We start from the raw sequence: 57,671 nt of genomic DNA on the forward strand, positions 1-57,671 counted from the left end.
CAGAACCTGGAGCAGCCACAACCTGACCACGCTCAACGTCGGTACGGTTGATACCACGGAGAAGAAGACCAGTGTTATCGCCAGCCTCGGCCTCATCCATCTGCTTGTGGAAGGTCTCGATGGAGGTAACGGTGGTGGTCTGAGTTGGACGCAAACCAACAATCTCAACTGGGGTGTTGATTGGGAGCTTACCACGCTCAACACGACCGGTGACAACGGTACCACGACCGGAGATGGTGAACACATCTTCGATTGGCATCAAGAATGGCTTGTCAAGATCGTGAGTTGGGGTTGGGATGTACTCGTCAACAGCCTTCATGAGCTCCTTGACGGTCTCTACCCACTTCTCGTGATCTGGAGCGTCATCGTGCAAAGCACCGTAAGCAGAGGTGCGGATGACTGGGCAGTCGCGATCGAAGCCGTTTTCTTCGAGGAGGTCACGAACCTCTTCTTCGACGAGGTCGATAAGTTCTGGATCATCAACCATATCGCACTTGTTCAAAGCAACGAGGATCTTCGGGACACCGACCTGCTTAGCGAGCAAAACGTGCTCACGGGTCTGAGCCATAGGACCATCGGTAGCAGCAACCACGAGGATTGCGCCATCCATCTGAGCAGCACCGGTGATCATGTTCTTCACGTAATCAGCGTGGCCTGGAGCGTCCACGTGAGCGTAGTGACGCTCAGCGGTCTGATACTCGATGTGTGCGATGTTAATGGTAATGCCGCGTTCCTTCTCTTCTGGAGCGGCATCAATCTGATCGAAGTCATACTGAGGGTTCAGATCTGGATACTCGCCATGCAGCACCTTAGAAATAGCCGCGGTCAAGGTAGTCTTACCGTGATCAACGTGACCAATGGTACCAATGTTAACATGCGGCTTAGTACGCTCGTACTTTTCCTTTGCCATGTGTTTGTCCTCCTGGACGTCTCGTAGTTTGCCTCACACATTTGTGAGAGGTCTTTCGCTACATATTACTGGGTTTCTGGGTTAGGTGCCACTTCGGTGCCAGAACCCAGTCAACGTAGGAAATTCTAGCGTTGACCGGGGACAGAAAACACCGAAGTAGCGTGCGCTTTATTCGCCGCGCTGAGCCTTAATAATCTCGTCCGAAACGGCCTTCGGGACCTCCGCGTAAGAGTCCATCTGCATGGTGAACATTGCGCGGCCCTGAGTCTTAGAACGAAGATCGCCAATGTAGCCGAACATTTCGCTCAGCGGCACCTTGGCATCGATAACTTTCACGCCAGTAGCATCAGTCATAGACTGGATGTTACCGCGACGAGAGTTCAAATCGCCCATGACATCGCCCATGTACTCTTCTGGAGTACGGACTTCGACAGCCATAATTGGTTCGAGAATTACCGGATTAGCCTTAGGAGCAGCTTCCTTGAAGCACATGGAACCTGCAATCTTGAAGGCCATTTCCGAAGAATCGACATCGTGAGTCTGACCGTCGGTGACGGTTGCCTTTACACCCACAACTGGGAAGCCAGCCAAAACGCCGGATTCCATAGCTTCCTGCACGCCTGCATCGATTGAAGGAATGAATTCCTTGGTGATGTGGCCGCCGGTAACTTCGTTGACAAACTGATAGGTTTCGCCAGATTCTGTGTCGAGAGGCTCGAAGTTCATCAAAACCTTTGCGAACTGACCAGAACCACCGGTCTGCTTCTTGTGAGTGTATTCCTGGTTCATAACAGCCTTACGAATCGTCTCACGGTAAGCAACTTGTGGCTTACCAACGTTCGCTTCGACCTTGAACTCACGACGCATACGATCAACGATAATGTCAAGCTGAAGCTCGCCCATACCGGAAATCAAAGTCTGACCAGATTCCTCATCGGTCTTAACCTGGAATGTAGGATCCTCGTCAGAAAGCTTAGCCAAAGCCAAGCTCATCTTTTCCTGATCAGCCTTCGTCTTTGGCTCCACAGCAACCTCGATAACAGGATCTGGGAATGTCATGGATTCCAAAGAAATTGGGTTCTTTTCGTCGCACAAAGTATCACCAGTGCTGACGTTCTTCAAACCAACGAAGGTGTAGATGTTACCAGCTTCAGCTGAATCTACAGGATTTTCCTTATCAGCATGCATCTGGAAGATCTTACCAACGCGTTCCTTCTTGGACTTCGTGGAATCGTACACGGAATCGCCTGGCTTTACTTCGCCAGAGTAAACGCGCACAAACACGAGCTTGCCATAGAATGGATGGGTTGAAATCTTGAATACCAATGCTGCAAATGGATCTGTATTAACTGGCTTACGGTCAATTTCAACAGATTCGTCACCTGGCTTGAAGCCCTTAATAGATGGAACATCTTCTGGGCTTGGGAGGAAGTCGACAACAGCATCCAGCATTGGCTGAACACCCTTATCCTTGAATGCAGAACCGCAAGTTACTGGGAATGCCTTACGCTCAATGGTAAGCTTACGGATACCAGCGCGCATTTCTTCTTCAGTAAGTTCGCCAGTTTCAAGATACTTCTCAACCAGCTCATCGTCAGCTTCAGCAACCTGATCCATAAGCTCAGCACGATACTGTTCTGCACGTTCCTGCAAATCTTCAGGAATGTCAACGGTGTCATAGTGAGCACCCATATCGTCCTTAACGTCATTCCAGACGTAAGCCTTCATACGAATCAAGTCAACAACGCCGACGAAGTCGTTTTCAGCACCGATTGGAAGCTGAATAACGAGTGGAGTTGCACCGAGCTTCTCCTTGATGGTCTTGACAGAATAGTAGAAATCAGCGCCAAGCTTATCCATCTTATTGATGAAGCAGATACGTGGGACGCTATACTTATCAGCCTGACGCCACACGGTTTCGGACTGAGGTTCCACACCTTCCTTACCATCGAAGACTGCTACAGCACCATCGAGCACGCGAAGGGAACGTTCCACCTCAGCGGTGAAGTCCACGTGGCCTGGGGTATCGATGATGTTGATCTGATAGCGATCATCAACGTCATGAGTCTGACGCTTCCAGAAGCAGGTAGTTGCAGCAGACTGAATAGTAATACCGCGCTCCTGCTCCTGAGCCATGAAGTCCATGGTAGAAGCACCATCATGAGTTTCACCGATCTTGTAGTTCTTACCAGTGTAGTAAAGAATACGTTCGGTGGTAGTAGTCTTACCAGCATCAATGTGCGCCATGATGCCGATATTACGAACCATATTCAGGTCGTTAAGCACATCTTGTGCCATATTCTTATCCTTAGCTCTTTAAGATACCGATTATCTTGTGGATTACCAGCGATAGTGAGCAAAAGCCTTGTTTGCTTCTGCCATCTTGTGGGTATCCTCGCGGCGCTTCACGGAAGCACCCAAGCCATTGGAGGCATCGAGAATTTCGTTGGCCAAACGCTCAGCCATAGTCTTTTCACGACGAACACGTGAGAAGTCAGTAAGCCAGCGGAGGGAAAGAGTGTTTGCACGAGCAGGCTTAACTTCGACTGGAACCTGGTAAGTTGCGCCACCAACGCGGCGAGAACGAACCTCAAGATTTGGACGAATGTTATCAAGAGCGCGCTTCAATACAGAAACTGGCTCCTGCTCGGTCTTTGCCTTCACCTGCTCAAGAGCGGTGTAGACGATGTTTTCTGCGATGGACTTCTTACCATCGAGAAGGATTTTGTTAATCAACTGAGCCACGACGGTCGAGCCGTAGATTGGATCAGGAAGCAGTTGATGCTTTTTTGCAGGTCCTTTACGTGACATGTTTTACTTCGCCTTCTTTGCTCCATACAGGGAACGACCCTGCTTGCGGTCCTTGACACCCTGGGTATCTAATGCGCCACGCACGATGTGGTAACGCACACCTGGGAGATCCTTCACACGGCCACCACGCACGAGCACGATGGAGTGCTCCTGCAAGTTGTGACCTTCGCCTGGAATATAGGCGGTTACTTCAATACCAGAGCTGAGGCGCACACGAGCAACCTTACGAAGCGCGGAATTTGGCTTCTTAGGAGTGGTGGTGTACACACGGGTGCACACGCCACGACGCAGCGGGCTACCCTTCAAGGCCAAAGTCTTTGACTTTTTCGGCTTGGCCTGACGTCCTTTACGGACAAGTTGTTCAATCGTAGGCAACTTAAGTTCTCCGATTCATTGTTATTTTCTATTTGGTGAAAACCGCCACACTGCAGCACACCATAACCAAAGAATCGGTTAAAGAGTAAAAGCCACAGTCCACCGGCCCGATGGCCCTCGCGCCTCCAGCCACACATTACTGCGCACTATCTTTGGCACTTGGGATATCCCAACACGCACGCCTATAACATAAGGCACGCCGTTGGCACACACGAATTACTATTATACACCTAATCTTGACAATGCAATTAATAAAGTTTTAAAACCCTATTTAAGAATTGGACGCACAGGAGCAGACACATCTAAGCTGCGTTTGTTTCCAATTTTACTAGGATCATCAATAATCTTGGCAACAATAGCTTTCTTTAACTCAATCTGAGACGAATTGCCCCATATAATAGTTTTTTTAACATCCCCTAATTCTGTTTCGACAGAATCTTGAGTTTTTGCACTAACTCTCGTAACTCTAGCTCGCAAAGATTCCGAAAGTGAACTAACAATTTTTACAGCTTCAAGTACCGCTCTATTATTCAAACTTCTTTGCACATTTGAAACTTCAATAACAGGTATTCCTTGTGTTGTAACTTGAGCTACGGCATTTAACACGCGACCTTTAGCGTCAACAGCAGTTAATTTATTGCTATCTCGAGTTTTGAGCATTGCTGCAGGACGTTGCGCATGTACAGAAACATGCAAACCATTAGGAAAATTCTTAGAAACTTTTGCTTCAGTTACGCCAGGAATATCGTTAAGTTGGTTAATTACTTCTTGAGAAGAAACTAAAAATAGTGATTTACCAACCTGAGTTGACGCAATTGAAGCAATTTTTTGCTCACTCACCCACTCGTTAGATCCAGAAATACTTATATCGCTAGACTTAAGAAGAAAAACTGGCGAGAAGAATAAAAACCAAACAATCGCCGAAACAGAGGCAATCACTGCAAGAATTGCAAGAATTCGTTTAACAGTAAATTGCAAATAAGCAGATTTACGTTCTTTCAAACGCTCTCGAAAATTAATTATTCTAGGACGAGTAATCATTCCAAGAGAACCAGAAGTTTGACTTAAAGTTTTTCTTACAAAATCAAGCTTCGGCAAAAGTCTAGCGTCAACAAACTTACCTTGATGATTTTTTTCATTAACATCAGCTACTCGTATTTGCGATGTGTTTTGGCTGATTATATGCCTTTGGAAACGCTGGTCTTTGCGCAATGACGAAGCAGATCTAGGTTTAGAAATATGAATTTTTTCATCACGCGTTTTTTTGATACTAGATTTTTTTATATTAGATTTTCCGATATTAGATTTCGCACCACGCGCTACACCACGCGCTACACCACGCGCTACACCACGCGTTACACCACTACGCAATTCATTATTAAGCAATTCAGCACTACGAGACGCACTGCTGCTGGATTTATTACTACGAGACTCTTCAGTACGCGCAATATTAAGACTTGAAACGGTACGACGATGCGAATTATTTGCATCAGCATCGTACGATTTGCTTGACCTCACGCGACCCATAATTGCCTCTCGTAATAATTTATTTATATTTTAATCACTTAATTTCAAAGCACTACAATGCTTCTAGCATAACAGACGTCATAGCAGTAATACTTCCTGCACCAACTGTAAGCAGCACATCACCAGATTTTGCACGCAAAGCCAGTTTCAACGCAGCTGCGCGCATATCGTCAACCGCTTCAATTTTTACATCAAGATTCTGTGATTTTGCAGCTTTAACAATAGTTTCAGCATTAATATTTGGAAAATCTTCCTGCTTTTCGCGAGCTGGGAAAATTCCTGTAACAATTACATCGTCTGCAAGAGCCAAAGATTTTGCAAACTCACTAGCAAAAGCCTGCGTTCTGGAGAACAAATGAGGCTGAAACAGCACGCGAAGAGTAGAAGAAGTGTACTTTCTTCGAGCAGCGCGCAATAATGCAGCTATTTCAGTTGGATGGTGAGCATAATCGTCCACAACTGTCACACCATCAACACATCCACGAATATCAAAACGACGAGACGCACCTCGGAAGCTTTCTGCACCACGAGCCGCATCTTCTGAATTCATACCGAGCAATACTGCAGCAACAATAGCTGCAGAAGCATTAAGAGCATTATGCAAACCTGGTATTAACAAGCTAACTTGCACCTTGTTCGAACATTTAGCATGTTCATCCAAAATTTTTTCTGGCAATACAAGCGTAAACATTTCTCGACCACTTACAGCTTGCTCATTTTCATGCTCAATACTTGCGAACATGGCTAATTTTTGTACGCGCGAGCTAACTTTTAGGCTCCAAGTATCCAAATTACCGTAAGCAATTGTTTTGTTTAAAATATTATCCGGCATAGCTTCAAGTACTTTTCTAGCACCTTCGTCTTCTGCACAAATTATTACGTTATTAACAGCATGACTTACGTGCTCAACAAATGCTTCTCTGTATCGTTCACTAGAGCCGTAATGATCCAAGTGATCTGCTTCAGCATTTGTTACGATTGCAATACTTGGGCTGTATTTTTCAAAACTTCCGTCAGATTCGTCAGCTTCAGCAACCATAACAATTCCATTACCAGCATGACCGCCGTCTAAAACTGTTCCGTCTGCGGCTTGAATAGATCCGCCGATTGCGTAGCTTGGATCAGCCAAATCGCCTACTGCAGCCACAGTTAATATATGAGAAAGAAGTGAGCTAGTAGTTGTTTTACCATGCGCTCCAGCAACAGTCACACCAGTTTTTGCAGATAATAATAACGCAAGAATATCGCTGCGATGAACAAGTTTTATGCCGCGCTCATGTGCTGCCATAATCTCCGGATTGCTCGGTTTAATAGCACTTGAATACACAAGTACATCTGCATGCTCAACATGTGAAGCACTTTGTCCAATTTCTACTTCAATACCTAATTCTTCCAAGCGTTGAGTGTGATCATTTGCTTCACGATCGCAACCGCTTACGCTTACTCCCTCTTCATGCAACATTTCTGCCAGAACACTCATTCCAGCTCCACCAATGCCAATAAAATGCACTCGCCCTAGTTTTGAAATAGTTTGCGAATCATCAAATGCTGATTTTACTGGGTTTAAATCAATGTTGTTATGAGATGAAGTTGTATTGCTATTAAGTTTAGTCATTACTTTCTGCCTTCTTTTGCAATTTCAAGAATACGCTTCGCCATAACGTCTGCAGCATCACGAATACCATAATTCCAAGATTTAGTGCGCATAGCTTGTAATTGCTTTTTGTTTTGCAATAAAGCTAACCCTTCATCTATAAACCACTTCGCATTGAAATCAGCATCATTTACCATTAATGCTCCCCCTGCATTTACTACAGGCTCAGCATTGAAACGCTGCTCGCCGTTGCCAATAGGCAATGGCACGTATACAGCAGGTAAGCCAAGTGCAGAAATTTCTGCAACCGTTCCAGCTCCTGCACGACATATAACTAAATCTGCACAAGCAAAAGCCCAATCAATACGCTCTAAATATTCTGCAATATGATAATCGCCACAACCAGCATGCTCTGGTTTAATATCGTTTATTTGCGATTCACCTACTTGCTTTGCAACTATATCTCGCACTTCTTCCGCTTTTGCGCGACCAGTTAAGTGAATTACTTGCGCATGTTTTAAAATATCTCCTGCTGCTGCAGCAACAGCTTGATTTATGCTTTTTGCACCCAAAGATCCGCCGGTAACAAGAATAATTGGACGTTTAGGGTCAACGCCAAGTTTTTGCGCACCTTCAACGCGAGTGGAATCATAATCTTTTTCTAATCTTTCACACAATTGAGAAATAGCAGGTCTAAGAGGTAAACCAACTCTTTCAACTTTGACACCTTTTCGTGTGCGCAAATCAGTATTCCCATAAACTGTTCCAACAGCATCAGCCCAACTTGCACCCAAGCGATTTGCCATTCCAGATTTAGCATTCTGCTCGTGAATCACAATAGGAATATGCTGCGCATGAGCTTGAGAATATACTGGAGCAGAAGCATAGCCACCGAAGCCCACTACTATATCTGCTTTTCTAGCGGCTAGTATATTTCGCACTTTGCGTTTTTCGCGCATCCATCGAATTGGAAATTTAATTGCATCCAAATTTGGCTTACGTGGGAACGGCACTTTTTCTATAGTGTCAAGTTCGTATCCTGCATTCGGCACAAGACTTTTTTCCAAACCAACTTCTGTGCCAATTACACTAATTAACGCTTCAGGATTGAGCTTTTTAATCGCGTTTGCAACAGAAAGCAAAGGATTGACATGACCTGCAGTACCCCCGCCTGCAAGAACAATATGCACTTCCTGCTCAATAGCATTATCAAACTTCATTTCACTACCCTTGTTATAACTTTCATATTATAAAAAAGTTGTAAATACTTACTACTTCGATATAGTAAGTTGCGGATTGGAACGCATAAGACCATCAGCTACGCCAATTGCAACCAAACACATAACAAGCGAAGATCCACCTGCGGACACAAACGGCATAGGCACTCCCATAACCGGAAGTATTTGCACAACAACAAGAATATTAACTAATCCTTGGCCTACAATCCACGTTGCAATACACATTAATACGATTGAAATAAATTGCGATTTCGCTTTTAATGCTGAAGATAGTATGCACCAACCAATAATTACGTATAGCAAAATTACTGCTGCTGCAACCAAAAAGCCCATCTCTTCGCCAATAATAGCGAAAATAAAATCATTGTGAGCGTAAGGCAAATAATTCCATTTTTCACGAGAGTTTCCGATGCCAACGCCTAATAGTCCACCAGAAGCCATTGCATATTGAGCGTGAATTGCTTGGAAGCAAACGCCTTTAGCTGCTTTTGCATCGCATCCATGCAAAGTAGCAAGAATACGTCGCATACGATTTTGGCTGGTCAAAACAAGCATAGCGACCATAGCAATAGCAATAAAAATACTTCCTATCAGCCAGCGCGTAGGGAATCCACCAAGATAAAAAGCTATAAGTGCAATAAGAATAATAATTAAAGCAGTACCAAGATCCTTACCTGCAATAACAAGCAACAACGATACGCCGAGTCCTGCTGCTACAGGAATATATGCGCGCATTTGCACACGCTCATATGCTTGTTTTGCAGCAATCAAAGCTATTGGAAGCCAAATACATAATGCAAGTTTTGTAATTTCTGCAGGCTGCAAAGTAATAGGACCAAAAGCAATCCAACCAGCATTACCATTAACTTCACGTCGTAAACCTGGAACAAATGTTAAGAACTGTGCAATAACAGAAATAATGTAAATGACAGCAACGTATCGTCTATAAACTGTAACTGGAAGTCGAGAAGCAAAAATATAACCAATTAAACCTAAAACACAATACATTGTTTGGTTTACGCCTTGACCCCAAGGTGCAATTCCGTAGGTAATCATAGTTACTGAAGAACTAGAAAACACCATGAATAAGCCAAAAATCGACAGTATAACCACTGATACTCGCATGCCGTATAAGCACCACAGTGGGTTAGTTAAACTGCGCAAGCCAACATACTTCTTTAACTCTGAATCTTGAGTTTTGCGCTCTAACGAGTTTTTTGAGTAGTCTTTCTTCGAGGAAAATATTCCAGATACAGTATGCGCTAATTTTGCGTATTTAATTGACTTTGCCGGCTTTGCTGTATTTGCTGGTTTCGCTATCTTTGTTAGCTTTGCAGGTTTCACAGGATTTATAGTATTTACAGGATTTGCTTGCTCTGCAGGCTTTACAAAATTAGCCCGTTTAGTTTGTTTCGCTTGTTTCGCAACCTTCGACTTCTTTACATCTTTTACAAATTTTACAGATTCATTGAAAGAAGAACCTACAGATCTGCCAACTTTAGTGACAGAATTACTTACGGACTTACTTACAGACTTTCCTACAGACTTCCCTACAGATTTGCCTAATTCCTTACCCGCTTTGCTTGCATACGCTCCTACTTTGCTTATGGACTCGCCTACTTTACTTGCTGAAGTCCTAATAGATTTTTTAAAAGATTCAAATTTTTGTTTTTGGGAAGAATGAGAAGAATCTGAATCTGCTTCAATATGATCTTCCATAATAACTTCTGAGACTTTGCGCGCTAATGAACGCAAAAACTTTTTAGGCTTATTACTGTTGAACACCATGATTATGCACCCATCGTTGAGATTCTTTAGCAAAACGATTGCCGCGATCGGCGTACGAAACAAATTGATCCATAGAGGCACAAGCAGGAGCAAGCAGAACAACATCACCAGGCTTAGCATAACGCCCAGCAGCTTCTACAGTTTGACGCATAACAGCCTCACCGAATGAAGAATCAGGATTTACAAGCGAAGTATTCTCAATATTCTCACAAACTAAGTCATCAACGCAATCATATGATTTAGCGCAAGAACCATCCTGTGAAACAATAGTTACTGGAATGTGAGGAGCTGAACTGTGAAGAGCTTCAACAATTGGACGTTGATCTATTCCAATAACAACAACTGCTTTAATCACATGAAGTTGGTTTGCAATTAAATCTTCAAAATGACCACCTTTAGCTAAACCGCCAGCAATCCAAACAACCGAATTATTAGCAAAACTAGCTAAAGATGCACAAGCAGCATGAGCATTAGTTGCTTTAGAATCATCTACAAATCTAATACAATGCGAAGGATTTTCATCTTCAGACATCAAAGTCGCAACTGTTTGAATGCGATGACCTCCAGGAGCAAATTCGCGTAAAGCACGAACTGAAGAATCTACGTCACCAGTTAAACCTAAAGATAAAGCTAACGCAGTAAGAGCATCAGCTAATAAATGCGGATACACACTGCCATCAGGCTCGCACAGATGTTTTAGCTCACGCAATTCGACAATAGGTTTTAGAGTGCCTTTAGTTCCTCCAGCAACACCGCTGTTATCGACAATCCAACCGTCTTTTACGCCAATTTCACCATCTTTAGGCTCTCCTAACGTAAAACCAATCTTTTTACAACCATCAGCAACTTGTGCACAATCTGCCAATTTGCTTACACGCTCATCTTGAGCATTGTAAACCAAAGCTTTTTGCACATTATTAAATACTTTTGACTTGTCACGAGCGTACGCTTCCATGCCACCATGCCAATCTAAATGATCAGCAGCAATATTAGTAATAGCAGCACAATCAAGAGCTAAAGAATCAGTGAAATGCAATTGGAAAGAGCTTAATTCAACGCATAAAGCATCATGCTCACATTCCAAAGCAGCATGTGACACAGACTTTCCAATATTTCCCACGGCTGGAGCATTTAATCCGCAAGCGGTTAGCATTGCAGAAGTCATTTCTGTAGTAGAAGTCTTACCATTTGTGCCAGTAATGCCAATCCAATAAGCAGGTTTATTCGTGCGATTAGAAGGTACGCGCAAGCGCCACGCTAATTCAACTTCGCTCATTACTGGAATATTGCGCGATGCAGCTTCTTGCAAAAATGGCGTGCGAGGGTTAAATACTGGAGATGTAACAACAGCATCGATTTTAGACCAGTCTATTGCTGAAAAATCATGTATATCGGCATCAGGCTTATTTTCGTCTGCAGTCACAGTCTCAGATCCAACAGCGCGCAAAACCTCAGCTGCGCCACGACCCGAAACTCCAAGACCTGCAACTAATACACGCTTAAAAGCAAATGCTTTATCGCTTGTGCACGACTTACAAGTAGATTCAGACGAAACAGATACTTCATTGCCATCGACAATATTCATATTGAAGCCTTCCAATTTTTGAAATTAAATAAGCAAGCCAGAATGCCCTGCCCAATCGGCGTAGAACATCATAAGTGCAGAAAGCACAAACATAAGCTCAATCATCCAGAATCGCACAACAACTTTAGTTTCCGTCCAGCCGAGCAATTCAAAATGATGATGAATAGGAGCCATTTTGAACACGCGCTTATGCGTAGCTTTAAAGAATCCAACTTGAATAACGTCACTTGCAGCTTCCATTACAAATAATCCACCCAAAATCACAGCCAAAAACTCTGTGTGAGTTGCAATAGAAAGAGCTGCAAATAATCCGCCTAAAGCCAACGAACCAGTATCTCCCATAAATACTTGAGCAGGATTCGAATTAAACCACAAGAATCCAAAGCAAGCAACAGCAGCGCAAACAGCAATAATAGTTAAATCGAGAGGGTCAGAAACAGCGTAAGAGAATCCAAAATGACCGCCTCCACGCACATGGTAGCTTTCCCAAAAAGCAATCAAAGCGTAACCAGCAAAAGCAATCATAGAAGATCCAGAAGCTAAACCATCAAGTCCGTCAGTCAAGTTTACAGCGTTAGACCAAGCAGCAATAAGGAAATTAACCCAAACAATAAATACTACGATTCCTACACCTTTACCGAGTATAGAAAAATCAAAAAATGGTTTTTCAATAAAACTCATTCCAGGTTGAGCGCTAGCAATACCAGATTGAGTTGGCAATAGCAATGACAAAAGCGCGTAAATACTTGCAAAAATAATTTGACCAGTAAACTTCGCATGTACAGAAAGACCAAGATTCTGCTTTTTACGAACCTTAGCAAAATCATCAATAAAGCCAAGCAAACCCATTGAAAGCATTGCAAACAGCACCAAAACAGCAGACCATGAAGGCGAGCGACCAACAGAAACATATCTATAAAGAGCAGAAGCAGCCCAACCTGCTACTACAGCAAAATTAATAACAACACCGCCCATAGTTGGCGTGCCACGCTTTACTAAATGAGATTGTGGTCCATCTTGGCGAATGTACTGACCGTAGTGCAAACGATGCACTAAACGAATAAGCAAAGGTGTGCCAACAATCGTAACTACGAGCGACACCACAATTCCTACAATAAGCGCAATCACCGCTTAACCTCCGTTTACTGTTCTGTTTGCTATAATACTTAATTTATTAATTTCACACTTATATTGAGCATCGAGCAGTTAAATATTTGCCCAATGTTCAGCAAGCACGCTCAAGCCTGAAGCATGAGAGCCTTTCAATAACACAACACTACTCGGATGCTCGGCCACAAGTTTCCAAACAATATCATCAGCCTCATCCGCACTGTGTACAAAATAGACTGCCTCATGAGAAGAAGGTAGTTTATTATTCCAAGAAGAACGCGCACCTTGAGCAATACAGTGAGCTAATTTATCTAAGTCAGAGTCCGTTTTCGAACCAACAGCAACAACCGCATCGACACTCGAATTTGCCACATATTCTCCAATATTTGTGTGCAATTCATCTTCGTTGCTGCCAAGCTCCAACATAGAACCAAGAACCGCTATACGGAAAGGTTTCGAAGATGCACTACAAGAATCATTTTCATAAGCGCACAAACCATCGATTCCTGCTTTCATAGAATCAGGATTTGCATTAAAGGAATCATCAATAAGTGTAAATTTCTCGTCATTCTTAGAAACTGTACTCAATTGCATGCGATGCGGGCTAATATGCGAAACTTTAGACAGCACAGAAGCAATATCATCTAAAGTCATTCCCAAATATCTGGCAACATTTGCTGCTGCAAGCGCATTCATAACATTATGCTCGCCTTGTATAGCAAGATGCACTTCAATATGATTCACTAAATCAGAAGAATTAATGCGTTCAGTGATAGTAAAAACTGCTTTACCAAAAGAATCTAACTTTATATTGCTAGCTGAAAGTTGGTAGTCATCTTTACTAGCTGATTCCAGCAATCCGTTTTTAGCATTTCTACCAAACCAGCGCACATGCTTATTCTCTACAAGACAAGACATTGCAGAAACTCGCTTATCGTCGGAATTTAATACTGCTATGCCATGTGGCAAAAGCCCACGCACAATCTCACTTTTTGCTTGCGCAATTCGCTCAACTGAGCCAAATTCACCTAAATGAGCAACACCAACTTTAAGCACTATTGCGAGATCCGGAGGAGCAATATGAGTTAAATTGGCAATTTCGCCAACATGGTTAGCACCCATTTCTGCTATTAGAAACCGAGTATTACTGCCAACTTGCAAAGCAGTAAGAGGCAAACCAATATTATTATTAAAAGATCCAACAGGAGCAACTGTTTCGCCTAGCGTGCTCAACAAAGCCTTCAACATATCTTTCGTTGTTGTTTTGCCAACGGAACCAGTGATACCAATAATAGTGAAAGGTTTGTTAAGATTGCGGCGAAGTTCCAAATTATGTTTAGCTAGCAAACCCAGCGCTTCTACAGAATTATTAACAACTATTTGATTGAGATTAGTGCCTTCGACAACATGTTCAACAATAGCTACAACAGCTCCAGATTTTTCAGCATTCTTTACATAATCATGACCGTCAACATGTTCACCAACTATAGCTACGAACACAGAACCTTTACGGATTTGACGAGAATCACTAAAAACGGAATTTGCAACTAAATCTGTGTCACAACTATTAAACTCGTGCATTTCCCCATGAACAGCGTTAGCAATTTCGCTTATATTCATAGGCATCATATCAGCATAATCTAAACTCTTAGCATTGCTAGCACACGAAGTTTCAACACAACTCATAACATCCTCCAAATTAGCCACATAATTAAAAGCTCTTAAACAAAACTCACGCAATTAATTTATTTGAAAACTCGAATGAAATCAGCGCTTCAGCACAATTCAGTGCAATTCATGCGAAACTCGCAGCGCACTTTTAATAGTCCCACGACGAACACCAGCAGCTAACACCATTGCAATAGATAATGAAAGATGCCGCTGTACATCATTGCCACCAATTTGATCCGCTAATTCAGCTAATTCGTCAGACTCAGCCGATCTAGTAACACAATAAGCGTGCTCTCTTCCAGAAAAACCATAACGTTGACGCAACGCATAAAAACTCATGCCGGTTGCATATGCCGGGTAAAGTGGTGAAGAAGATGTCTTTGCGCTAATTTTCACATTTGAGGCTGCATCTTTAAATTCAGAATTAGGTTCAGATTCAGAATTAGTATCAGAGCTATCTTTAGACTCAGTATCAGATTGAGAATCAGATCCTGCGCCAGAATTGCTTTCATTCTGAATTTGCTCAACGCCAAGAACGTCAATACTAACGGATTGCAACGCATTCTTAGCTAAAGTTGCAGAATTAAGTGCAATAACAACAGCTGCGGCACCATCTTCTGCACACACGGATAAAGCATGCTGTATATCGGCAATATTTAAAGGATATTGCAAAGACAATTCACGCTGTAATGAAGTAGATCCAGCATCACTAATAACACCAACAGGATTGCCTAACATATGCAAAAAATCAGCTAATCGCAAAACGTTAGCATGGATCTCATCATCATCGTCACCAGCAATCGCAAATATTGCGACGCATGAAGAAGGATCTGCATTAATATCGCAAGCAAGCTTGCCCAAAGCAACTGGATTAGCAGAAGAAACAAGCAAAGGTAGACCTAAATCTGCAGCCTCACCACGAAATTCTGGTGAAACTAATGCAGCATATGCCCCAGCATCACGTGCAGCCTCAAGCTGACGACGATCAATATGACCAATTGGCACAAATAATCCACCAGGACGTACATGACGCACATCATGAGCAATAGAAGTAATAGTTACCTCTGAAGCAAACGCAGGAACAACTTCAAAACCATAATTTTTTGCAGCAAAACCTAGCGTCACCCTAATTCTAGAGTATTCATCAACCGCACTCATTGCACACCCTACTTTATAGACAACAACATTGTAATGCGTACACTACCAATTCACAGGAACAGGATTTGTGCGTGGAGAAGAAGCTGGAATATCATACTTTTGCATTAAGAATTCTCCAATAGTTTTGAACAGTGGACCTGCAGTCATACCACCATAAATACCTTGTGGATCACGCAAAACAACTGTTATGACGAAGCGAGGATTATCTGCTGGTATAGCACCCGACCAGTCGCTGATTGTAGAACTAAGTTTACCATCAGCGCCAGCAACTTCAGCTGTACCACTCTTTGCAGCAACACGATAACCATCGACACCAGCAAATCTGTGATAATGCTCACCAGAATTTTCCAAAGCATTCATCATTTGTGCAGCAACATTTTCATCCAAAACGCGCGTTCCTGCAGGGCGAGAAGACTTTGTAACCCTACCATTAGGATCTATAACGGATTTAACTATTGACTGACGCAACCTAACGCCTTTATTTGCAATAGTTGCAATCGCATTAGTAAGCTGCAAAGCATTCACAGCATAACCCTGACCAAACAGAACGGTATCTTTCTTACGACCATCCCAAGCTTGAACGCTAGGAAGCAAGCCGCGAGATTCTCCTTGTAAATTCAATCCCGAGTACTGACCAAGACCAAATTTATAAAGATACTCATAGCGTTTATCTATCGGATATTTTTCACCAGCCATAACCATACCGACGTTAGAAGATTCTGAAAGAATACCAGCTAATGTCCAACGCTCAACACCGTGGCTAACAGCATCATGGAATGCTTGACCGTTCTTATTGAGAGTATTAGGAACAGCAAATTTATCAGTAAGCTTATGCGCACCAGTTTGTAACATTCCAGACATTGAGAAAGCTTTACCTATGGAACCAGGTTCAAAGGTTTGACTTACAGCTCTAGAAACATTCACCTTAGCTTGAGTTGTTCCAGCTTTAATCTCATCAGTATCTTCCAAAGCAAGTATTTCGCCAGTACGAACATCTTGCACTACTGCAATACCCCAAGTTGCATGATATTTTTTCTTGCCATCAAGCAAAACTTTTTTAACATACCAATCGACATCGCTATCGATTGTGAGCTTAACATCGCTTCCGTTGATTGCAGGCTTAGATTCAGTTACAGTACCAGGAATTTTCTCATTTCCTGCATTATTACCTTGATAACGCTGATATCCGTCTACGCCGTTCAAAGTTGCATCTTTAGTAAATTCAAGACCTGTAACACCAACCTCGCCTTTACGATCTTTAATATCTTTACGATTAACTTCATCGGCATTAGCAACAGCACCAATCACAGATCCAAGAATAGGACCGCTTGAATATACTCGTTCACTACTGTTCTCTGCATAAATACACCCAGAAAGATTCAAATCGTCAATGGCACGTTTCATTGCAGGAGTCACGTTACGTTTCAATAAAACGTAACGACCAACGCCAGCCAGCTTTCCACCAAGTTCTACAGAACTCATGTGCAAAATCGGAGCAAGCAAACGGGCGACCGCCACAGCGCCCGTGCCTTCTACAGGCTTGCCATTAAGCATATGACAGTTATGCTCGGTTTGTTTTGTGCAAGGAGTCGGCACAAAAGCCTGAGCATTAAGTGGATCTCCAATAATATTAAATCGCTCAACACTTTGAGCCAACACAGCACCATTAGCATCAAGTATGCGACCACGACGTGCAAGAATTGGTCGCACACGACTACGCTCAGCCTGAGCTGCTTGCGCTGTTGAACGAGCATTAATAATCTGTATAAAACTTAGCTTTACTATTGCACTAACACCAATTAACGCAAAAACAATTGCAATTACGGTGCACTTACGCGCAAATATCTGCTGAGAAGCGAAACGTTGTTTGATTAAGTGGCGCATCAATGTTTCTCCTGTTTTGCTTTCTGTTGATATTGACGATTTTGTTGTTCTTGTTTTTGAGTTTTATTTGAGTTATTAGTTTGTTTTTCGTGCTTAGTTTTCTCAGAATGACCATGTTTTCGTTTTGCTGCATAATCACTCAAGTCAATAGAAATAGAACCTTGTTGCGGAACCATTCCCATTCGTTGCGCTCTTGCAGGAAGTTCAGATTCCAAAGTATCTAATTTCGCTTGACGAGCTTCCACATCCTGATGCAAACGAGAAATACGCATCTGTACTGCAGTTTGGTCGAAGGAAATCTCTGCCATTTGCGTACGCAAAAGAAGCGAAGTCAACAACGTAACAACCATAAAAATCACAATAATCATGCAATTTACAAGAGGTACTTTGCGCGTATTGCTCCATGTCATAACCTTGCGGAATCGTTCAAGCACAGCAGAAGATTTACGTTGAGATGGGTTAAACGCCGAAGGAGCAGAATTATGTACGTATTCTTTACGAGTCGAATTATCTTTAGTACGACCAGCTGGAGCTGAAGCAGAAGACGCAGAAGAGCGCAAAACACGATTTTGCATGTTCAATACCATGTCAGCGACCTCCTTTTATAGCTTTACGACCAGCCGCCTCATCTTCAAGCCTTGGAATCCAACGCTCAGGAATAGGTCGGCATAATTCGACAGCGCGCAAACGAACTGAAGAAGATCTAGTGTTATGAACAATTTCTTCTTTAGAAGCCTTCATAGCTCCGCGAGTAAGAGCTTTAAAGAACGGCTGAGCATCGTCAGGGATAACAGGCATGTTTGCAGGAACATCAACGGTTAATCCTTGATTCATAAAACGTTTTACAGCTGTATCTTCCAATGAATGATAAGATTCAACAACTAAGCGACCATGCTCACGAAGATGCAAAGCAATTTTAGGAAGAGTACGGCTCAATTTATCTAATTCACCGTTCACTTCAATACGCAAAGCTTGGAACACTCGTTTTGCTGGATTTCCAGTAGCGCGATGAGCTTTCGGAATTACAGAGTCAACTAAGCTAACCAACTGACCCGAAGTAGCAATAGGCTCCGTAGCGCGAACTTCAACAATACGACGAGCAATAAGAGACGCAAAACGTTCTTCACCATACTCGCGGAAAATTCTAGTTAATCCTCGAGAATCATAAGTAGCTAAAATCGTTGCGGCAGTAGTTGCTTGCGTTGTATCCATACGCATGTCAAGTGCCGTATCGTGAGAATAAGAAAAACCGCGATCAGTTTCGTCAATTTGCAAACTTGAAAGACCCAAATCCATAAAAGCAGCATCAATACCGTCAATGCGGTTTTCTCGTAGTACTTCATCAATCTCATCGAATGCCGCATGTGCAGGAATAAAACGATTCTCAAGGCCTTCACTACGCATTCTTTGCGTTGCTAACGAAAGTGCTTCAGCATCACGATCAATACCAATAAGTGTTGCAAAAGGCGCAGCTTTAAGAAAAGCAGTTGCATGACCAGCAAGACCTAAAGTGCAATCTACTACTATTGCGCCTTTATGTTGCAAAGAAGGAGTAACTAAATCAACACAATCTTGCAATAATACCGGTGCGTGAATAGCTGTAATGTCTTTCATAACATCAGTCATCACATCACCGCCGGAAGTACATCGTCAGCAATATCCGCATAACCTTGCTCACGATCGGCAAGATACTCTTCCCAAGCAGATTTATTCCAAATCTCTGCACGCGTACCAACACCAATAACAACAATTTGATCGCCCAAATTGGCGTAATCTCTTAACATTGGCGGCACAACAATGCGTCCCTGCTTATCTGGCTCTTCATCAACAGCGCCAGAAAGGAACACGCGAAGATAATCGCGAGCTGACTTGTTGCTCATAGATGTGCGCTGAATTTGCGTTGTCATACGCTGGAACTCAACCATAGGCAGCACGTAAACACAATGCTCTTGACCGCGAGCCATAACAAAACCAGTTCCGAGCTGAGAACGGAATTTTGCAGGAAGAGCAACACGACCTTTATCGTCAATTTTTGGAGTATAAGTGCCTAACAAAATAGGTGTTGCTGGATGAGTTGACACAGCTTCTTGATATTGAGAAGCATAAAAAGGTGCAACTGGCATAGCTGCAGCTTGTGCAGACGAATCAGCAGCGCCGGACGGAGTGGAGGTGAAAACCGGTGCTGGCATATATTGCTGCATTGCTGGCATAACAGTTGGAGGCATACCATAATAACCCTGAATTGACTGCTTAGATTGTATAGGTTGAACAGGCTGAACGTATTGTTGCTGAGGCACTTGTGAATCTTGCATTTGCAGTGGCATCTGCGATTGCTGAGAAACATTTGGATCAGCAGCTGATTGAGCCTGATTTGTGGAATGCGCAGAGGAAGAATTGGCGTTATTGCGCGGTTGCTTATTAGCAGCACGACGTGCCATACTCCACCTCCTTAACTCAACATGTACTATGCCATTTACACGTTGCTCACCATTTTACCCCATTCCTCCCCAAAAATCCCCACTTTTTTACAAAATTTTTGATTTTTTTGAAGCAAATCACCAATAGAAAACAAAAGACACGCATGCAGCGCTCAAGCAGGTCGTTACGAACGCAGTCGACCATCTGCACCAGTAACAAAAAACGACCAAAACTTTATAGCGGTGTAAAGAAACGGTCGGCTACGAGCGAAAATCCGACAGAAACTTTACAATCGCGCTGCTAGCGAATCGATACACGCGTTAAATATTTTTGCAGTCAATAGAAAATGTCGAAAACATCTTGCGATTATGTATTTTCGACAGTTTTGGCTTGCGTTTTGTTTATTTCACCAAACGATTTGGTATTTTCGACATTTTAGTAAGCTGCAAAAATCGTAAAAACGCTTGGAACGCAGCGCGACGTCTGCAGCAGTGTCCCAAAACAAGCTACAAACGCCGGAGAAAAAACTCCAGCAAATGTTCATGAAGCTTTGCAGTAATGCTTCTGCGAACGGTAAGTATTTATTGTCTATAGAACACTAGCATTCGTGCTGCTGCACACACCACACCATACGCACCTACCACATCACAAAACAACGGTGAGTGGATTTACGAGTGGGAGATAGGAATTGCTTGTCGAGCAATATAAAAGCGGAACGATAGTAATAATCTTGTTGATAAATACTATTTCTGCAGAAAAAGTAATTAAAAAACTAAACTTAACTATGCAACCGCTAAGTCCAAATAAGGTATAAGAGCGGAGCGCTGCGAGATAAGTAATTCCTATATCACACAGACACTCCAGAAACCCGCCAGCCAAACGCCAGGCAACGCTCGCGCGGGTAACGCACTCGCTGCTGAGCTTGCACGGAAAGTCCACTGGACTTTCCGTTTGAGCAAGCTCACGCTCCGAGTTGCTTTCGCGCGCTAAATCGCAGCGCTCAAGCAGGTCGTCACGCTACAAACGCGGCAAATACTTCTCAAGTTCAAAAGGCGTAACCTGGCGACGGTACTCTTCCCACTCTTGATGCTTATTGCGCAAGAAGTACTCAAAAGCGTGTTCACCTAATACGCTTGCAACGAAGTCCGAGCGCTCCATAATCTTTAGTGCTTCATCCAAGGATTCTGGCAATGGCTGAATACCCATTGCTTGACGCTCAGCATCAGTAAGCTCCCACACATCGTCGCTAGTTGGATCGCACAAAGTCATTTGCTTTTCAATACCATCCAAACCAGCAGCAAGAAGCACAGAGTAAGCAAGATACGGATTCGCTACAGGATCTAGCGCGCGGAATTCCATTCGGCAAGAATTACCTTTACCAGGCTTGTATTGCGGAACACGCAGAAGTGCAGAACGGTTGCTATGACCCCAGCAAACATAGCTAGGAGCTTCCGCACCACCCCACAAACGCTTGTAAGAGTTCACATACTGATCAGTTACAGCGCAAATTTCTGAAGCATGATGCAAAATACCAGCCGCAAATTGACGCGCAATAAGAGACATATTAAATTCTTGACCAGCCTCATAAAAAGCGTTCGTATCACCTTCGAACAAACTCAAATGCGTATGCATACCAGAACCAGGCTGATCAGTTAAAGGTTTTGGCATAAAGCTTGCGTACATTCCGCGCTCAAGAGAAATTTCCTTAACTACAGTGCGGAAAGTCATAATATTATCCGCGGTAGTAAGAGCATCTGCATAACGCAAGTCAATTTCGTTTTGACCAGGACCACCCTCGTGATGCGAGTATTCTACAGAAATACCCATTTGCTCAAGCATACTGACTGCGCTACGACGGAAATCCATAGCCGAACTTCTAGGAACGTGGTCAAAATATCCACCTTCATCAATCGGCACAGGAGCTTTGGACCAATCATCTTGAGCTTCAAACAAGTAAAACTCAATTTCCGGATGCACGTAAAAAGTAAATCCTTTTTCTTTCGCTTTTGCGAGCGCAGTCTTTAAAACGTGACGAGGGTCTCCCAGCGAAGGCTCTCCGTCTGGAGTTAGCACATCGCAGAACATGCGCGCTGTGCCTTCCGGACCTCCATGCCATGGAAGAATTTGGAACGTTGACGGATCCGGCTTCACAATCATATCGTCTTCTAGGACGCGAGTCATGCCTTCTATTGCTGAGCCGTCGAACCCTATTCCCTCTTCAAAAGCTGCTTCTAATTCAGCAGGGGCAATAGCAACGGATTTAAGCGTGCCTAAGACGTCCGTAAACCAGAGTCGAATAAAACGCACGTCTCGCTCTTCAACAGTACGTAGAGCAAACTCTTGTTGTCGATCCATAATAAGCCCCTTGGGTATCATCCGGTTGTATGCATAGTCACGCACATATGCATATTCACATGCAATTGTAGTGTATTATTTCGTATTGCGCTTCATATGTTGAGCTTATATGCAATGAATTTACGTAATTGTAATGAAATTTCTACTTTCTAACGCAACTTCTTCAATTTAATATGACAATTAATTGCTCAAATTATTTTTACTTTCTTTTGCCATATTTTTGAAATAGCTCGTACGCGTTTGCATCGCTTAAATCGTCACTATTGAACATTTCTATATTTTGTTTTGAAAGAGTTTGAACTGTTTCCATGCCAATAGCTAAATCTTCTACTGCACGCGACCATACAGCTAACGCCATAGGCGCAACTATTTCTTGCGGTTCGCAATTATATTCGTAAACTTTTGCAGTTAATTTATCAGCTCTATTTGTAATGAGCATAACATCCATTCCACGGAAGAAATCAACAAATTTTTGCACTGCTTCTTCCGGCTCATTGCCGTCCAAATTTTTTAATATCGCAACAGCACCTTGCTCTTCATCGAAGCATCGCGCTGAAACACTAGCCATTTTGCAAAAAGCAGCCAGCAACTGCGCAGGCTGCACATACGTAATCATTAACGCAACTTTTGCTTTATTTCCAAGCAGACCTTGCAAGTCTTCTTCAAAATTAGCTTCTTCAATATTGCGCATAGCTTGATCAAGAAAATCATTTTCTTGATTATCGTCGCTTTTTTGGTTATTCTCTAAATTTTCGCTATTTAAATTTTCTTGCGACTCTTCTTTAAATTCACGTTCAAATCCCGCGAGCGCATTATCTAATTCCGCATCAGTAAAAGAAGTGCGCACAGAATCGTCATTATTGCGTTCGTCACCATTGTTTAACATATTCGTTATTTCCTCCCCTTTCAATGAACTTCTTAAAACATACCTAGTTTTATATTTTATCAAATTAGTAGTGCATATTTTCTACGCACTAGGCAAACAACTAGATCCAAAAACAATTTTCATTTCAGCAAACAAAGAAGTATCTCGCTTTACACGGAAACGATCCCCAAACGTAAGAACTTGCGCCTTGCCAGTATCATCGACAAGAGCCAAGCGCACTTCACAGCAGCCTGGGTGTCGGCTCAAAATGTCACTTAATTGCGCAACATGACCTTTATCTAGAACTTTACGCGGAATAACAACTGTTAAAGGTCTTTCATCCACTGATTCAAGAGTTGGTATTTCAAACTCTGTAGCACGCATTGAAACAGTTTCATCACGCACTTCAACTTGTCCACGAATACGCACAACTTGATCAATTGCAAGTTCTTGCGCTGAAGCTTCGTACACTTTGCCAAAGAACATGCATTGTATTGAACTTTCCATGTCTTCAACTGTGACAATCGCCCAAGCGTTACCTTTTCGAGACACTCGCCTATCTACGCTTGTAACTAGGCCTGCAATAGTTACTTGCTGACCGTCACTCATAGTTCTCGCTCTGTCGATCAGTTGAGCGATTGACATCTCACGTAAATCTGCCAAAACTGCAGACAATCCGCTTAGTGGATGATCAGAAACGTACAATCCAAGCATTTCTCGCTCAAAATTAAGCTTTGTCTTTTTATCCCACTCTTCAACATCCGGTACAGTAATTTGCATATCTCCCATACCGTTGTCGTCATCCGAGTCAGAAGACGAATCAAGATCAGCAAATAAATCAAACTGGCCCTCTGCCTGCTTACGCTTAAGCGCAATCACAGAATCAATTGCAGGATCACAAATTTGAAACAGCGCACGACGATTTGAATCAATAGAATCAAAAGCTCCAGCTTTAATAAGTGATTCTACTAAACGCCGATTAAGTGCACTAATAGGAACACGTTGTACGAAATCCATAAAGTTTACGAAACGTCCGCGCTCACCTTCGCGCTCAGTAATAATATCGTTTACTGCTTTGTCTCCAACGTTACGAATAGCACCCAAACCAAAGCGCACAACATCTCCAACTGCGGAATACTCAAGAACAGACTCGTTTACATCAGGTTGCAAAACTTGAATACCCATGCGCCTTGCCTCGCCCAAGTACAGTGCAGTTTTGTCTTTATTCGTACGTTCGTTTTGAAGCAAAGCTGCCATAAATTCCACAGGATAATGCGTTTTTAGGTATGCAGTCCAGTAAGAAATCAAGCCATAAGCTGCAGAGTGAGCTTTATTAAACGCGTAACCAGAGAACGGAACCAAAACATCCCACACAGCTTGTGCAGCTTCTTCAGAATATCCGTGAGCTTTCATACCTTCAAAGAACGGCACTTGCTCTTTTGCCAGCACTTCCGGCTTTTTCTTGCCCATTGCTCGACGTAACACATCTGCTTTACCAAGACTGTAGCCTGCTAAAATACGCGCTGCAGACTGCACCTGCTCCTGGTAAACAATCAAACCGTAAGTTTCGTCCAAAACTTCCTTTAACGGCTCAGCAACTTCTGGATGAATAGGGATAATATCTTGCAAACCATTCTTGCGCTTAGCGTAATTCGTATGCGAATCCATATCCATAGGACCAGGCCTGTAAAGTGCAATCAAAGCCGAAATATCGTTGAAATTATCCGGTTTCAAAGTACGTAGAAGCGCACGCATACCGTCGGAATCAAGCTGAAAAACGCCTAAAGTGTCACCCCTAGAAAGCAGTTGATAAGTAGCTTTATCGTCTAACGGAATCTTAGTATAATCAATCGGATCCTTCCCATTATTTTCAATATTTCGCAAAGTATCGCGAATAACCGTTAAGTTAGAAAGCCCCAAAAAGTCCATTTTTACAAGACCGAGCGTTTCACAAGTGTGATACTCAAAAGTTGTAGTAATAGTACCGTCAGTACGCTCTAAAAGCGGTGAAGTGTTTGTAATTGGCTCCGAACCCATGATTGTTGCACAAGCGTGCACACCTGTTTGACGAATCAAACCTTCAATGCCCTTAGCTTCTTCCGTAATGCGATGAGTATCTGGATCCGTGTCGTACATTTCGCGAAACTCGCGCGCTTCAGCATATCGCTTTGATTTTTCGTCGAAAATATCGTGCAAGCTCATGTCTTTGCCGTTTTTAGCAGGAGGAAGAACTTTCGTAATTTTTTCGCCCACTGAAAACTCGTAGCCCATAATACGCGCAGAATCTTTAAGAGCTTGCTTCGTTTTAATAGTTCCGTAAATAACGCACTGAGCAACTTTATCTCTACCGTATTTTTCGCCCACGTATTCAAGAACTTTAGCTCGACCATCCGGGTCAAAATCAACGTCAATATCAGGCAAGGATACTCGCTCTGGGTTTAAGAAGCGTTCGAAAATCAGACCATGCTTCATAGGATCAAGCTCTGTGATGCCCATTGCGTACGCAACCATAGCACCTGCAGCAGAACCACGACCAGGACCTACCATTACACCATGCGCTTTAGCCCAATTAATATAATCTGCAACAACTAAAAAGTATCCACAGAATTGCATTTGGCAAATCACACCGCACTCGTAATCAGCCTGCTTTAAAACTTCCATTGGAATGTTGTTATTGTAACGACGCTCCAAACCTTCCTCGACTTTTTTAAGGAATAGCGAAGTCTCATCCCAACCCTCAGGACAGTCAAATTGCGGCATAAAAGCGCCATCTTCGCCGTCGTCGAACATAACATTGCATCGACGAGCAATCTCAAGCGTGTTATCGCAAGCTTCTGGAAATTCTTCAAAAAGCTCACGCATTTGCTCAGCGGACTTCAAATAGTATCCTGAACCGTCAAACTTAAAACGGTCAGGATCGTCAAGCCTAGAACCAGAATTAATGCATAACATAGCATCTTGCGCTTCACGATCTTCTTCATGAACGTAATGCAAATCGTTTGTTGCAAGAAGAGGTGCGTTAAGTTTTTTTGCAATTTCAAGCAAGTCTTTAGTTACGCGCGTTTCAATAGAAAGCCCGTGATTCATAAGCTCAATAAAGAAATTGTCACGCCCGAAAATATCTTGAAACTCGCCAGCTGCTCGTAAAGCCTCTTTGAACTGACCTAAACGAAGACGCGTTTGAATAATTCCAGAAGGGCATCCTGAAGACGCAATTACACCTTTTGAGTAAGTTGAAAGCACGTCTTTATCCATACGCGGGTAGCGCATTACACGGCCTTCAAGATTTGCAACAGACGAAGCTTTAAGAAGATTTGTTAAGCCGGTATCATTTTCCGCCCACAAAGTCATATGCGTAATTAAACCGCCGCCAGAAACGTCATCTGCACGCTGATCTTCCGTGCCCCAATGCACGCGACTTTTGTCTTGTCTTGCTGTTTCCGGAGTAACATACGCTTCTATGCCAATAATTGGCTTAATTCCAGCTTTTACAGCCGTACTCCACATTTCGTACGCGCCGTGCATGTTGCCATGATCCGTAATTGCAACAGCCGGCATACCTAATTCTTTAGCGCGCGCTACTAAATCAGGTATTTTTGACGCACCATCTAGAAGTGAATAATGCGTGTGATTGTGTAAATGCACAAAATTGGTTTCCGGCTGAGTCATAAAAGATATTCTATAAGCGAAAGTTGACTGAAAAAACGCAAAAACGTTACTTTAATAATGCTCGCATAGCTTCTAACGCGTGTTGCAAATCAAGAGGATAATGCGACTTAACAGTCACTGATTTACCCGTGCGCGGATGCGTAAAAGTAAGTTCCATAGAATGCAACCATTGACGTTGCAACCCAAGTTTTTGAGCCAAAACTGGGTTCGCTCCATACATTGAATCCCCAACCAAAGGATGACCTATAGACGAAAAATGAACGCGTATTTGATGCGTACGACCAGTTTCCAAATTAACACTTGCTAACGTTGCTTGACCAAAACGCTCAAGCACATCCCAGTGCGTAACAGCAGGCTTGCCGTCCGAAGTAATAGTAAAACGAAAATCAGATACTTTTGCGCGACCTATAGGAGCATCAATAGTTGCCTTATCTTGCGCTAAATCTCCTTGAACAAGCGCATGATATGTTTTTTTAACGATATGCTTTGCAAACTGATTTTTCATTGCTTCATAGGCAAAGTCTGTTTTGCAAATTATCATTAATCCGCTTGTTCCAACGTCTAATCTGCTTACGATTCCTTTGCGCGATTCGTCGCACAGCGTTGTTTTTATATCTATTCCAGCAGCTTCTAGGCATTCTGGAACTGTCGGCCCGCTCCATCCTTTTGCTGCGTGAGACGCCACTCCAACAGGCTTATCTATTACAACAACATCGTCGTCGTCGTAAATGATTGGAATATTACATACAGAAGATTTATTATTTCGCTCTTCTTTTCGTTCTGCACTTTCTTTTTGATCGACAACAATCGTATCTCCATCTTGTAAAATGGAGGATTTTTGTGATTTTCTACCTAAGATTTTCGCTTGGTTACGCTCAATAAGAGATATCGCATTTGCACGCGAAACTCCCATTAGCTTTGATAAGCAAACGTCAAATCTGCAGCCGGAAAATTGGCTTGTAACTTTAAAGCAAATATCACTCATCGGCATGCTCTAAAAGAGGAATCCCAATCAAAATAAGGCATACAACTGCGATTCCTGCAAACATAAGCTCAATATCCGCAACGTTGCCAACAGACCAACCGTAGTTTATAAAATCTACGACTTTGCCATTCAAAAAACCTTGAGCATATTGCGCTCTATCAATGAGGTTTCCAAAAGCTCCAGCAAACGCTAGAGCAAACGCAATAGTCCAATACAAAGATTTTGTGTGCTTAATAGCCGCTATCATGGCACCACAAGCAGCACAAGCTAATACGCTAATAACCCATGTAAAAGAAGAACCTAAGCCAAATGATGCTCCAGGATTTCGTACAAGAGTTAAAGAAAGCAAGTGCGGCACAAGCTCAATGTTTTTCCCGTCACTAAGCGTCGACAAAGCCCAGAGTTTTGTTATGCGATCTAGCACAACACCAATAAAAACAATCAGTGCAAAAACGGCTACGCGAGTACGTAGCCGTTTCACACGCACATCTCTATGCGTCAATATTTATCCGATCTTTAGTAATTCAAATAGTATCGGTGCAGTGCGCAACATTTTAAAATATCAGTTACGCACTGCTAAAAACTACTCTTGCTTACCAGATTCCTCACCCTGCTTCTGACCTAATCCAGCATAGGTATTTTCATCAGAAACTTGAGCAACCAATTGACCAAGGAAATCAGTCAAGCGAGTACGATATTCAGTTTCAAACTGCTTGAGGCTCTGAATATTCCCTTCAATAACTTGAGTTTGCTTCTCAAGATTCTCACGTACCTGACGAGCATATGCATCAGCAGCTGTACGAGTTGTAGAATCATAGTCTGCAGCACGATGCTGTACTTCAGCCTCATACTGGTCAGCTTGATCATGCGTCTGCTTAGAGTAATCATCAGCAGCTTGACGAACCTTACCAGAGTAAGCATCAGCTTCATTGTGAGCACGAGCAGCATAAGAATCAGCATCGCTGCGAGTACGAGTAGAGTAATCGTCAGCATCAGCATGAGTCTGTTTGCTGTACTCTTCAGCTTCAGAACGAGTACGTGCAGAATATTCATCCGCCTTAGCAACAGTTTCATTATAACGAGCTTGGCTTTCTTCAACAATTTGCTGAGCCTTAGCCTTGCCCTTATCTACATATTGATCATGCAATTGCATAGCAAGAGTCAACATTGCAGTTGCACGTTCTGGTTCAGAACCTTGTGCTTCTGCACCAGCACCAGCAATCTTTTGCAAGCTACCTGTTTCAGTATTTGGCTCCATCTTAGCAACCTGCTTTCGAAGCTGCTCTTCACGCTGACGGGACTCTTCCAATTGCTTGGAAAGTTCCTCAATCTTAGTGTTTTCTTGCTGAGTGACAACAAGCTGCTGACGAACAGTTTCAAGCTCGCGACCCAAGTTTTCGCTGCTTGCACGGAAGTCGTCACGCTCGCGAGTAACAGTTTCAAGCTCTTTTTGAACCTGCTTAGCATTGTCTGCTTGAGCAGTTTGAGCAGTTAACTGATCTACCTGTGCACCCAAACCATCTAACTGTTCCTTCAACTGCTGGTTTTGAGCAGTCAAAGCACGATTACTTTCTTCAGCTTCACGCAACTTAGTTGCAGTAGCTTCAAGTTGAGAAGCAGCTTCATTTGATTCACCCTGCTTCTTAGAAGCATTACGCAATGCCTCATTTTCTTTAGTTAAGGATTCTACCTTAGAAGTTAACTCAGCAATCTTCGTATTCAAACCCGCAACATCACGGCCAAGAGATTGCGTGGAAGCCCCTAGGCCCTGCACTGCCTGCTGACCGAGTGCTTCTATTGTTTCTGTAACCTGATCGAGAAACTCGTCGACCTCGTCAACGTCATAACCTCCCTTAAAACGTACAATTTGGAAGGTATGCTCTCGAATGTCCTTAGGCGTCAACAGAGTCATATGCTTTACACCTCGCTTTTTGGGCACAGCCCTTTGATATATATCTATTCGATGCTATCACGTCCGCAGAAAATTAGTGCGGTTAATACAAAAATTTATGTAACAAAACGCCGCTTTTATAAAAATTACGCGTTGAAAAAACGTAAACTCATCTATAACCAAATTTGAAGAACGTATAAAGCAAAATATAAAAGCATATAACTTACGTCAATACTAATATTTCCACAACGAGTTGGCGGAATAAACTTGCGCAATATGCGCAATGGCGGCTCTGTTATGAAATAAACAATTCGTATTAGAAAATTAAAAACACCTCTAGGACGCATACGAGGAACAAGCACAAATAACCAATCTGCAACCATTCGAATAATCATTATTATCAAATAAGCGCGTATGATCACACGCAATACAGATAACGCAACAAATATCATTCGAACATCACCTTACAAAATAATACAACTGACACATTTAAGTTAAGCATACGCTGCAGAATCAAAATGCAAGCATAACAAATGCTATGCAACAGATGCATAGCATTAAACTTCAGTTTTACGAGATATAATCTCACTGATTGTATTGATATTATTTAAAAGGAAGGTCTACAATGACTGTTCTTGTTACAGGTGGATGCGGATACATTGGAGCACACGTAGTTCACGCCTTACATGAAACAAAGCAAAATGTCGTCGTCGTTGACGATTTAAGCTACGGAAAGCCTACAAGAATTGAAGGCGCACGTCTTTATGGTATGGATATCTCTTCTCCTGATGCAGGAAAGCGACTTGCGCAAATTATGAAAGATGAGCACGTCGATGCTGTAATTCACTTTGCTGCTAGAAAGCAAGTTGGAGAGTCCGTAGAAAAGCCACTTTGGTATTATCAACAGAATATTAACGGCATGCTTAATGTGCTTGAAGGCATGAAAGATAGCGGAGTTAAGAAGCTCGTATTTTCCTCTTCTGCAGCAACTTATGGAGTGCCTCCCGTTGAAGTTGTACCAGAAGATGTTGTGCCAATGTTGCCAATTAACCCTTATGGTCAAACCAAGCTTTTTGGCGAGTGGATGGCACGTGCTTGCGAGCACACATACGGAATTCGCTTCTGCGCACTGCGTTACTTCAACGTAGCTGGATGCGGGCCGGTGGAATTGGAAGATCCTGCGATTTTGAACTTAATTCCTATGCTTCTTGACAGACTACAGCGAGGAAAAGCACCTGCTATTTTTGGCGACGACTACCCTACTGCTGATGGTACTTGCATTCGCGACTATATTCACGTTTCTGATTTAGCAGACGCGCATATTGCGGCACTTACGTATTTGGATCGCGACGAGCGCAAGTACGACGCTTTTAACGTAGGAACTGGTAAGGGTACGTCTGTGCGCGAAATTGTTGACGAAGTGCGCAGAGTGACCGGTTTGCCATTTAAAGAAACTGTTCTTGATCGCAGAGCTGGAGATCCTCCACAGCTTATTGGCAGCACGAAGCGAATTAACGAAGAAATGGGATGGCATGCTCGCTACGACGTTAAGGATATCGTAGAATCTGCTTGGGCAGCTTGGCAGGCAAATCCTGAGCATCATATTGATGTTGATTCGTGGAAGCAGCTTGACTAGCGAATAAAACAAAACGCGCGGCACAAATCGTGTCGCGCGTTTTTTGTTGTGGCTCCGAGCGGGATCGATCCGCTGACCTAGCGATTTTCAGTCGCTCGCTCTACCAACTGAGCTACAGAGCCATGATGAATAAAAAACCCGGCGAACCGGGTATTCTACTAATCGCGACCCCGGCCGGACTTGAACCGGTGACCTCCGCCGTGACAGGGCGGCGCTCTAACCAACTGAGCTACGGGGCCGTGGCTTTGTTCTCTCGAACAGCCGAGTCACTATCTTACAGAATCCTTAGCAAAATGCAAGTGCCGCGCGTGTTCGGCGTGTTGCAGCACAAAATCAAGCTATTATTCAAGCTCAACAGCTCCAGTGCAAAGCTGATAATACTCCCCACGTTTTGCCAATAATTCCTCATGTGAACCGCGTTCAATAATGCGACCGTGATCCAGCACCATAATCACATCAGAATTGCGCACTGTAGACAGCCTGTGAGCGATTACAAATACAGTGCGCCCTTCCATCAAAGAATCCATTCCATGTTGAACTAATTCTTCAGTATGCGTGTCAATCGATGAAGTTGCTTCATCGAGAATTAACACAGGCGGATTTTCTACTGCAGCACGAGCAATAGAAATAAGCTGTTTCTGACCTTGAGAAAGCCCTTCACCACCATTGTTAAGCTGCGTATTGTATCCGTCAGGAAGATGAGAAATAAACGCGTCAGCATGAGCCAATTTTGCAGCTTGAATACAATCTTCGTCGCTAGCATCAAGATTTCCATAACGAATATTGTCCATTATTGTGCCTGTAAATAAATTCACATCTTGCAAAACAGTGCCAATAGCGTGGCGCAAATCCGTTTTGCAAATATCGCGCACGTCAATGCCATCATACAAAATTTGTCCATCATCAATGTCGTAAAAACGCGTAAGAAGGTTAGCAATAGTAGTTTTTCCAGCACCCGTAGCTCCAACAAGAGCAACTTTTTGACCAGGTTTTGCAAACCACGTAATATCGTGCAAAACTGGATGATTTTCTTTGTAACCAAACACAACATCCGTAAAACGCACGTCGCCTCGAAGCAAAGTATAGCGACCATCTTTAGAAGTGCGAGCATCTCGCTTTGCATGGCACACAATCTCTTGAGCCATTTCGCTTAAGTTTTGAGCGCGCTTTTTAGCTTTAGTGCCATTATCTTGCTTTGATCTTTTCCAAGCCCAATAAATATTGCTTCCTTCAGATTGTTCGTCTACTTCTTCAAGCACATCAAATGCTGATTTTTCTTCAAGATCTTCATCAGACTGAGGTACACGCACTTTAACTAATTGCACACTGCCAGAATCAAGTTCTGGCTTTTCATCAAGTAACTCAAAAATACGAGAAGCTCCTGCAAGAGCCATCATAAGTGCGTTAGCTTGCATTGTAATTTCGCCAATAGGGTTAATAAATGCGCGCGAAAGTGCCAGCAAAGATATAAGCGTACCCAATGTAAGAGTACTAGATCCAGATAATCCCAGCGTTGGCAGACCCACTGAAGCAGCCCACGCACCAAGTAAAGCAATTAATACATAAAGCAAATAGCTTGCATTACTAATAACAGGCATTACGTTATTTGCATAAGAATTCGCACTTGCAGAAATTTTTTGCACTTTTTCTATGCAATTATCTAATTTTTCAATAGAATCTGCTTCATGATTGAAAATTTTAATTACTTTGCTTCCAGTTGCAGATTCTTCAACAAACTCATTTAACTCGCCTAATGCATGCTGGAATTGTTCAAATAAACTGCCAGATTTCTTTAGCATAAAACGCACTAAATAAAGCAATATTGCAGTGAATATAGCTACAAAAACTGCAACCGGAAGCGATAAGCACATAATAGATATAAACGCTGCCAAAATTGACATTAGTGCAGAAAAAGAGTCAGGAAAAGCCCACGAAATTGCTTCACGAAGAACCTCAGTATCGTTTGTGTAACGGCTCATAATATCGCCGTAACCTTGAGAATCTAAGTAACGCAATGAAAGCTTCTGCTGATGCTTAAACATAGAATCTCGCAAATCACGCATAACACTTTCAGATATATTCGCAACAAGCCTGCTCCAAAGCCAAGAACAAAACACGCCAACAACATAAACACTTGCCATCAGAATAATCATGCGAACAAGAGGCGTCCAATCCTGATTATGCTTACCGACAAGCGGAAGAATATACGAGTCGACAAGAGATTGCAAAAACATTGCGCTTGCAGCTTGCACAATTGCGCTAACTATTATTGATGCAATAATTACGCAAATTTTAACTCGATACACAAGCACATAAGAGGCAAGTCTGCTAAGAGTTTTCCAACTAATAGCTGAATCATTTTTAGAAGAGTGAGCCGTTTTATTCTTAGCCATTGTTATTTAGCTCCTTCTTCTTTAGTTGCGCTAGTTATGCGACTTTTTTCTTGAGAAACCGCCATATTTCTGTAAATTTCACAAGATTTAAATAATTCATCATGCGAACCGTTAGCAACAACACGACCATCTTTAAGAACAACAATAATATCCGCATGTTCGATTGAAGATATGCGCTGAGCAACGATAATTTGCGTAGAATCAGGCATAAACTTTTTCAAGCCATCGCGAATTTTACTATCCGTTTTCATATCAACCGCACTCATCGAGTCGTCGAGGATTAAAATTTTCGGCTTCCTCAAAAGTGCGCGCGCAATGCACAAACGCTGTCGCTGACCACCGGAAACATTCTTACCACCCTGGTCAATATGCGTATTGTAGCCGTCTGGTAAATCTTTAATAAACTCATCAGCACAAGCAATTTCGCAAGCTTGACGCAAATCATTATCGCTTGCTTCCGCCCTACCCCAGCGAAGATTTTCTGCAATTGTGCCACTAAACAAAATATTTTTTTGTAGAACAACACCAACTTCTTCACGCAAACTAGAAGAATCATAATCGCGAATATCTTTTCCGCCTACAAAAAGAGTGCCAGAAGTTACGTCATAAAGTCTTGCAATTAATTGCACTAAACTTGATTTTCCAGATCCCGTTGCACCAACAACGCCAACAGTTGCTCCAGAAGGAATAGATATATTTATATCATGTAAAATTTCCTGTTCTGCTGGAGTGGATTCATCTGTATTATCTGATTGAGGATAGCGTAACGAAACATTTTCAAAACGCACAGAAGCGTCAGAAAGCTTTGTAAGTGGATGCTTGGAAACAACTTCAGTATTTCGAGATTGCAAAACATGTGAAATACGATGCATCGAAGCTCGAGCTGTTAACGACATTACAAAAACTGCAACTAAATTCGCTAAAGCAAACAAAATTTGCAAAGCATACACTACTAATGCAGCAAGATTTCCCGTTGTTAAACCAAAAGCAGGATTATTTCCTGAAGCCACAATTTCGTGCGAAGCCAACCACGCAATAAGCAGCATGCCAGAATAAAAACATAAGTTAAACAAAGGAATACTGCAATTTAACACATACTCAGCTTTAATAAAATAATCATAGATTTTATGCGAAATACGCGTAAAACGACTTATTTCATAATCAGAACGCACATAAGACTTTACGACGCGAATATTATGCAAATTCTCGCCAACTCTATTATTCATCTCGTCAATCATTCGATAAATTCGAGAAAATGCTGGAGCAACTATACTCGCACCAAAAGCGCCAATTGCACCAACAATAGGCACGAATGAAAGAAAAACCCACGAGATAGCAGGGCTAATTGAAAAAGTAAACCACCAAGCAGTGATGATAATCATAACGCTGCGAACACCAGAGCGAATAATCATTTGGTAAGCAAATTGCACATTTGACACATCGCTAGTCATACGCGTAACAACAGTGCCGCTAGAAAACTTATCTAAATCAGAAAAACTTAAACCTTGCAAGCGTGAAAACATGTTGTGGCGCAAATTTTTACCAAAACCAGCACTAGAATGCGCGCAGCAAATACCAGAAATAATGCCTGTAATCATTGCAATTGCAGCAAAAATGAGCAATTGCAAACCATAATATTGCACAGCTTCTTGAGAACGTGACATAATGCCAAAATCAATAAGATTTGACATTACTGTAGGGATCTCAATTTGCATAGCAGCTTCAACGAGAATAGTAACAACTGTTAAAACGCCAAGAAAACGGTACTTTTTTAAAGATAACAGAATCGTACGCAATGCGCGAGGAGGATTATTGCTAATTTTTCGTGAATTGTTCTTCGGCTTTTCTGCCATTGCATCCCTTCCCCTACATAACGTCATGTGTAGGTTTAATAATATCACTTCTTCAAATACATATTTGAATTATTGCGCATGGCGCATTTCCGTATTGAGTTACTTCATTACCAAATGCATAAATAGATGAATCTTTGACATAGTAGTATACAGACAAATCACATACGAAAAAGTGCTTCTACACATTCAAATTATAAACAACGATTGATTTCATCTTATAAAAAATTATATAATAAAAAAATGTATATTCGCATGTATAAAGAGGTACTGTCATGAATATAAAAAAGCTATTAATAGAATACTTACTTGCTCAGTAGCATTATCCATGTCTTTTTTACTATCATTGCAAGTTCAAGCCAACACCCAAGAAGAAACTTATGAGTAACACAAAGATAGTTGGCGCTGTAGCACAGCAGAAAGGCATTCGTGTCGACTTGCAGTGAGAATTTCCAATTAATATCAATAATTATGTGAGGAACAATATGAACAGCAAACACATAGTTCTACTGCCAATAACGCTGCTTTGTTATATTTCGTCAGCTATTTATTTCTTTAAACAATTGAAGGACTTAAAAGACGATAACACTTGTATTAATACTGTTAGTCTCACCATTCAAGCATTCGTCCTATTAATATTACTAATCTATCTTTTATATTTATGCAAAGAAAAAACATACCCAACTGTATATCGTTTAGTTACAGTATTTATGAGCATAGTTAGCATAATTCTTTTGACAGTTTGCAATACAGATGTTACTAGGTTAATTATATTTAGCTTAACATGTGTATATGTATGCATTCTTATAATCGTCCACAAACATTGTTAAATATATCGTATGAGTGGCGCATTCAATAGGATTACGAAGCATCACCTTCGCCTTGCGCGCGGTCTTTTCCGTAAATTGACGGAATAAAACGCTCCTGATCGTGAAGCTTTTCCCAGATTACAGGAGGATTTTGCGGATTTTCCAACGACTTTGGCACGTCAATAATTCGCTGATTACTAGAGCCGCGGAATTGCAGCAGCGAATCGTGCAAATCTTTCATATAACGGCCGTCAACAAGAATATCAATGTAACGTAGCAACTCAAGCTTATCAGGCGTCTCCCCTTTGCGCATAAGCTCTTCCCAAGTGTATCCAGTCCAACTCCAAATGTCTTTCGTATGACCAAATTCGCTTCTAATACGCTTGCAAAGAGGCAATAAAATGCCAGTATTAAGCAGCGGCTCGCCGCCAAGAAGCGTTAAACCTTGCACATAAGGCTGCGCCAAATCTTCCATGATTTGATCTTCAAGCTTTTGAGTATAAGGATGACCTGCGCGAAAATCCCAAATCGACTCGTTATAGCACTCAACGCAATGGAACGGGCAGCCGGAAACGTAAAGCGAACAACGAATTCCCTCGCCGTCAGTCATCAAAAAACGCTTGTAATCGGCGATCATCCCCTGGCTCATGCGCTCACTAGACCACTGTCCTGCGCGAGGGTTATTGGAAAGAGAGGTAGGAATCCACGGTCCACGATTCACGTCTGCAGGCGCAAAATCGTGCAAACTCATGCGAGCCATATCCAACCCCCTTCCAAACCGAATAAGCAACTAAAAAATAAACGACCAAATTTGCGAAAATAAAATAAATCCAGCCGTTAGAAAGTGCAATCACAAAACGCAATACATTTCTAACGGCCAGATTATCACCAAACAACAAACACAAGAAAAGCTATTTATTTAGCTAAATTATCTAGTCATACTTATTTTACTAAGTTTCAACATAGTAAATTAGCTAAGTTTATTTTGTTTCCTCATACCATTCACGAGACTCACCGTTGTTAAGAGTCACATGGCCAGTTTCGCCAGACATGTGCTTTACGCGGTGAGCGATTTCTTCGTGACGTCCGTGAACCATTGGGCGCTGAACAGGATTGCCCAAGTAGCCGCAAGTACGCTTAGTCACATTGCACTTATCTGGGTCGCTGTTGCCGCACTCCGGGCAACGGAAGCCTTCTTTAGTCGGCTCAAAATCGCCCTGGAATCCACAAACGAAGCAGTGATCGATTGGCGTATTCGTACCCAAGTAACCGATGCCAATCTTGTAAGCGTAATCCCAAACAGCTTCCAAAGCCTTAGGATTCGCCTGCAAGCATGGGAACTCGCAGTAGTTAATAAAGCCGCCGGAAGCAAGATACGGGAAGTCAACCTCGTAGCGAAGCTTCTCCATAGGAGTTGGCTGCAACCAAACCGGGTAATGGAAGGAATTAGTGTAGAAGTCGTGATCGGTAACGCCTTCAATGCGGCCGAACTTCTGACGATCCATACGGTTAAAGCGGTCAGTCAAAGACTCAGCAGGAGTTGAGTAAACAGAATAATGGTAGCCTTCAGCCTTTGACCACTGCTGGCAAAGCTTATTCATGCGGCGAACCAAAGAAAGCGCAAACTCCTTGCCTTCCTCATTCCAGCTGTGATCTTGCATCCAATCCTTGCCGAAGAACACTGCAGTAGTTTCGTACAAGCCAATGTAACCAAGCGAAACTGTAGCGCGCTCGTTACGGAACAGCTGATCCACACTTTCGTTAGCTTCCAAACGACCAAAAGCACCGTAACGGAATAGCGTTGGAGCGTTTACAGGAGTTGCTTGCTTGCAACGCATAATACGGAATCGCAAAGCTTGGTGAGCTACTTCCATACGCTCGTCAAAAAGCTTCCAGAAGCGAGTCACATCGCCGTGAGATTCAAGAGCAATACGTGGCATGTTAACAGTTACAACGCCAAGATTCATACGACCGTCTTCAACGTCCTTGCCGGTCTTTGGATCAATCCAACCCTGAAGGAATGAGCGGCAACCCATAGGAGCCTTGAAGGAGCCAGTAATCTTAATAATATTCTCGTAGAACACAACATCCGGATACATGCGCTTAGTAGAGCACTCAAGCGCAAGCTGCTTCAAATCGTAGTTCGGGTCGCCAGCGTCTGCGTTTACACCGTGCTTAATAGTAAACACAAGCTTAGGGAAGATTGCAGTATGACGATCTTTGCCGAGACCACGAATACGGTTAAGCAAAATAGCGCGCTGAATTTCGCGAGCAAACCAAGAAGTACCCAAGCCAAAGCCAACAGTTACGAACGGAGTCTGACCGTTAGAAACACGGTTGGAATTAATTTGATATTCCATCGTTTGCATAGCGTCGTAAATAGCTTTACGCGTCATAATCTTTGCATAAACTTCACGAAGCTGATCAAGCTCACTCAAGTTTTCGTCAAAAGGAGTATCAGCAGGAAGTGGATCTCTGTCCAAGCAATGAAGATTCTTAGGCTCCTGAGCTTTTAGGCCGTCAATCATATCTTTTGCGACTTGAATTGGCGTGGAATCAGGAATCATAGCGTGCGCCATAGCAAGATTTTTGTCGTAATCGCACTTAGCATAAGGCTCAAGCATCTCGTCAGCGCGATTAACAGTCTGACCACCATATTGCGCTCCAGCAATATCCTTAATAATTTGCGTAACCTGAGTTGCAGCAGTACCAATAGACTTTGGGCTATCCATCATTGCGTTACCAAGAGCAAAGCCCTTAGCAAGCATATCGCCAAAATCAGGAAGCGAGCAGTTGCTCATGCAAGTAAATGGCGAATAATCAGCGTCGTGGAAGTGAATATCACCCTTCATATGAGCGTTAGAAACTGCGTGAGGAAGCATAGAGAACGCAGAAGCCTTGGAAACAGCGCCTGCAAGAAGATCGCGCTGAGTTGCATAAACATTGGAATCCTTATTTGCGTTTTCGCGAACAAGAGACTCATCACGATTTACAAGGCGGTTAACAGCCTCGTTGATATCGGTAGCTTTAGCGCGGTCGATATCTCGGTTCAGTCGGTAGCTCGTGTAGCAGCGAGCAACCTCGTAAAGATGATTCTCAATAAGACTGTGCTCAACCAAAGTCTGAATATCTTCGATTTTTGCTGGACCATTGTAACGATCCTGAATCTCAGCTTCAATATGATCTGAAATATCGCGAATCATCTGCTCTTCTTGCGGACCGACTTCCTTGCCTAAGTCCTTAAAAGCAGCCTTAATTGCCATAATGATATTCAGCGGATCAAAATCAACTACGCGACCATCGCGCTTTTCGACCTGCACACGAGAAACTGGAGCTTCAACTACATCATCCGTACAATTTTCTGCGCTTGTGACAGCAGTTTCTTCCAAAACCTGCATCGGTACAGACCTTTCTTAAACACTGTTCCTTCTAGCAAATTTTCTCGTTGCAAACATGGGAACTATTTCTAACGACTCGCTCTACTATAACCCAACTCATGCACAATATCTAGGGCAAGACGCAAAGATAACCACCTATATATAGTGATTTGTGTCATAATCGCGATTTTTGAGGCGTGTCCTGGTGTGTCGTAATTGATAAACAATAAATTACTTAATACACGCCGTCAAATGTGCGCACTTCGTGACGCTTTGATATATTGAATCACGTGGAACAGATAGCTTTTCAGCATGCACAGGAATTCGGATTCCAACCAGGAGACATTGTGCAACAATGGCTCTGGGATGACGATGTTGACGAAACAATTTGCGAAAGCATCGAGAAACTTACCGGCGAAGAGTTGGTAGATGAAGATTACGACGCTGCTGTTGATGGTGTGATTATTTGGTGGCGCGACGGCGACGATGAAGATGAGCTCGCGGACACCATTATGGATGCCACAAATATGCTTGACGATGACGCGCCTATGTGGGTTCTTACTCCAAAACCAGGTCGCGAAGGTTCCCCAAGTTCTAGCACAGTTCAATCTGCAGCAAAAACAGCTGGCATGAACGCAGCCACTCCGTTAACCGTAAGCGCTGACTGGAACGGCGTGCAACTGCGCGCATTTGGTAAAGGTCAATCTAAGTAGTATTTGCTAGTTGACGTAACTAGCTTAACCGACTATTGACTTGCGTAACTGCCTGGTTAACTGCTTATTTGCTTAATTGCTAGCTCGGCTTCTTGTTAAGTCGCTTATCGCTTGCTTATCGCTGGCTAACTTGCTGCTTACTTTTGTAGTATTGCTACTGTTTTTGTCAAAAACACCAAATCAGCCGATACTTTCGACAAAAAACAGGACAATTTTGTAAAAAAACACATAATCATTTGCGAAATCGACAAAACGCACAAGAATAGCGCAAATAAAAGCGCGAGGAGAGAAATATGCAAGCCCCGCGCCACAACAGACAAGAAAACTAAAGCTGAAACAAATACCGGAAAAACACAGCATTTGTTTCTAAAGCTCACGATTGTTATGCAAAGCGAACAAACTTACGACCGTTACGCAATACCGCCAAACTAACGACCGAAGTGATGAACACGACTACCACGCTCGCCACGTTTACCGCGCCAACTGCGTTCGTTGCGTTCACTACGTTCACCGTGCTCATTACGACTGCTGCGACCGTTACGCTCGTCACGCTCACTCTCACGCCCGCGCCCACTGCGTTGCCCACGTCCACGACCGCGACCACGACCCTTACGCTTCTGCTGCTCCGGCTCCGGCATACTCCAGCCTTCTTGAAGCTCAGCAGCTTCACCCACAATCTCATCTAAAACTAGCGAAGCAGGATTCACATCCTCAGCTTTCGCATGAATTCCAGCCTTGCGAAGCATCATATGGGCAGCGCGCTTTTGATTAGGAAGCACAAGCGTTACAACATCGCCTTCTTCACCAGCTCGAGCAGTGCGACCCGAACGATGCAAGAAAGACTTAGGATCCTCAGGAGGCTCAGTTTGCACAACTAATGCAACGTCGCTAATGTCAATACCTCGCGCAGCAACGTCCGTAGCAACCAACACACGTACCAAGCCTTCAGCAAACACAGCCAAATGACGATCTCGCTGATTCTGCGACAAATTACCTTGCAAATCGACTGCAGGAATACCTTGCTGCACAAATTTTTTCGCCATATTCTTCGCTTGATATTTCGTGCGCGTAAAGAATATAGAACGTTTCTTTCCGGAAGCAAGCTTTCGCAAAACTTCGTACTTATCCCCTGCTGACACAGCAAAAATATGATGCGTCATAGTATCAACTTGGCAATCAGCATCATCCACAGCATGGACGACAGCATTTGGAAGGAAACGCTCAACTAATGTAGAAACTTGCCTATCAAGCGTTGCAGAAAACAGCATGCGTTGACCATCTGGCGCAACTTGCTCAAGAAGTCTAGTAACAGCAGGAAGGAATCCCATATCCGCCATTTCGTCTGCTTCGTCGAGCACGCTAACCATTACTTTTTCAAGCGTAAGCGCTCCCTGACGCAGCAAATCTTCCAAACGACCAGGGCAAGCAAGCACAATCTGCGCGCCCTGCTTAAGCTGCGATACTTGGCGTTGGTATCTCACGCCTCCATACACTGTCACAGTGCGCATGCCATAAGCTGCAGCAAGCGGCGCTATTACGTCATCAATTTGATGCACAAGTTCACGAGTTGGAGCAAGAATTATTGCTCTAGGAGCAGGAATATCGCTAGACTCGCGTGACTTACGGTTTTTATCAGAATGAATTAAATCAACAAAATTCTCAGCTAAACGTGCAACAAGTGGAATAGAAAATGCTAATGTTTTACCGCTTCCTGTGCGACCTCGCCCTAGGATATTCGCGCCTTGTAAAGAATCGGGAAGCGTTGCTTGTTGAATTGGGAATGCAGTGGTTTTCCCATCCGCACGCAACACCTCTACTAAAGGCTCTGGAACGCCAAGTTGCGCAAAAGTTACATCGTCACGGTAATTTTCACGAGATTCAATGGCAGAGTCTGGAATAATTGTTGCGTTATGAGAATCTTGCTTTTGCTTTTTCGAAGTAGGGTGCAAAGATATTGCAGAATTTTGTTTTGTATTATGAGATTTTGCACTATTATGCTTAGCAACATTATTTTTATCAATATTATGCTTAGCAAAATCTTGTTCAGCATCCGCAATAGCTACTTCTTCATAACGCAAGGCTTTTTCGCGCGTCTTTTGACGAGCTTTTTCTGCTTTGCGATTGCGCTCCCTGCGTGAATTGAACTCGTGATTAGAACCATAATTTTTATGGCTCCCCTGATACTCAAAAGGATTGCGTTTTTCAGCTGATTTCCTAGTATTTTTGGCGCTTTTAGGCTTTTTTGTTTTATAACTATTTTTATTATTCGTATTGTTTATACTATTCGTATTTTTATCATTCTTGGTATTCTTCGCGCCTCGCTTTTGAGCGAACGCAGCATGATGAGTATGCGGCACAATAGCCTTTCGTAAAATATGTGTGTTCAAAACTTAAATTTCAAAACGTGAACTAATCGAGCCTAGCACACGCCTGGCACAATAACGGCAAATGTTGTCAAAAAGCGCCAAGACGCTCGCACCATAAGTGCTCGCTTCTGAGCTTGCATGGAAAGTCCAGTGGACTTTCCATGCAAGCTCACGCTCCGAGTTGCTTTCGCGCACTACGCTCCAAGCGCGAAAGCAGGTCGTCGCGCAAACGCCGTAAAAATCACCGGCAAATGTTTCTGCCAATAAATGAAAACAAAACTCAACTAGCGAGTGAGCTTACGGTGCAAGCGATGCGGACGAGCAGCTTCCTCACCCAAGCGCGCAATCTTATTTTCTTCGTAAGCTTGGAAGTTACCTTCGAACCAGTACCATTTTGCAGGATTCTCGTCGTCGCCTTCCCAAGCAAGAATATGCGTTGCAACTCTGTCGAGGAACCAACGATCGTGTGAAACCACAACAGCGCAGCCTGGGAAATCAAGTAAAGCGTTTTCCAAGCTTTCCAAAGTCTCAACATCCAAATCGTTAGTAGGCTCATCGAGGAGCAGCAAGTTTCCACCCTGCTTAAGAGTCAAAGCCAAGTTCAAACGGTTACGTTCACCGCCAGAAAGCACTCCCGTAAGTTTCTGCTGATCCGAACCTTTAAATCCAAAGCTTGCAACATATGCGCGAGTAGGAATTTCAACGCCTGCAACCTCAATAAAATCGAGTCCGCCTGAAACAGCTTCCCACAAGTTCTTATTAGGATCCAATCCTGCACGATTCTGATCCACGTAAGAAATCTTCACAGTGTCTCCAACAATCAACTCGCCACCAGAAAGAGGCTCCAAGCCCACAATCGTCTTGAACAGCGTAGATTTACCAACGCCGTTTGGACCAATCACGCCAACAATACCGTTACGAGGCAAAGTAAACGACAAGTCGTCGATTAGCACACGGTCGCCAAAAGCCTTGTGAATATGCTTTGCTTCCAAAACTTGCGAGCCCAAACGTGGACCTGCTGGAATTTGAATTTCAGAGAAATCAAGCTTCTTGGAATTACGTGCCTCTTGCTCCATTTGGTCGTAACGTTCCAAACGAGCCTTGTTCTTAGCCTGACGTGCCTTCGGTGAGCTACGCACCCAATCAAGCTCATTCTTCAAACGCTTAGCAAGCTTAGCATCCTTGGCACCCTGGATTTCCATACGCTTTGCTTTAGTTTCCAAATACGTTGAGTAATTGCCCTTATATGGATAAAGCTGACCACGGTCAACTTCGCAAATCCACTCTGCAACATTATCCATAAAGTAGCGATCGTGCGTAACAGCAATAACAGCACCCTCGTACTTGTGCAAGAACTGTTCAAGCCACAAAATAGATTCCGCATCCAAATGGTTAGTAGGCTCGTCCAAAAGTAGCAAATCTGGAGCTTCAAGAAGAAGCTTACACAATGCCACTCGACGCCTTTCACCACCAGAGCACACAGAAACAGGAGAATCCGGGTCTGGGCATTGCAAAGCGTCCATAGCTTGCTCAAGCTGCGAATCCAAATCCCAACCATTTGCAGCGTCAATTTCAGTCTGAAGCTTACCCATTTCTTCCATTAACGCATCAAAATCAGCGTCTGGATTAGCCATTTCTTCGCCGATTTGGTTAAAACGCGCCACTTTTTGCGCAATCTCACCAAAAGCCATCTTAATGTTTTCGCCAACCGTCTTAGTGTCATCAAGAGGTGGTTCCTGCTGCAAAATACCTACCGTATAGCCAGGAGTCAAAGAAGCTTCACCGTTGGTCACATTTTCCAAACCGGCCATAATTTTCAGCAGCGTCGACTTACCCATGCCGTTCGGACCCACAACACCAATTTTTGCGCCCGGAAGGAAGCTTAAAGTAACATCGTCGAGAATTACACGATCTCCATACGATTTACGCGCCTTAATCATCTGATAGATAAATTCAGCCAAAGTAATATACCATCCTTACAAACGTTGAAATTCCAGCGTTTGTTGCAACTTGCGTCAAAAGCGTTTAATACTTTTACCTACTTAATTCAAGCAAGATGCAACTTACATAAAACTACGCAAACTAATAGCTAGTAAATACGAGCCTAGCAAATACTAGCATGTTGCTGGCGTACGATTTGACTTATTGACAGACTCAGAATCATCTTCAGGCGGAATCTGGCAGAGCCACTCGCCTAAAATGCCAACAACCATATCAATAAAGCACACCAAGCCAGCAATAGAGCATTCACGCACAACAGAGTTATACAGAATTATCTCACTGTGTGGCAAACTCATTAACAATTGCCCAACATACCAGCCAGACAAAATAGCACCTGCCATTCCCAATGCCTTCGACAGCATAAGAGCCGCAACAGCAAATTGAGAACTTACATGCTTCTTATTCTTATCTTTGTTGTTGGCAACACTTTGATGAGTTTGCAATGCCATAACAAAAGTTATTAAGCCAGCAATCACCATAATTGCAACAACAACCCACGGAGCTCCTGCTAACGACATAGCACTAGACTCTGTTGACGACACTAGAAATGCGCCCAGCACAAAGCCAAACAGTAACCCTAGTACCAGATACCACCAAGGTGTGCGATACGCTTTCATTAACAACCATCCCCTATAAGCCATTGCTCTGAGTATACCCCAACAGTTTGAGCATCAAAAGCAAACGCTAATGAGTACGAAACTGAGTTATCGTCCAAAGCAGCATCCGACTCTATCTGCATCCACGGCATAAGTTCAGGCGCCTTAGGGTCAACCGTCACCATTTCCGCTAGTTGTTGTGGCAATTTTTCTGCATCAACAGTTCTTGTGTCAGCAGCAGAAGCACCATATGAACGCGTACCCAGCACTCGCACAGTCACTTTATCTTTATACAAAGTAGCAACAGCGCGAAGCAAGCGAAGCAGCTCATACTCGTCACCACCCGAAGACAGAATAAATACAGCCGCGTAATAATCAGCATCAAGCATATTGGCAACATATAATGCCGATACACCGTCAACGCGAGATTCTCTATCCTGCTCGAGCATTGCAACTATTCTCAGCATAGCAGAACGCGTGTCTTGTTTCGCGACACCCTTCATAGAAATCACTGCAGTTGTTTGTAACGGAGTTGGACATATGCGGAACAAAGGAGACTTAGTTTCTCTTTTAACAAGCTCATTGCCATAATTGACACTTTTAGATTCATCGCCACAAGAGCACTGTGAATCTCCATTATTTTCATAATCATCTGCGAAAGAATTTGCAATATCAACAGCAGCTTTAGCAGCTGCAACAGCGTCTTCATCTTCTTTGCGTTGCTTTTCTTTTCTATCTTCCTCAATAAGAGAACGGTAGTAATCTGCTATTTCGCCTTCCTCAAGATCGTCAACCGATACGCTTCCACTGCGAACAGCAACATGCGCAAGAGACTCAGGAACTACACGCCGTTCCGAATAATTTAACTCTTCTCTAGAAACGCTATTCAAAGTAACACAAACATCGTCAACAGTGCTTTTCATGCCGTAATATTCGCTTCTTAAAGCAGCATGAACAGTAATATCAGCCTCACTAATTTGCCAAGTGTGCATAGCAGAATTTAAAACAGATTTAGCAATAAGTTCTAAAGCTATAGCAGGATGCTCCTCAATCTCGCTATCTTTTTCGCAACGTTTAAGCATAAAAGCAAGACGCTCAGCAATTTGAGGAATATCTATTGCGTTAGTCTCATCTCCGTCTAATGCATTACTCAAATTAACTTTTAAAACAGCATCTATGTAAATAGAAGAATATAATCCAATGACTATTGAGTCACCGCTTGGGCGAATACCCTTCAAACTTATGGTCGTATTCATAATTTCATCTTCTACTCTCTAATAAAAACAATTTAAAATTTCAATTATTCGTTTATTTATCTTTTATTACTCTTACCTATAATACGCAAAACTAATATTTTGATATATTGTACTCGATATAAATCAACATGCGTAATTTTTTGCATATAGCACTAATTTTTATTATTAAATTCTTAGAAAAATAAAAATAAACGCTGACAGCAATAAATTATATTGTTATCAGCGTTTATTAATAACTTTATTTTATCTGCTTTTTAGCACTGCATTTACACTATTAAGCACCAAATTGAGTACCGTCATTTTGATTAGTAGGCGGATTAACAGGTGGTTTAACAGTTCCAATAACAGTTCGAGGAGCAGGTGCAGGAGTTTGAATAGACGTATCAACAGGCATCTGATCAGACTGCTGGTTTTGTGAAGTTGCATTATTGGAAGATTCAGAAAGTTCAGAAGCTTCAGTCTGCTCATTCTTACCTTCAACGTTGCGCTTCAAACTTTCTGGAATTTCAACAGGGGGAAGATCAGAATCTGGTCTTCTATCGTCCGAAAGCCAAAGAGTACGCTCAGGAGCCTTACGAATCTTACTGAAGATTTCCTTAAGTTCCTTCTCGTTAAGAGTTTCCTTAGCGAGCAACTGACGAACCAGCTCATCCAATACGTCACGATTATTGTTAATAATCTCCCACGCTTCAGTATGAGCAGTTTCGATAAGCTTATGAACTTCTTCATCGATTACTTCAGCAGTACGATTCGAGAACTTGCGAGGTTGCAAAGAATCGAGTGAACCAGAAGAATCTTCGTCAGTATCCATCCACTTAACAGCTCCAAGCTTTGCTGAGAAACCATATTCAACAACCATCTTACGAGCAATGGCAGTAGCTTTCTCAATGTCGTTAGAAGCACCAGTTGTTGGATCGTGGAACACAACTTCCTCGGCTGTGCGTCCACCCATAGCATATGCCATTTGATCCAGCAATTCGTTGCGAGACTGCGAGTAACGGTCGCTTGTTGGCATCACAGCAGTGTATCCAAGTGCGTGACCTCGCGGCAAAATCGTTACTTTAGTAACAGGATCCGTGTGGTGCAGCGCAGCAGCAACAAGAGCATGACCGCCCTCATGGTAAGCAGTGTTACGCAATTCATCCAAAGCCATGCCCTTAGACTTACGTCGAGGTCCTGCTTGAACACGATCAATTGCCTCATCAATAGCGCGATTATCGATATATTGAGCACCAGATCGAGCGCAAAGCAACGCAGCTTCGTTAAGCACGTTAGCTAAGTCTGCACCAGTAAAACCAGGAGTGCGCACAGCAACCATATGAAGATCAACATCCGGCACAAAAGGCTTACCCTTAGCGTGAACCTTCAAAATTGCCTCGCGACCTTCCAAATCAGGAGCCTCAACAGCCACCTGACGGTCAAAACGACCAGGACGAAGAAGTGCGGAATCAAGCACATCTGGACGGTTTGTTGCAGCAATAATAATCAAATTAGTATCGTTGTCGAAACCATCCATCTCAACAAGCAACTGATTAAGTGTCTGCTCGCGCTCATCATGACCGCCAGTCATGCCACTTCCGCGGCGACGACCAACAGCATCAATCTCATCGATAAAGATGATTGCAGGAGCATTCTTCTTAGCTTCGTCAAAAAGTTCACGAACGCGAGACGCGCCCAAGCCTACGAACATTTCCACGAAGTCAGAGCCAGCCATTGCATAGAACGGCACACCAGCTTCGCCTGCAATAGCACGAGCCAACAAAGTCTTACCAGTTCCTGGAGGACCATAAAGCAGCACACCGCGCGGAATACGAGCACCCAAAGCCTTGTAGCGCGAAGGATCCTTCAAGAAGTCTTTAATCTCTTCAACTTCTTCAACAGCAGCTTGTTCGCCAGCAACGTCAGCAAACTTAGTTTTAGGAGTCTGACCTTCAAGCAGCTTGCCACGGCCACGTCCGCCGCCCATGCCAAGCATACTTCCGCCGGCACCGCCTATTCTGCTAAACATGAACCAAATCATGCCAAGGAAGAACAATATTGGAACAAGCGAAGTAATCAAATACGAAATAATGCTAGATGACTGTAAGCTAGCAGTCCAGCCGTTAGAAGGCTTCGCCTTTTCGACTTCTTGTACAATTGACCTACCTTGTGCATACGCGTAGTAGAATTGCACATCCTTGCCAAAGTCACGATTTTGCTTACTTCGTTTATCGAACTTCTTAAACGGACTATCAAGCGTAAGCTTAACTAACTGTTTATTGTCAATAATTTCCACATAACTTGCTTTATGAGATCGCACTAACTCAATACCATCCTGAGTATCGATAGTTTGCGATCCGTTATGAACAAACATTTGGAATCCGACAACTGAAAGCAACACAAGAAGCACAATCCACGTCCATGGCGATTGCCAGAAGGAACGACGATTGTTATGGTTGTTCTCGTTATTTTTATTATTCTTGCCCTGCTGACCGTTGTTTCGCTGATTCCTAGGGTTGCGTGGATTTAAAAACGGATTATTTCCGTTATTTCCACGCCCAGGACCGCCCATTGGGCCTTGCGGTGTCATAGGAGAAGCGCCCATGTAATAAGGCTCCTTTCAAACTCCTCAATTTATATAAAAATTCTGAATAGAATTTATAAAATCAAGCACCATACACTGATGGCTTTAATACCGCAATACTATTGAGGTTGCGGTAGCGTTCGTCGTAGTCCATTCCGAAACCAACGACAAATGCATCAGGAATTTCAAAGCCCGAGTAGTCGATTTGTACGTCTACTTCGCGACGTGCAGGCTTACTGAGCAATGCAAAAACTTTTACACTCGCAGCACCACGACCTTTTAGCTCATCTACAAGCCAAGCTAGCGTGCGACCGGAATCAACAATGTCTTCTACAATAAGCACATCTCGACCACGCACATCAGTACTTAAATCTTCGCGAACAGTGATTTGTCCGCTAGTTTGAGTGCCACTGCCGTAACTAGACAAGCTCATAAAGTCCATTGCTGCATTAACGCTTAACTCTTGCGAAAATACAGCAAGAGTATTTACAGCACCTTTTAGAACTGCAACAAGCAAAACATTACGGTTTTTGTAATCTTCACTTACTTGTTTAGCAACTTCACGAATACGCTTCATAAGGTCTTCGTGACTAATTAATTCATAGTCGATGTCATCTCGTATATCTGCAATTTGCATGTTCACTATCTTTGCATAAGCGAATGACGATATTGCGCGAGAGTCGAGTTGCTTCATAATAATTTGGCAATGAAAAAGGCTTCTGACCATGCCATTTTGTACATAGTTCGTCCACTGCAGATATGTGACTTGACGAGAAACGCAGACCAAGCTCACTTAACGCACGCACTATAATTCGTCTGCGAATTGATGGATGATATTGCGCTAATTTATCAGCTTTTAACCTAACAGTTTTCGCATTTTTATCAAATTCCATCACTTGTGAACTAGCTTCGTCAACTTGAGAATTAATATAGTCAAGATCGTCTCTAGCTATTTCAGCTCCGCGAGAAAGCAAAGTAACCATATTCGCATTAAAAAATCGCGAAATATAAGGCATTAACGTGTGTCTAACTCGAGATCTCAATGGATAATTTTCTGAAAGTTCCTCATTTTGCGAAATATCGTCACCATTTGTAGGATCATCCCACCATGAAATACCTAAATCCTCGCAAATACCAGTAGTATCTTCTCTAGTAAGCTTAATAAGAGGCCTTGCAAAAAGCACGTTTTGACGCAATGTCACTGCTTTCATGCCAGCAACTGCTTCTAAACCTGCAGAATCTTTTAACCCCATCATTACAGTTTCTGCTTGATCATTTGCAGTGTGAGCTAGAAGCACGGCTGCAGCTTGCTGCTTTTTAGCAACCTCAATAATTGCTTGATACCTAGCCTTTCTAGCAGCAGACTCTTCGCCTTCTCCTAAATCTTCAACGTTCACAGATTGAATATACACGTACTTTTCATCTATTCCAGATTGCAAACAATGCTTAGCCGCAATATTAGCAATTTCAGTTGAGTGCGGCTGCAAATGGTGATCTACTATTACGACACCGCAACGAATACCTCTACTTGCGCACACAATCACGCTCAATGCTGTAAGTGCAAGAGAATCTCTACCTCCAGAGCACGCAATAAGAACCAGAGGAGCATCAGCATCTGTCGCGTGGTTGCCATGTTCGGAAAAACGCGCGTCTTGAGCACACAACGAAAGTTCGTCAAAACAATGCTTGATTGCGCCAATTCCTGCGCGTATACGAGAAGAATACACCATAGCTTCTAGTGTAACGCGCCAATAACGCTAAATTGCAACTCATAAATCATAGTTTTGGCAATTCCGCCATAAACTTATTAATCGCTACGAATGCCCCCCAAATATCAGCTGGCTGGTTCGCAACAACAGCGAAAGTTAGCACTCCACCACTTTTCCTAGACACATTACCAACCATAGAAGTAACTTCACTTAAAGAACCAGTCTTTACGCGAAGCATGCCGGCAGAAGATTCATCCGCTAAACGCTTTCTTGCTGTTCCAACTAAACCAGGAAGAGACAATCCTTCAGCAGCTGCAGCACCTCCAGAATCGGCTTTAATATTAAGCACTTGTACTTGAGCTAGCGTTGTTGCGCGCAACCTTGATTTTGGAGACAAGCCTGAGCAATCAGACATGTGCAAACCACGTATATCGATATTGAGCTTGCGTAATCCCTCTTTTACTGCCTGAACTGCACCCTCCGGAGAGTTGGATTTGTGAGTTGCAAGCGCAGTCAGACGACCAAACTCTTCCGCCAATGTATTGTCTGAAATACGAAGAGTATATGCCATTATTTCGTTTAAAGGTGCAGAAGAAACTTGTGCAATTAAACGCGAATTAGACGATATTAACGATTTAGTTTCGCTTACCGGTATTACAAGATTTTCAGATTGTGCAGATTTATTTTCATTTTCAGAATCTTTATTGTTTTCAGAAGAATCATCTGCAGACGAGTCTGAACCGGAATTTTTTTCGTCAGAAGCGGTTTTATTAGAATAATTACTTATAACTATTCCTTGTTTGCTTAATAATTTAGCAAAAACACGGCCGACACTGAAAGCAGGATGAGGATCAGAAAGCGGAAAATCTGTCATAGCATCAGCGTCAACACCTTGCACTGAAAGGTCACGCTGACGAGCATCATCTATAGCCAAAGATGACGTTTGAGCATAAAAGCGGCGTTCAACATCTGTTTCATAAATCAAATCAGGAGCACGTTTTGCGCCAAACAATGAGTCATCAACAGCTAAAGAAACTGTGTGAATATTTTCAAGTTTCAAAGCGTTGGCTGTTCTTCTCGCTAATGTCGTTAAGCCTGCTCTGCCATTGACATGGTTCCAATCGTTTTCTCCAACGCCAAGAAGCATGTCACCATTGCCGCGAAGCACAAGCTTTCTAGCATTCGCACTAGAAGCTCGCTCTGACTCACCGCCTGTTTTAGGCAACAAAAATACTTGAGTATCAAGAGTTGAACCCATGTCAAGAGTGCGAGAAGCCACGCTAGCAGTTAAAGTTTTAAGCGTTGACGCTGGCTCTCTTAAAGCATTTGGCTCATGTGAAGCAACTACTCGTCCATTAGCATCCATAATTACCGCTGAAGTGCTGCTACTCATAGAAGCATCGGAAACCAACTCGTCAATAAGTTTTTGAGCTTGCGAATGATTTATTTCTTGACCATAAGTCACGCCTTTAGCTAGTGAATTAACTCGCAAAAGTGATTTAGGAGAAGAAACAGTTACAGCATAATGTTGGCTTCGCAACGTCAAAGGACCAGGAAGAATATCGTATACGTCAAGCAAAAAATAAGTAAAAATAATTGCTGCACTAACTATAACTGCTATAAATGCAATAAGTAATCGCCAACGAGAAGGATATTGGCTTCTTAAAACCATAGCAGCGTATTTACTATTCTTCTGTGCGCTACTTGGTTTAATCTCACTGCTTGATTTAGGTTCACTACTTGGTTTAGGCTCGATACTTTTATTGGGTTCGCCGCTTTGCGTTGGCGTGCTCGCATTAGAAATATTTAAGGCATCGTTTGAGCCTTTACTACTTTCCATGCGAGCACACCTTTAAATCGATTGCAAATACCGCGCTTAACTATACATTGCGCTTGCAACAAAGCGTGCATAAGTTACGCAGTAATCGACGCAAATCTGCGCAAGTTTTCTACAATGCGAATCATGCGCTTATCCATCACTTTGCCGCCAAGAATTACGCCAACAACCAACACAACAAATCCGTTTACTACGAACAGAATGCATGCAATCCACAAAAGATTCGTGTTAATAGCCAAAAACGTCATAGCTGCAGCAATAGACGGAATCATGCATACTGCAGAAAGAAGCGAAAAACCTATTGGAGCAAAAGATCTAGCGCCTGCAGAACCTTGCGGCCTAGAAAATGGCTTTTCGATTGACGCTACAGGGTACATTGCTATGCACGAAGAAATTAAGCCAATGCCTATGGTCGCAAAAGCTACTCCAATTGGAGAAAGAGTTTGGAACATAACTGCATTCATATTTTGCTTAACATTTGCTACAAAGAAAAGGAAAGCGTAAACCCCTATTCCAAGAATTGCAAAGTACACAGCGCAAATCACGGACCAAACTATTGCGTGCGCTAAACGATCGTGCAAACCTTTTACTCCAATAATCGCGTGCATAGTAAAAGCTGTGCCATCGTATGCAATATTGTTTCCAACAACCATGCCCATAAGCAAAGCAGCATACATAAGCCAGCTAGAAACGCCTATATCCTGTGCTATAGAACCAAATCCTTTAGCATTAAAACTAGTTCCTCCTGCAACTATCAGAATAAAAAGCGGCGTAAGAAGCAAAAATAGTTGACGCATATCTCTTCTCATAACGCTAATAATTCGCGCAATAATCGCACCGACTGTGTTGCCTGGAACTGCTGCAAAGAAGCCGATTCCCTTAGTTTTAACAACTGTTTTTTGCTCACCGCGAAGTAGCTTAGGCTCTAATTTTGCGCAAAATACAGAGATTGCAAAGCAAGCAGCAATCGTTAGTACGCAAATAAAGAAGCGAATAACAAGCGCAAGCCAATTGCCATTAATGGCGTCAAGAGGCAAAGCCATAGCAGCACTTAATGGAGTAAAAGCGGACGCAGAGCAAAAACCTAAGCCAAACACAATTCCTCTTGGACTTTTGTTACCAATATTCATAGTGGAAACAAAAATCATATACGCTACAAAAATAGCAAAGTAAAAAATGTTTCTTGAACGCTTGTTTATTAAAATAGTATCCAAAAGCTCAATAAGCATTTTGCTTAAAGACACGATTGTTGCAACGTAAAGCGGAGCTGCAATTACGCTTACTAAAACCGGCACAATCCCAAAGTTTCTGTACGCTAAAGACCACAAAGCAAGCGCGATTGTGCAGCTTATTGAAAGCGCTCCAAAAAGGGAGCCAAGAAGCATACCAGCTTGCTGCTTTACGTAGGGAATGCCGTAAAGCGCAAAACTACGCGACTTTAGTGTTGTGTCACTGCCGAACATAAATAGGTTTATAAACAGCGTAAAAATTGACACAATCGACGCAACCATTATTGGAGCAAACTGAAATTCCTGCCAATTTTTAGTATCTGCAAGCATTCCTGGATTAAGATACTTTCCTGCTTGCCAGCCCGCAAAACCAAGAGCGCATATAATCGCAAGTCCAAAAACAATGACTATACCAAAGCCGATTTTTTGCCAAATCGACTTTCGCATAACGGAAAAAGTAAGCGCCCAGCGAAGGCGAACCATGGTAAAAATCATAGACATTATGGCCATCCTTATTAGGCGTTGAGATTAGCAGACTCGGTAGAAGCGACAGCAGCGTTATCAGACTTGCCGCCGTTAAGCCAGTCGATTCGCGCAGCTGCGTGACGTCCACCAACAAGCTCCATAAAGCGATCTTCAAGATCTTTGCCCTGAGCCACTTCTGCAAGAGTGCCAGAAGCTGCAACATGACCTTCGTTAATAATCGCCACGTGCGAGCACATTTTTTCAACCAATTCCATAACGTGCGAAGAAATAATAACCGTACCGCCAGTAGAAACATACTCGGCGAGAATATCCTTCAAATTTGCGCTAGAAACAGGGTCCACTGCCTCAAAAGGCTCATCGAGCACAAGTACGCGAGGGCTATGGATCATAGCTGTTGCAAGGCAAATCTTCTTAGTCATACCAGTTGAATAGTCAGAAACCATGGTGTTTGCAGCTTCTGTTAAGTCGAAAGCAGAAAGCAAGTCGTTCGCGCGCTTTACGGATTCCGCGCGACTCATATCGCGAAGCATGCCAGCGTAAGTTAAAAGCTGCAAACCAGTAATTGTCTTAAAAATCTCATCTGCTTGAGGCATTAAACCGATTGCGCGCTTAGCACTATTTACATCGCTCCAAACGTCATTGCCAAAGATCGAAGCTGAGCCAGCATCCGGCATAAGCAAGCCCGTAAGCATTTTAATCGTAGTGGTTTTGCCGGCACCGTTCGGACCTACCAATCCGTAGAAAGAGCCTGCTGGAATGCTCAACGAAAGATTATCTACAGCAACTTTCTTGCCAAAAGTCTTAACAAATCCGCGAATAGAAACCGCTGGAACATCTGCATTGCTATCGCTAGCATCACTCGAATAAGTGTTTGCGCCAAAAACCGGAACGCTGCTAGCAAAAGCATTTCCGGACGGATATTCAGACGGAATAGAATCTACCATAAGAACCTCGCAGTATACAGATAAACGCACGCATCGCGCCACAATGCTACGCAAGCAAGCGTTTACATAGAGGTTTCTATTATCTCATACTCGCAATCTTTGCGCAATCACAACGCCATCAGCCGCCGCACTCACCACCCCAAATCCTCCTACCATCACACCAGATCACTGTTCCGTACGCTACCTTCACTGTACTAATATTCGTGTGGTAGAGATTTGAGATTTTTCGCACTGAGCGCGGCGAACGTCAGAGCCGTAGGCTGCTGATTCGTCAAGCGAAGAAGAAAAATCGAAAAATCTCTGCGATAAGATGAGGTTATTAATGGTTAGCACGCAGAGTTTGGGGGATTTCTCTACGAGCGCTAAAAGAGGACTGATGGAGCAACATTCTTTAAAGAAAGGCGAACACAATAAACGCCTTTAACAGTCAAAGCGACTGAAGGACGGGACGCGCGAGGAGAAAAATCCCCCAAAACTCGCTCCACACTATAGAATTTCATTCTTTCACTCAGCGACCGGTATGCTGAATCGGCTTCCACTCGCTCTTTGAGAAAATAGCTTGGAACGCAATAGGCACGTACGAAAGCATAAAAATCGGGAAGCTAAGAGCGTACGCAAACAGCTCCTTATTCGTGGCCCCAAGCTTATCGTGTTCAACCAAAATAGTGAGTGACACAAATATCATCATGCCTAAAACGCTTGTAACAGTAGTGGTAATGAAGTTAATCATTGAAGAAATTTGACTCATCCATGTTACGAATCCAAATGCAGCAAAAATAAACCCAAGTATTATTCTTGCAACAGCCAAAACCATAAACGGGAAAAGCATAAGCGTAAAATCAACCGACGAAAAATCTCTTTCGCGAATACCATGTCGAATAAGAGCTGCTCCATAGTAACGAAATACTTGCAAGAATCCCTTGCTCCAACGAAGACGCTGCCTCCAGCTCTGCCTAAACGACACAGGCTGTTCGTCATACAATACTGCAGAACCGCAATATCCAACTTTGTCTCCATGAAGAATAGCGTCCATAGTAAATTCAAGATCCTCAGTAAGAAGATGGAATTTCCATCCGCTATTTCTGTGCATAATCTCACGCGAGAACATGAATCCAGTTCCACCAGCATGGCAACTCGAACCGAATAGCATTCGAGAGTTGTTAGTAAATCGCGATTCTCGAATAAACCAAAGTGCAGAGCCGGAAGAAACCCAATTATCTGAAAGATTCACGGAATTACGGTAGCTAGTTAAAATTTGATATCCTGCGTGGAAACCTTTATTCATTTCCTCAAAATAATGCGGATCAAGTTTATTGTCTGCATCGAAAACAAAGTACGCGTCATAAACTTTATCCGCACCAATTTTCATAATATGATCGAGAAGATAGCTGAGCGCATAACCTTTACCAACATGCTCTTTATCAAAACGTTCAATTACGTTGCATCCGCAATTGCGACCAACTTGCGCAGTAGAATCAGTGCAATTATCTGCAACAAGCCAAATATCAATAAAATCTTGTCTATATGTTTGAGTTTGAATGCAATGAATAAGATTACCTATAACAGCTTCCTCATTGCGCGCAGAAATAAGCACAGCATAATGCTTATCCATTGGCGCTTCAGGAAAAACAATAGGCTTAGCGAATAAAGATGCAACGGCACAAACACCTTGATACACAACACCGCTTATGCCAATAAGTATTACTAGTACATCAAATATTGATAGAAGAATCATCGCTTCCATCCGCTCCGTGGATTATTTTTTACGTTACTTTTACTATTTTTTGTATTTTTTGTATTGTTTACTATTTTAGACTCGCCTACTTGCAATTTTGCTTTAGGAGAATCCTTATTTTCAGAATCTACTTTACGCTTTGCAATATCTTTATTTACGGCATCTAATATTTCGCGCGAAATTGGCATTGTTGCCAATACGTCAGTTTGATCAGAATCGTTAGAGGAAACTTTGCTACTATTCGCATCGTCAGAATCTGACACATAAGCTTGCTTATACCAATATAAAATATCCTCGTTTAGAGAAATGCGAGAGCTTGTGCCTTTCATTACACGAT

Annotated in this window: 41 protein-coding genes and 2 tRNA genes (2 of these 43 cut by a window edge); 2 read left to right on the forward strand and 41 right to left on the reverse strand. The window is 42.8% G+C overall.

Features of this window, described 5'->3' with window-relative positions:
- The 23 genes from tuf to DOD25_RS04185 form a co-directional block, all read right to left on the reverse strand.
- Nucleotides 1-910: the 5' portion of an elongation factor Tu gene (gene tuf / locus DOD25_RS04075; RefSeq protein WP_004118785.1), read on the reverse strand. Its footprint begins 290 nt before the window's first position; the window shows 910 of its 1,200 coding nt (coding positions 1-910); its start codon is at nucleotides 908-910; its stop codon lies beyond the left edge, outside the window.
- 168 nt (nucleotides 911-1,078) lie between these two features.
- Nucleotides 1,079-3,208, reverse strand: a complete 2,130-nt coding sequence (gene fusA, locus DOD25_RS04080) for an elongation factor G (RefSeq protein WP_004107409.1) — start codon at nucleotides 3,206-3,208, stop codon at nucleotides 1,079-1,081.
- Between the two features lie 42 nt (nucleotides 3,209-3,250).
- Nucleotides 3,251-3,721 carry a 30S ribosomal protein S7 gene (rpsG, locus tag DOD25_RS04085; protein WP_004107405.1) on the reverse strand — a complete coding sequence of 157 codons (471 nt, stop codon included), beginning with the start codon at nucleotides 3,719-3,721 and terminating at the stop codon, nucleotides 3,251-3,253.
- A gap of 3 nt (nucleotides 3,722-3,724) precedes the next feature.
- Nucleotides 3,725-4,096: a 30S ribosomal protein S12 gene (gene rpsL, locus DOD25_RS04090; protein ID WP_003813881.1), complete on the reverse strand. Its 372-nt coding sequence runs from the start codon at nucleotides 4,094-4,096 to the stop codon at nucleotides 3,725-3,727.
- A 267-nt stretch (nucleotides 4,097-4,363) separates the two neighbouring features.
- Complete coding sequence (locus tag DOD25_RS04095) at nucleotides 4,364-5,623, reverse strand: cell division protein FtsQ/DivIB (RefSeq protein ID WP_112928780.1); 1,260 nt, start codon at nucleotides 5,621-5,623, stop codon at nucleotides 4,364-4,366.
- Nucleotides 5,624-5,675: 52 nt separating this feature from the next.
- Nucleotides 5,676-7,238: a UDP-N-acetylmuramate--L-alanine ligase gene (gene murC, locus DOD25_RS04100; protein ID WP_112928781.1), complete on the reverse strand. Its 1,563-nt coding sequence runs from the start codon at nucleotides 7,236-7,238 to the stop codon at nucleotides 5,676-5,678.
- Nucleotides 7,238-8,437 carry a UDP-N-acetylglucosamine--N-acetylmuramyl-(pentapeptide) pyrophosphoryl-undecaprenol N-acetylglucosamine transferase gene (locus tag DOD25_RS04105; protein WP_112928782.1) on the reverse strand — a complete coding sequence of 400 codons (1,200 nt, stop codon included), beginning with the start codon at nucleotides 8,435-8,437 and terminating at the stop codon, nucleotides 7,238-7,240. The genes murC and DOD25_RS04105 overlap by 1 nt, the downstream gene beginning before the upstream one ends.
- A gap of 51 nt (nucleotides 8,438-8,488) precedes the next feature.
- A complete protein-coding gene (locus tag DOD25_RS04110; protein WP_407645751.1) occupies nucleotides 8,489-9,700 on the reverse strand; it encodes a peptidoglycan glycosyltransferase FtsW in 1,212 nt (403 codons plus the stop codon).
- Nucleotides 9,701-10,226: 526 nt separating this feature from the next.
- Nucleotides 10,227-11,828, reverse strand: coding sequence for a UDP-N-acetylmuramoyl-L-alanine--D-glutamate ligase (gene murD / locus DOD25_RS04115; RefSeq protein ID WP_004118770.1), 1,602 nt, complete (start codon nucleotides 11,826-11,828; stop codon nucleotides 10,227-10,229).
- 24 nt (nucleotides 11,829-11,852) lie between these two features.
- Nucleotides 11,853-12,956 carry a phospho-N-acetylmuramoyl-pentapeptide-transferase gene (mraY, locus tag DOD25_RS04120; RefSeq protein ID WP_004107386.1) on the reverse strand — a complete coding sequence of 368 codons (1,104 nt, stop codon included), beginning with the start codon at nucleotides 12,954-12,956 and terminating at the stop codon, nucleotides 11,853-11,855.
- Between the two features lie 78 nt (nucleotides 12,957-13,034).
- Nucleotides 13,035-14,624 (reverse strand): UDP-N-acetylmuramoyl-tripeptide--D-alanyl-D-alanine ligase, encoded by a 1,590-nt coding sequence (locus DOD25_RS04125; RefSeq protein ID WP_101886109.1) that lies wholly within the window; start codon nucleotides 14,622-14,624, stop codon nucleotides 13,035-13,037.
- A gap of 99 nt (nucleotides 14,625-14,723) precedes the next feature.
- Nucleotides 14,724-15,767 carry a UDP-N-acetylmuramyl peptide synthase gene (locus DOD25_RS04130; RefSeq protein ID WP_112928784.1) on the reverse strand — a complete coding sequence of 348 codons (1,044 nt, stop codon included), beginning with the start codon at nucleotides 15,765-15,767 and terminating at the stop codon, nucleotides 14,724-14,726.
- A 42-nt stretch (nucleotides 15,768-15,809) separates the two neighbouring features.
- Nucleotides 15,810-17,651 (reverse strand): peptidoglycan D,D-transpeptidase FtsI family protein, encoded by a 1,842-nt coding sequence (locus tag DOD25_RS04135; protein ID WP_004107378.1) that lies wholly within the window; start codon nucleotides 17,649-17,651, stop codon nucleotides 15,810-15,812.
- Entirely contained in the window at nucleotides 17,651-18,238 is a 588-nt protein-coding gene (locus DOD25_RS04140) for a hypothetical protein (RefSeq protein WP_004107375.1), read from the reverse strand. The genes DOD25_RS04135 and DOD25_RS04140 overlap by 1 nt, the downstream gene beginning before the upstream one ends.
- 1 nt (nucleotide 18,239) lies before the next feature.
- Nucleotides 18,240-19,265 (reverse strand): 16S rRNA (cytosine(1402)-N(4))-methyltransferase RsmH, encoded by a 1,026-nt coding sequence (gene rsmH, locus DOD25_RS04145; protein WP_032835539.1) that lies wholly within the window; start codon nucleotides 19,263-19,265, stop codon nucleotides 18,240-18,242.
- 11 nt (nucleotides 19,266-19,276) lie between these two features.
- A complete protein-coding gene (mraZ, locus tag DOD25_RS04150; RefSeq protein WP_112928785.1) occupies nucleotides 19,277-20,089 on the reverse strand; it encodes a division/cell wall cluster transcriptional repressor MraZ in 813 nt (270 codons plus the stop codon).
- A gap of 997 nt (nucleotides 20,090-21,086) precedes the next feature.
- Nucleotides 21,087-22,424 (reverse strand): type I glutamate--ammonia ligase, encoded by a 1,338-nt coding sequence (glnA, locus tag DOD25_RS04155; RefSeq protein WP_004107357.1) that lies wholly within the window; start codon nucleotides 22,422-22,424, stop codon nucleotides 21,087-21,089.
- Nucleotides 22,425-22,623: 199 nt separating this feature from the next.
- Nucleotides 22,624-23,310, reverse strand: coding sequence for a hypothetical protein (locus DOD25_RS04160; protein ID WP_064340266.1), 687 nt, complete (start codon nucleotides 23,308-23,310; stop codon nucleotides 22,624-22,626).
- Between the two features lie 81 nt (nucleotides 23,311-23,391).
- A complete protein-coding gene (gene dnaE, locus DOD25_RS04165; protein WP_112928786.1) occupies nucleotides 23,392-26,958 on the reverse strand; it encodes a DNA polymerase III subunit alpha in 3,567 nt (1,188 codons plus the stop codon).
- Nucleotides 26,959-27,004: 46 nt separating this feature from the next.
- Nucleotides 27,005-27,943 (reverse strand): RluA family pseudouridine synthase, encoded by a 939-nt coding sequence (locus DOD25_RS04170; RefSeq protein ID WP_004118751.1) that lies wholly within the window; start codon nucleotides 27,941-27,943, stop codon nucleotides 27,005-27,007.
- On the reverse strand, nucleotides 27,936-28,430 hold the full coding sequence (locus DOD25_RS04175; protein WP_004107349.1) for a signal peptidase II: 495 nt from the start codon (nucleotides 28,428-28,430) through the stop codon (nucleotides 27,936-27,938). Before DOD25_RS04175 ends, DOD25_RS04170 begins: the two co-directional genes overlap by 8 nt.
- Before the next feature lie 96 nt (nucleotides 28,431-28,526).
- Nucleotides 28,527-29,855, reverse strand: coding sequence for a DivIVA domain-containing protein (locus tag DOD25_RS04180; protein WP_004107347.1), 1,329 nt, complete (start codon nucleotides 29,853-29,855; stop codon nucleotides 28,527-28,529).
- Between the two features lie 152 nt (nucleotides 29,856-30,007).
- Nucleotides 30,008-30,286 carry a YggT family protein gene (locus tag DOD25_RS04185; RefSeq protein ID WP_064340264.1) on the reverse strand — a complete coding sequence of 93 codons (279 nt, stop codon included), beginning with the start codon at nucleotides 30,284-30,286 and terminating at the stop codon, nucleotides 30,008-30,010.
- A gap of 173 nt (nucleotides 30,287-30,459) precedes the next feature.
- On the opposite strand from DOD25_RS04185, the gene galE reads away from it, so the two are divergent.
- On the forward strand, nucleotides 30,460-31,470 hold the full coding sequence (gene galE, locus DOD25_RS04190) for a UDP-glucose 4-epimerase GalE (protein WP_004108540.1): 1,011 nt from the start codon (nucleotides 30,460-30,462) through the stop codon (nucleotides 31,468-31,470).
- A gap of 49 nt (nucleotides 31,471-31,519) precedes the next feature.
- On the opposite strand, the gene DOD25_RS04195 is transcribed toward galE, so the two are convergent.
- The 6 genes from DOD25_RS04195 to nrdD form a co-directional block, all read right to left on the reverse strand.
- Nucleotides 31,520-31,592, reverse strand: a tRNA-Phe gene (locus DOD25_RS04195).
- A gap of 43 nt (nucleotides 31,593-31,635) precedes the next feature.
- Nucleotides 31,636-31,709: transfer RNA gene (locus tag DOD25_RS04200), tRNA-Asp, on the reverse strand.
- A 102-nt stretch (nucleotides 31,710-31,811) separates the two neighbouring features.
- Nucleotides 31,812-33,863, reverse strand: a complete 2,052-nt coding sequence (locus tag DOD25_RS04205) for an ABC transporter ATP-binding protein (RefSeq protein ID WP_004118732.1) — start codon at nucleotides 33,861-33,863, stop codon at nucleotides 31,812-31,814.
- Between the two features lie 2 nt (nucleotides 33,864-33,865).
- Entirely contained in the window at nucleotides 33,866-35,716 is a 1,851-nt protein-coding gene (locus tag DOD25_RS04210) for an ABC transporter ATP-binding protein (RefSeq protein WP_101892127.1), read from the reverse strand.
- A gap of 858 nt (nucleotides 35,717-36,574) precedes the next feature.
- A complete protein-coding gene (gene nrdG / locus DOD25_RS04215) occupies nucleotides 36,575-37,282 on the reverse strand; it encodes an anaerobic ribonucleoside-triphosphate reductase activating protein (RefSeq protein ID WP_082851874.1) in 708 nt (235 codons plus the stop codon).
- A 220-nt stretch (nucleotides 37,283-37,502) separates the two neighbouring features.
- Nucleotides 37,503-39,920 (reverse strand): anaerobic ribonucleoside-triphosphate reductase, encoded by a 2,418-nt coding sequence (gene nrdD, locus DOD25_RS04220; protein ID WP_004118729.1) that lies wholly within the window; start codon nucleotides 39,918-39,920, stop codon nucleotides 37,503-37,505.
- Between the two features lie 269 nt (nucleotides 39,921-40,189).
- Between nrdD and DOD25_RS04225 the strand changes: the two genes are divergently transcribed.
- Entirely contained in the window at nucleotides 40,190-40,612 is a 423-nt protein-coding gene (locus DOD25_RS04225; RefSeq protein WP_004107331.1) for a DUF3052 domain-containing protein, read from the forward strand.
- A 428-nt stretch (nucleotides 40,613-41,040) separates the two neighbouring features.
- Here the strand turns inward: DOD25_RS04225 and DOD25_RS04230 are convergent, their stop codons facing one another.
- The 12 genes from DOD25_RS04230 to DOD25_RS04285 form a co-directional block, all read right to left on the reverse strand.
- Entirely contained in the window at nucleotides 41,041-42,969 is a 1,929-nt protein-coding gene (locus DOD25_RS04230) for a DEAD/DEAH box helicase (RefSeq protein ID WP_112928787.1), read from the reverse strand.
- 293 nt (nucleotides 42,970-43,262) lie between these two features.
- Complete coding sequence (gene ettA, locus DOD25_RS04235; RefSeq protein WP_004118724.1) at nucleotides 43,263-44,939, reverse strand: energy-dependent translational throttle protein EttA; 1,677 nt, start codon at nucleotides 44,937-44,939, stop codon at nucleotides 43,263-43,265.
- 153 nt (nucleotides 44,940-45,092) lie between these two features.
- Nucleotides 45,093-45,596 (reverse strand): DUF3180 domain-containing protein, encoded by a 504-nt coding sequence (locus tag DOD25_RS04240; RefSeq protein WP_032835493.1) that lies wholly within the window; start codon nucleotides 45,594-45,596, stop codon nucleotides 45,093-45,095.
- Complete coding sequence (locus DOD25_RS04245; protein ID WP_032842550.1) at nucleotides 45,596-46,831, reverse strand: hypothetical protein; 1,236 nt, start codon at nucleotides 46,829-46,831, stop codon at nucleotides 45,596-45,598. The genes DOD25_RS04240 and DOD25_RS04245 overlap by 1 nt, the downstream gene beginning before the upstream one ends.
- A gap of 274 nt (nucleotides 46,832-47,105) precedes the next feature.
- Nucleotides 47,106-49,415: an ATP-dependent zinc metalloprotease FtsH gene (ftsH, locus tag DOD25_RS04250; RefSeq protein ID WP_101886118.1), complete on the reverse strand. Its 2,310-nt coding sequence runs from the start codon at nucleotides 49,413-49,415 to the stop codon at nucleotides 47,106-47,108.
- A gap of 61 nt (nucleotides 49,416-49,476) precedes the next feature.
- Complete coding sequence (hpt, locus tag DOD25_RS04255; RefSeq protein WP_004118717.1) at nucleotides 49,477-50,031, reverse strand: hypoxanthine phosphoribosyltransferase; 555 nt, start codon at nucleotides 50,029-50,031, stop codon at nucleotides 49,477-49,479.
- Nucleotides 50,006-51,124 carry a tRNA lysidine(34) synthetase TilS gene (gene tilS / locus DOD25_RS04260; protein WP_112928788.1) on the reverse strand — a complete coding sequence of 373 codons (1,119 nt, stop codon included), beginning with the start codon at nucleotides 51,122-51,124 and terminating at the stop codon, nucleotides 50,006-50,008. Before tilS ends, hpt begins: the two co-directional genes overlap by 26 nt.
- Nucleotides 51,125-51,170: 46 nt before the next feature.
- Nucleotides 51,171-52,943, reverse strand: a complete 1,773-nt coding sequence (locus DOD25_RS04265) for a D-alanyl-D-alanine carboxypeptidase (RefSeq protein WP_112928789.1) — start codon at nucleotides 52,941-52,943, stop codon at nucleotides 51,171-51,173.
- 74 nt (nucleotides 52,944-53,017) lie between these two features.
- A complete protein-coding gene (locus tag DOD25_RS04270; protein WP_162720538.1) occupies nucleotides 53,018-54,670 on the reverse strand; it encodes a hypothetical protein in 1,653 nt (550 codons plus the stop codon).
- Between the two features lie 14 nt (nucleotides 54,671-54,684).
- A complete protein-coding gene (locus DOD25_RS04275; protein ID WP_101892126.1) occupies nucleotides 54,685-55,599 on the reverse strand; it encodes an ABC transporter ATP-binding protein in 915 nt (304 codons plus the stop codon).
- A gap of 508 nt (nucleotides 55,600-56,107) precedes the next feature.
- Nucleotides 56,108-57,334, reverse strand: coding sequence for a glycosyltransferase family 2 protein (locus tag DOD25_RS04280; RefSeq protein WP_112928790.1), 1,227 nt, complete (start codon nucleotides 57,332-57,334; stop codon nucleotides 56,108-56,110).
- Nucleotides 57,331-57,671 carry the final stretch of an AI-2E family transporter gene (locus DOD25_RS04285; RefSeq protein ID WP_004107301.1) on the reverse strand. Its footprint extends 1,249 nt past the window's final position, so only the last 341 of its 1,590 coding nucleotides appear in the window; its start codon lies beyond the right edge, outside the window; it ends in the stop codon at nucleotides 57,331-57,333. Before DOD25_RS04285 ends, DOD25_RS04280 begins: the two co-directional genes overlap by 4 nt.

This window comes from Gardnerella leopoldii, from assembly GCF_003293675.1.
Lineage (GTDB): Bacteria > Actinomycetota > Actinomycetes > Actinomycetales > Bifidobacteriaceae > Bifidobacterium > Bifidobacterium leopoldii.

Bases quoted from the DNA above. Each gene is read 5' to 3' on its own strand.
- fusA (WP_004107409.1), bottom strand. From the start codon at position 3,208: ATGGCACAAGATGTGCTTAACGACCTGAATATGGTTCGTAATATCGGC.
- rpsG (WP_004107405.1), bottom strand. From the start codon at position 3,721: ATGTCACGTAAAGGACCTGCAAAAAAGCATCAACTGCTTCCTGATCCA.
- DOD25_RS04095 (WP_112928780.1), bottom strand. From the start codon at position 5,623: ATGGGTCGCGTGAGGTCAAGCAAATCGTACGATGCTGATGCAAATAAT.
- murC (WP_112928781.1), bottom strand. From the start codon at position 7,238: ATGACTAAACTTAATAGCAATACAACTTCATCTCATAACAACATTGAT.
- DOD25_RS04105 (WP_112928782.1), bottom strand. From the start codon at position 8,437: ATGAAGTTTGATAATGCTATTGAGCAGGAAGTGCATATTGTTCTTGCA.
- murD (WP_004118770.1), bottom strand. From the start codon at position 11,828: ATGAATATTGTCGATGGCAATGAAGTATCTGTTTCGTCTGAATCTACT.
- DOD25_RS04125 (WP_101886109.1), bottom strand. From the start codon at position 14,624: ATGAGTTGTGTTGAAACTTCGTGTGCTAGCAATGCTAAGAGTTTAGAT.
- DOD25_RS04130 (WP_112928784.1), bottom strand. From the start codon at position 15,767: ATGAGTGCGGTTGATGAATACTCTAGAATTAGGGTGACGCTAGGTTTT.
- DOD25_RS04135 (WP_004107378.1), bottom strand. From the start codon at position 17,651: ATGCGCCACTTAATCAAACAACGTTTCGCTTCTCAGCAGATATTTGCG.
- DOD25_RS04140 (WP_004107375.1), bottom strand. From the start codon at position 18,238: ATGGTATTGAACATGCAAAATCGTGTTTTGCGCTCTTCTGCGTCTTCT.
- rsmH (WP_032835539.1), bottom strand. From the start codon at position 19,265: ATGAAAGACATTACAGCTATTCACGCACCGGTATTATTGCAAGATTGT.
- mraZ (WP_112928785.1), bottom strand. From the start codon at position 20,089: ATGGCACGTCGTGCTGCTAATAAGCAACCGCGCAATAACGCCAATTCT.
- glnA (WP_004107357.1), bottom strand. From the start codon at position 22,424: ATGGATCGACAACAAGAGTTTGCTCTACGTACTGTTGAAGAGCGAGAC.
- DOD25_RS04160 (WP_064340266.1), bottom strand. From the start codon at position 23,310: ATGTTAAACAATGGTGACGAACGCAATAATGACGATTCTGTGCGCACT.
- dnaE (WP_112928786.1), bottom strand. From the start codon at position 26,958: ATGACTCAGCCGGAAACCAATTTTGTGCATTTACACAATCACACGCAT.
- DOD25_RS04170 (WP_004118751.1), bottom strand. From the start codon at position 27,943: ATGAGTGATATTTGCTTTAAAGTTACAAGCCAATTTTCCGGCTGCAGA.
- DOD25_RS04180 (WP_004107347.1), bottom strand. From the start codon at position 29,855: ATGACTCTGTTGACGCCTAAGGACATTCGAGAGCATACCTTCCAAATT.
- DOD25_RS04185 (WP_064340264.1), bottom strand. From the start codon at position 30,286: ATGATATTTGTTGCGTTATCTGTATTGCGTGTGATCATACGCGCTTAT.
- galE (WP_004108540.1), top strand. From the start codon at position 30,460: ATGACTGTTCTTGTTACAGGTGGATGCGGATACATTGGAGCACACGTA.
- DOD25_RS04205 (WP_004118732.1), bottom strand. From the start codon at position 33,863: ATGGCTAAGAATAAAACGGCTCACTCTTCTAAAAATGATTCAGCTATT.
- DOD25_RS04210 (WP_101892127.1), bottom strand. From the start codon at position 35,716: ATGGCAGAAAAGCCGAAGAACAATTCACGAAAAATTAGCAATAATCCT.
- nrdG (WP_082851874.1), bottom strand. From the start codon at position 37,282: ATGGCTCGCATGAGTTTGCACGATTTTGCGCCTGCAGACGTGAATCGT.
- nrdD (WP_004118729.1), bottom strand. From the start codon at position 39,920: ATGCAGGTTTTGGAAGAAACTGCTGTCACAAGCGCAGAAAATTGTACG.
- DOD25_RS04240 (WP_032835493.1), bottom strand. From the start codon at position 45,596: ATGAAAGCGTATCGCACACCTTGGTGGTATCTGGTACTAGGGTTACTG.
- DOD25_RS04245 (WP_032842550.1), bottom strand. From the start codon at position 46,831: ATGAATACGACCATAAGTTTGAAGGGTATTCGCCCAAGCGGTGACTCA.
- ftsH (WP_101886118.1), bottom strand. From the start codon at position 49,415: ATGGGCGCTTCTCCTATGACACCGCAAGGCCCAATGGGCGGTCCTGGG.
- hpt (WP_004118717.1), bottom strand. From the start codon at position 50,031: ATGCAAATTGCAGATATACGAGATGACATCGACTATGAATTAATTAGT.
- tilS (WP_112928788.1), bottom strand. From the start codon at position 51,124: ATGGTGTATTCTTCTCGTATACGCGCAGGAATTGGCGCAATCAAGCAT.
- DOD25_RS04265 (WP_112928789.1), bottom strand. From the start codon at position 52,943: ATGGAAAGTAGTAAAGGCTCAAACGATGCCTTAAATATTTCTAATGCG.
- DOD25_RS04270 (WP_162720538.1), bottom strand. From the start codon at position 54,670: ATGTCTATGATTTTTACCATGGTTCGCCTTCGCTGGGCGCTTACTTTT.
- DOD25_RS04275 (WP_101892126.1), bottom strand. From the start codon at position 55,599: ATGGTAGATTCTATTCCGTCTGAATATCCGTCCGGAAATGCTTTTGCT.
- DOD25_RS04280 (WP_112928790.1), bottom strand. From the start codon at position 57,334: ATGATTCTTCTATCAATATTTGATGTACTAGTAATACTTATTGGCATA.